Here is a 57,671-nt window from a genome sequence, read left to right on the forward strand (position 1 = left end):
GTGACGATGCCGACCGGATAGCGATGTGGCAGCAGGAACTGGCCGATATAATCCCCGCCCAGTACCAGCGCGGCCCCGACCAGCGCCGACGGGATCAGGATCGAGCCGTTCGGCCCGATCAGCCGCGAGGCGATCGGCCCCGAAAGGAAGGCAACGAAGGCGATCGGCCCCGAGATCGCGGTGGAGACCGAGATCATGCCCACCGCGCAGATGATGACGACGATCCGCGTCACCCCGACCTTGACCCCAAGCGCGGCGGCGGTGTCGTCGCCCATGCGCAGCGCCTCAAGGTCGCGGCCACGGGCCAGCAGCAAGCCGCCAAAGACGACCAGCGCGCCAAGCACCGGCCAGGCCTGGCCAAGCTGCGCGCCGTTGACGCTGCCGGTCAGCCAGCGCAAGGCCTCTTGCAGATCCCACGACGCGGCCTGCGACAGGATATAGGCGATGAAGCTTTCGATCATCGCCGCGACCCCGATCCCGACGAGGATCAGCCTTGTCCCCGCCACGCCATTCTTGAAGGAAAGGCCATAGACCAGCAGCGAGACCACAAGTCCCGCGACAACCGCAAAGACCGCGACCGATGAACCGTCCAGCCCCAGCATCACGATGGCAAAGACCGCCGCGGCGCTGGCGCCATAGCTGATGCCGATGATGTCCGGGCTGGCAAGCGGATTGCGCAGCATGACCTGGAAGGCGACCCCGCCAAGACCGAAGCACATCCCGGTCAGCACCGACAGGACCGCGCGTGGCAGGCGCAGGTGGCCGACCGTGAAGCTGGCGCCCTGGACGTTCTCGCCCATCAGGACGCGCAGCACCTGCCCCGGCGGCGTGAAGGACTGGCCCAGCATCAGCGTCAGCGCGAAGACCGCCAGCAGCAGCAGGACAAGTCCCGCCACCACGCCCCGCCAGCGGCGTGCGCGGTGATGGCGTGCGTCGGATACGGCGCGGGCGAGTGTGGGTTGGGATGCGGCGATCATAGCTCGCGCACCCGCTGCCGACGGACGATCCAGATGAAGAACGGCGCCCCGACAAAGGCGGTGACGATGCCGACCGCAAGCTCGCTTGGCCGGGCGATGACGCGGCCGGTCACATCGGCAAGCAGCAGCAGGCCGGCGCCGGTCAGGGCCGAAAAGGGCAGCAGCCAGCGATGATCGACGCCGATCAGCAAGCGGCACAGATGCGGGACGACCAGCCCGACGAAGCCGATCGGACCACAGGCTGCGGTCGCCGCCCCGCAAAGCAGGATCGCGCCAAGCGCCGACATCCCCCGCGCCAGTGCCACATTCTCGCCCAATCCAGCCGCAAGGTCGTCGCCCAGGGCAAGAGAGTTCAGCCTGCGCGCCGAAAGGAAACTGATCGCGAACCCTGCGACAAGGAAAGGCAGCACCTGCTCGATGCTGGCGAAGGTCGCGCCGCCGACCCCTCCGACCTGCCAGGACCGCACCCCGCCCGCAATGTCGTTCCGGGGCAGGACGACGGCGATGGTGAAGCTGGAAAACGCGATCGAGGTCGCGGCCCCCGCCAAGGCGAGCTTCAGCGGCGTGGCCCCGCCTTTTCCCAGCGAGCCGATGGCATAGACGAAAACCGCCGTCAATGCGGCGCCAAGGATCGCGACCCAGACGAACATCTGCGCGTTGGTCATTCCGAACCACGCAATGCCGATCACCACCGCAAGCGAGGCGCCCTTGTTGACGCCCAGAATGCCCGGATCCGCAAGCGGGTTGCGGGTGACGCCCTGCATGATCGCGCCGGAAAGGCCAAGCGCTGCGCCTGCCAGCGCGGCAAGGATCGTGCGCGGAACGCGCGCCGCGACGGCCGCCTGGGCAATCGTTTCAGTCCGGCCCTGCAGCGCGGCAAGGATGTCCTGCCAGCCGACAGCGCGCGTGCCGACTGCGATCGACAGAAAGCCCAGCCCCGCCACCACCGCGACCAGCAGCGCAAGCGCCGTCGCGCGAAACGCAAGCATGCGGCCCGCGCCGGACCGCATCGGGGGATTCCCTGCCAGCATGGTCATTCCGCCTTGCGCGCGGCCTCGGCGAGCAGGGCGACATAGTCGTCCAGCACCCAGGAGATCGAAAGCGGCGTCGGGTTCGCGGCGGTCCCGACCGGGTTCGAGCCCAGCATGACCACGGCGTCATTCGCAATCGCCCGCATCTTGGACGCCAACGGGTCGGCCTTCAGCGGGCCCAGCAGTTCCTGCCCGCCATAGGTCACGAAGATATCGACATCATCGAAGACATCGATCTGCTCGGCGCTAACCTCGCCCGCGAACTGGCCCGGCTTCGTCGCCGCGACCACGCTTTTGGGCGAATGCAGGCCGAGATCTTCGAAGAATTTCACCCGCGTGTCATTGGCGGTGTAAAAGCGCACAAGGCTCAGGTCGGTCGGATCGAGATGGGTGATGAACATCGCCTTCTTGTCCCGCAGCTCGGGATGGCTCGCGACGGCGGTGTCGATCTTCGTCTCGATGCTGCCGATCAGCGCGTCGCCCTCGGCCTGCATGCCCAGGCCCGCGCTGTTGTGGCGGATCATCTCGCGCCAGTCGGTGGACCAGGGCGAATCCGGATAGGCGACGACCGGGGCGATCATGCTGAGCGTGTCGTAATCCGACTGGCTGAGACCGGAATAGGCGGCCAGGATCACATCTGGTTCGGTCGCGGCCACGGCCTCGAAATCGATGCCGTCGCCTTCGTCGAACAGGACGGGCGTTTCGGCCCCAAGCTCCTGCAGCCGCTGGGCCACCCAGGGCAGCAGCCCGTCGCCATCGCTGTCGCCAAAGGTCGCCGCCGCAAAGCCCACCGGGACCACGCCAAGGGCCAGCGGCACCTCGTGATTGGCCCAGGCGACGGTCGCGACGCGCTGGGGCTTGGCCTTGATGACGGTGGTGCCCAAGGCATGCTTGATCGTGATCGGGTATCCGCTTTCCTCTGCCAGCGCGGCACTGCCCGAGACAATGGCCGACACAAGGACAAGGGCGGATGCGGTTTTAAGGATATGTGCGAAGATCATGACCGGCGCCGAACAACTGACTGTTTAAGTCGGCTTTTCACTTTCCGGCGGCCTCGTCAAGCGCAAGTGTCCGACTATTCTGTCGAATGTCGACGCGCCCGGTCCCCTTGCCGGCGCAAGGCGAACCGGGCACGCAGGGCCCGACTACAGTCTGCCAAGGCCTGTTGCGCGCGGGTGATCAGCGCGCGCCATAGCCCTGCACCAGATCTCACCGATCCGACAGGTAGTCCGCCGACACGTAGCCCGAGACACCCGGCTTGGCAGCCAGAGAGACCCTGCACCACAGTTTTCCGGCTTTGGTGACGCAGTCGTGGCGCTTCAGCCGCGTGCCATCGGGAAGACCGACGATGATCTTGTATTCAAGTCCGGGCCCTTCCCGAAGCTTCAAAAGCTCGTCGGGCCCGGCACCCTTGACCACGGTGCCCGGACTGACCGCGCAACCGGCGACAATCGTGATAGCGAGAAAAGCGGCAAAATATGTTCGCATTATCCGACCTGAATTGTTTCGGTATCCCTATATCACCGTCGTGCCAAAATACAGCAGGGCGCGACCGGGATAAGGATACAAGAGGGCTTGGCGGCGGGGATCCGCTTCGCCCACCGCTTTGGCGCATCGCGGCCGGAGAAATGGCGTCGGGCAGGTCAAAGCCCCACCCGCCGCGCATTGCAGCAGTTTCAGTTCTTGGCGCAGAACCCGGCGTCTTCGCCGTTGCAGACGTCAAGACCGGTGAAAAGCGGGTCTTCCACGGTTTCGCCCTTGATCAACTGGATCATCACATCCGGTGCCTTGTAGCCCATTTCGAACGGGCGCTGGCCGACCTGCGCGTGGCTGCGCCCGTCGCGGAAGGCCTGCGTCTGGGGCGGCAGGGTGTCCCCGGCGATGATGATCAGTTCCTTGGACTTCAGCTTGTCCATCACCTGATCCGTCACCTGCGCATAGGCTTGCGGCGCGAACTGCGCCCAACCGCCGATCAGGATGAAGGCGTCAAGGTCCGGGTTCGCGGTAAAGGTATCCGCCATTTGCTGGTTGGCCAGATCGGCCTGGTCATTGGTATAGACCGGGCAGCCATCGATCTCGGTCCAGCCCTTCTGGCCGGTCAGGCGCTCGATGCCCTTCTCGCCGCTGGCGGTGTCGCGGAAGCCCTGCGCACGCGCGTTGATATTGGCCGCGCCGACGTTGCCGAGTTGCAGGCAGACGCTGCCGCCTTCGGGCTTCAGCTTCGCCGCTTCCTCGGCCATCTTGACGCCCATCAGGTAGTTGTCGGTGCCCAGATAGGTCTTGCGCAGGGAATGATCGGCCTCAAGCAGATCGGCATCGATGGTCATGACGGGAACGCTGGGGGCCAGTTCGCGCAGCCGCGTGGCCATGGCCGGGGCGTTCGAGGGCGAGATCGCGATGGCGGCCACCCCCTTGGTCAGCAGATCGTCGACGATCTGGACCTCTCCCGCCTCGTCCGCCGAAGAGGCGGGGCCGGTATAAAGGCAGGCATATTCCGAATCCGCATTCTCGGACATCCACTTCTGGCAGCCGAGGTTGATCTGCTCGAAGAACGGATTGTCGAGGCCCTTGACCACGATGGCCAATGTCTTCTTGTCCTGCGCAAGCCCGGCCGTCGCCGAAAGCGCAAGCGTCGCCACACCGACCCATAGTCCGAATTTATTCATTTTACCCTCCCAGATAACATTTTCCTCCGGCTTCTGCTGAAGCCGGGGTCTTTCATGCCACCGTCGGAGCGCGGCGTTTAATTATTTAGCTATATCTGCCGACACCCGATGATCGGGTTTTTCGGCCTTTTCAGAATGTCGCCGGCTAATTTCTTCGCTCACCCGGGTGCCATGCAAAGATAATATTTGCCGCCGATATTGAGTCAACTATGTTTGACTTGGGGAATATGCACCGCCACGCGGGAGGCACGGTTGGCAAGGTTGCGACTGACAGACATCGCCAAGCACTTCGGTGCGATACAGGCGCTGGGGGGCGTCTCGCTTGACCTTGAAGAGGGTCAGGTACTGGGCCTGATGGGGGATAACGGCGCGGGCAAATCCACTTTGGTCAAGATCATTGCCGGGAATTTCGGGCCCACCCATGGCAATATCGAGATGGATGGAATCCCCTGCGCATTCCACCATCCGCGCGATGCGCAGCGCGCGGGAATAGAAGTGGTCTATCAGGATCTGGCGCTCTGCAATAATCTGACCGCCGCCTCGAACGTTTTTCTGGGGCGGGAATTGATGCGCCATGTCGGCCCTGTAAGGATCATCGACTATCCCGCGATGTTTCGCCGCTCGGCCCAATTGTTCGCCCAGTTGAAATCGGAAACCCGCCCCCGCGATCTGGTGCGGCGCATGTCGGGCGGGCAGCGCCAGGCCGTCGCGATCGCGCGGACGCTGCTGGCCGAGCCCAAGGTCGTCCTGATGGACGAGCCGACAGCCGCGATCTCGGTCCGGCAGGTTGCCGAGGTGCTGGATCTGATCCGCCGGTTGCGGGACCGCGGCATCGCGGTGATGCTGATCAGCCACCGGATGCCCGACGTCTTTGCCGTCTGCGACCGCATTGCCGTGCTACGGCGGGGCAAGAAGGTGGCGGACCTGTGGACCAAGGACACCAGCCCCGAGGAGATCACGGCCCTGATCACCGGGGCGCTGGACACCCGGATGGAGGCCATCGCATGACGCCGTCGCTGGAACAGGCGATCGAGCAGCGCCAGCATCGCAGCCTGCTTGCCCGGCTGATGGGATTGCAGGTGTTCTGGGTCTTCGTTGCGGCCGTTCTGGCCTGCCTGATCCTGTCGCTGGCGACCGACACGTTTGCGACCCCGCGTAACCTTTTCAACGTGACCCGCAACTTTGCTTTCGTCGCGATCATGGCGGTGGGCATGACGACGGTGATTTCATCCGGCGGGATCGACCTGTCGGTCGGGTCGTCGGTCGTGCTTTCGGCCGTCGTCATCGGGGTGGCCATGTCGTCGGGCCTGTCCTTCTGGGTGTCGGCGCTGCTGGCCATTGGCGCCGCGCTGCTGGTCGGTCTCATCAACGGCCTGCTGATTGCCTATGTCGGCATTCCGGCCTTTGTGGTGACATTGGGGATGATGTCCTTTGCCCGCTCGATGGGGCTGGTGCTGTCGAACAACCGGATGATCTATGAATTCGGCCCCGACCACGCGCTGCTTCTGGGACTGGGCGGCGGCCGGGTCGCGGGGATTCCGAACCCGGTGATCGTGCTGGCGGCAATCGCGGTCGTGATCGCCATCGCCTATCGCTGGACCCGCTGGGGGCAATATGTCTTCGCAATCGGTGGAAACGAACAGGCCGCCATCCTGACCGGCATCCCGGTGCGGCTGATGAAGGTTTCCGTCTATATGTTCTCGGCCTTTACGGCCGGAATCTCGGGAATACTGATGGTGGGCTGGTTGGGAAGCGTCACCACCAACCTCGGCACGTCGATGGAGCTGACGGTGATTGCCGCGGCCGTGATCGGCGGCGCCAACCTCAGCGGTGGCGAGGGGTCGGTTTCGGGTGCGATCATCGGTGCGCTGCTGATCGAGGTGATCCGCAACTCGCTGATCCTGCTGGGCATTTCCACCTTCTGGCAGGGCGCGTTCATCGGCTGCTTCATTGTGGTCGTGGTGGCGTTCGACCGCATAAAGATATTGCGCAACCCGCAATAGGGCCGGCCCGGGGATTGCCGGCGCGTGCCCGGCAATCCCTGCGTCAGATCAGTCCCTTGCGGGTGAAACCTGATGCGCTTCAGACGCGGCTTCCCCTGCTTTCCGACCAGGTGCGGATCAGGTAATCCACCAACAGCCCCATCGCGGCAACAATGCCGCCAAGGACGATACCCTTGCCGACATCCGCGCTGGAAAGGGCACGCTGCATTTCCTGCCCAAGATCCTGCGTGCCAATGAACGCCGCAATGATGACCATGAACAGGGCAAACATGACGGACTGGTTCAGGCCGACAAGCAGCGTCGGAAGCGCCCATGGCAGGCGCACATGTCGCAGCATCTGCTGACGGTTGGCCCCGTTCATCTTTGCGGCCTCGATCAGTTCGGAAGGGACCTGCCGCAGCCCCTCGATCGTATAGCGGACAAGGGGAACGGCAGCGACGATCGACACTGCGGTTATTACCGCGACGTCGCTTACCCCGAACAGCATGATGACCGGGATCAGGTAGATGAAGCTCGGGAAGGTCTGAAGCGAGTCGCAGACAAGCAGGACCGATTTTGCCCGATGCTCGTTGCCCGCAGCCCAGATGCCCAGTGGCAGGCCGATCAGGCAGGCGAGTGTGACCGAGAACCCCACCGTATAGGCGGTGATCATCGCGCGGTCCCACCAGCCGGTCAGCGCGATCAGGGCAAGGCACGCCACGCAGACCAGCGCCGCGCGCAAGCCGCCGATCATCGCGCCGATTGCCGCGAGCCCCGCCAGCACGACGGTCCAGGGCAGCCACAGCACGAAGTCGCGCAGCGGGATCAGCACCCAGGTGATGAGAAACCAGCGAAGGAATTGCGTGACCGGAGCGATCATCGCGACAAGCCCGTTCATCAGCGCGTCAAGCGGACCGGCGATGCTGAGCGCGTCACCGCGCGGCACGACGTGAAGATAGGGAACGATCAGCGAAAGCACCCATGCCCCCGCGATCGCGGCCAGCCACAGCAGCAGCAGGCGATGTCGCGCGGACCAGGAGGCATCGGTCGGATGATGGACGGGCTGGCGCATCGCCCAGGCCTTTGACAATCGATCAAGCATGACAGCCAGAAGCACGATGGTGATCCCGATTTCGATCGACAGGCCGATGCGAAGCGCCTGCAGCAGTTGAAGCAGTTTCTGCCCCAGCCCCGGCATTCCTATGAAGCTTGCCAGAACCACCATCGCCAGCGACTGCATGATGACCTGGTTTACGCCAAGCAGGATCTCTGGTCGCGCGGTGGGCAAGCGCACCCGGCCAAGCAATTGCCAGTTGTTCGCCCCGCTCATCTTGCCGCCCTCGATGACCTCTTCGGGGACTTGCCGCAATCCCAGCACGGTCATGCGGATCATCGGCGGCACCGAAAAGATGACCGTCACGATCGCGCCCGCCTTGGGACCGACGCCGATGAAGACGACAACCGGGATCATGTAGACGAAATGCGGCAGGGACTGCGCGATGTTGAGAAGCGGGTTCAGCACGCGCTCGAACTTCGGCCAGCGCCAGGCGATGATACCGGTCACGAGACCCAGAAGAACCGACATCGGCGCAACCACGACGATGACCGACATCGTTTCCATCGCCCATTGCCACTGCCCCATCAGGGCAATCCAGACGAATGTGCCCGCGCAAAGGGCCGCAAGACGCAGCCCGCCCAGGGCATGACCGGCAAAGCCTGCGGTCACGGCGATGACGCTCCACGGGATCGGGCCAAGGCGCGGCCAGCGCGCCTTGCCGTAAAGAAGGTTCGCAGTCACATCCAGCAACCACTGCACCGCGTCGGCAAAAGCGCGGGTGACGTGGATCAGTCCCAGATCGTCGCGAATGAAGGCGAAAGCCGCGTTGAACCATGCGGCGAATGGCAGGATCGCCCAATCCGGCAGGCGCACCAGACCGGCCGGCAGGAATTGCTTGCCAAGCGCAAGGACGACAGCCAATGCCAGCAGCATGGCGACCGTCTGCCGCGGAAAGACCGGCGCCCCGGGCCGTGTTTGCTGGCTTGCCATGTCGGTCACAAGGTCTCTCCCAGCAGCAGGTCAAGCGCGGATTGCCGGTTCATCACGCCGATCAGCTTTCCGGTGTTATCGGTGACGGGAAAGTCGATGCGGTTATCCGAAACGATCCGCCGGCCAAGTTCGCGGATGGTCAGATCAGCTGGAAAGGCGGGGCCCTCGACCGCCACGCCATCCGCGATGCGGGCAAGACCCGAGGCGCGAACGACGCGCGCGCGGTCGATTTCGGCGGTGAATCTGGCCACGTAATCGGTGGCCGGTTCAAGGACGATCCGGTCCGGCGTATCACATTGCTCGATTGCGCCGTCCTTCATGATCGCGATCCTGTCGGCAAGTCGCAGTGCTTCATCGAAATCATGGGTGATGAAGACGATCGTCTTGTTCAAAAGCCCCTTGAGGCGCAGGAACTCGTCCTGCATTTCGCGGCGGATCAGCGGGTCAAGCGCGGAAAACGGCTCGTCGAGAAACCAGATATCGGGCTCGATCGCCAGCGAACGGGCAATCCCGACCCGCTGCTGCTGGCCACCGGAAAGCTCGCGCGGGTAATAGCCCTCGCGCCCCTTCAGCCCGACCAGGCGCAGCATCTCGCGGGCGCGCTCATACCGGGCGCCCCGCTCCTGCCCCCGCATTTCCAATGGGAACGCGACATTGTCCAGAATGGTCCGCTGCGGCAAAAGCCCGAAGCTTTGGAACACCATGCCCATCTTGCGCCGCCGAAGGTCGATCAGCTCGGGCTCGGTCATAGCGCCGATATCCTTGCCTTCGATGGCGACGGTTCCCGAAGTGATCTCGATCAGGCGCGACAGGCAGCGAACCAGCGTCGATTTGCCCGAGCCGGAAAGCCCCATGACGACCAGCATTTCGCCCTGCCGGACATCCAGCGTCACATCGCGGACAGCCACGACATGCTGGGGACCGGCATCGGTCCCGCCCTTCTTCAGGTTCTCCAGATATCGCTCTGGCTGATTGCCGAATATCTTCCAGACATTGCGGCACGAAATCGCGGGGATCGGTGCAGTCATGGCATCCTCCTGATCGGCAAGGTTCATTGCGCTGCTCTGGTCCGGCGATGACGGGCCAGAGCGGGGCATGCGCGGCCTATTCCAGCCAGGGTTTCCAGACATCGGCATGGGCCTCGCGCCAGGCGGTCGCGGCGTCCTCGGGCTCCATTCCGTCGACATCCACAAGCTTTGCCATTTCCGAGATAAGCGGATTGCTGATGCTGACCTTGCCCAGAACCTCATAGGCGCGGGGCCATTTTTCCTTCATCCCATCCCAGGCTGCGATTTTCAGATAGCCATTGGCCGGGTTGCCGCAGTCATAGACCTTGTCGGGAACCGGCCCGACCTTGGGATCGGTGTTGCATCCCTCGACCCATTCGGGGAATTCGACAAACTCGCCCTTCCAGACCGCTTCGACGAAGTTCGGGGTCCAGTTGAAAAGAACGATGGGCTTCTTTTCCTTTTCGGCAGCCGCAAGCTCGGCCCAAAGGGCGGCCGCCGAGCCTGCGTTCACCACGACGAAATTCATGTCGAGCGCGTCGACCTTTTCCGCGTCATGCTTGAGCCAGTCGACCGGACCGCCCAGGAAGCGCCCCTTCTCGCCGGTTTCCGGGGTTGCAAAGATGGCGGCGCAATCGTTCAGCGCCTTCCAGTCGGGCAGGCCGGGACAAGCCTCCTTGGTCCAGGTCGGATACCACCAATCCTCACGGGTGACGGCATCATGTGCCCCGACGGCATGGATTCCGCCCTTGGCCGCAGCCGCGTCGAACGAAGCGCCAAAGGCCCCTTCCCAGACCTCGACCTCCAGCGTGGCGTCGCCCAGCCGGATCGCCTCATAGACTGCCTGGCTGTCTGTCGACACATATTCGACCGAGTTGCCAAGCGACTCGAGAATCTGGCCGACGACGTGGCTCATCACGATCTGGCTGGACCAGTTGTGGGTGGGGATCACGATCGGGTCCGAAGAGTCTTCGGCCGCTGCCTGGGTTGCAAGGACCGCCAGCGCGATTGCACTGACGAAAGGCAGTTTATTGTTTTTCATTGAAAACTCCCGTTGAACTTATGCGTGGCAGAGTTGCTGCAGGAACGGTCGGATGCATTTCTGTTTGCCAATCGTATGACAGGCTTGTGAATGAGTAAGGCCAAAGCGATGAACGGATTGGGCAAAGTTATGAAAATTTGTTAACAGGGAAGAAAGTTTCCGGCTGGCCGCCATGCGCGCGGGTCGATGACACAAACGGAGTTCGCCGCCTTGAGCCTTGCGTCCGCCCATATCATCCTGATCGAGGATGAACCGGTTACCCGGCTGACCCTGGCAACCTATCTTACCTCGTTCGGCTATCGGGTCTCGGAATGCGACACCGCGGCGCAGGCGGAAAAGCTGCTGGCAATCGAGGGCGCGGATCTGCTGATCGTCGACATCAACCTTGCGGGCAAGGACGGGCTGGAAATCACCCGCGAGCAGCGCGCGCGATCTGAAATCGGGATCATTCTGCTGAGCGGGCGAACCGATGATGTCGATCGCATCGTCGGGCTGGAGCTTGGCGCGGATGACTATGTCTGCAAGCCCTTCAACCGCCGCGAGCTTCTTGCACGGGTCAAGAACCTGCTGCGCCGGACGGCCGCGATCAAGCATCTCAACCGCCGCGTCTTCCAGTTTGGCGGTTTCGTTTTCGATGTCTCGCAGCGCAGCCTGATGGGCAAGACGGGCGAGAACATCGCGTTGACGCGGGGCGAGTTCGAACTGCTCAGGGTCTTCGTGTCCAATCCCGGCGTGGTCATGGATCGTGACCGGCTAAGCCATGTGATCACGCACCGGCAGGGCTCGGACAATACGCGCACCATCGACGTGCTGGTCAGGCGACTGCGCATCAAGCTGCGCGATGATCCGAAGGTGCCCCGGATTCTTTCGACCGCGCATGGCGAGGGCTATATCTTCACCGCTCAACTTGAATAGCCGGATGGGACTGAAGCCGGGCCAGCGCAGCTTCCAGCCGCCTGCGGACCTGGGGCACAAGTTCGCGCAGGCGTCGCAGATCCCGGCTTATGTCGGCTTCCACGCCCCGGCGCGCGTTCGTCTCCAGCGCATCCAGAAGCGTCGCGAACGTATCGAGGTCAAGGCTGCCGGCCGCCCCTTTCAGCTGATGCGCGGCCCTGGACAGGCGCGCCCATTCTGCGGCACGCGCTGCATCCTCGATCTCCGCAACCTCTGTCGTCATGCTGCCCAGGAACAGGTTTCCGATGGCCGCGGCCTGACTGGCGCCAAGGTCGCTCACCAGATTTGCCAGAATGTCATCCCGCCCGTCCGTTGACGCCGCCACCTCGCGCAGCGCCGCGTGCAGCAGTCGCGGGTTCAGCGGCTTGGCCAGGACGGCATTCATCCCGGCCGCAAGGTTTTCCGCGACCTGATCGGGATGGATATGGGCCGAGATGCCGATCACCGGCACCTGATTGTCATGCGCGCCAGGCAATGCCCGGATGCGTCTTGTGGTTTCGGTGCCTGACAACCCCGGCAGGTTCACGTCCATCAGGATCGCGTCAAAACGCCGCCTTTCAATAGCGGCCAGCGCCGCCGCGCCCGACTCTGCGATTTCCCAGCCATGGCCGGCGTCCTCAAGATAGCTTTCGACCACCATGCGATTGATGGCGTGATCCTCGACCACCAGGATCATCAGCGGGCGCTGGTGGTCCTCGGGCTCGACCATCGGCTTTGGCAGATCGGCGGCCTGTCCTTCTGACAGGCTGACGCGAAGCGTGAAGACCGAGCCTATGCCCAATGTGCTGGCAACGCTCAGCGTCCCCCCCATCACCTCGGCAAATCGGCGACAGATCGCAAGGCCCAGCCCGGTGCCACCATATTGCCGGGCGGTCGCCGCATTTTCCTGCTCGAAGACCTCGAAGATCCGATCCCGTGCCTGTTCGGATATCCCCTTGCCCGTGTCGCTGACGGCGATGACAAGCGGGATCCGCCCGGCAATGGGACCGCCTGCGTCGATCCGCACCGTGACCTGCCCGTGCGAGGTGAACTTCACCGCATTGGAGACGAGGTTGAAGATGATCTGGCGCAGCTTCGCCACGTCGCCACGCAGCGCAACCGGCGCATCCGGGGCCTGTTCCAGCACAAGGGAAAGCCCCTTTTCCTGTGCGACCGGCGAAAGAAGATAGCCGATTTCCTGCACCAGATCCCGAATGGAAAAGGTCTCGACATTCTCGGAAAGGCGACCGGATTCGATCAGGGGCAGGTAAAGGATGTCGTTCAGGATTGCCATCAACCCCTGCCCCGACACCTCGGCGGCGCGCAGATATGACCGCTGCCGGTCCGTCAGATGATCCCGTCCAAGACTGCGCAGCATTCCCAGAACGCCGTTCATCGGCGTGCGCAGATCATGGCTCATCATCGCGACGAATTCCGATTTCGCCCGATCGGCGGCCTCGGCCCGGTCGCGCGCCTCGGCATGGGCCGCGACTTCGCCACGAAGCTGTTCGGTCTGGACCGCGACCAGTCTTTCAAGCTCGCTGCGGTGTTGCTGCAATTCAGCCAGATAGCGGCTGCGCTCGGCCTCCAGCCGCCTGTTTTCATGCGCCTGCAAACGGAACACCTCGACCGCGGCCTCCATCCGGGCGATTTCGTCCTTTCCGGCAGGAAGGACCGGATCGCTGGTATCCCCGGCCTCAAGCCGTGCCATCGCGGTCGAAAGATGCGCCAGACGACGCAGGATGTTTCCGCGCACATAGAACCAAAGTGTCCCAAATGAGACGAGCAACGCGAACCCTGCCCCCAGAACGGTAAGCCTGCGGGCGAAATCGATGGTCTCGCCCGCCCTTTCGCCCGAGGCCGCCGCACTTGCGTGGATTTCATCGGTCAGCGCCGCCGCCTCGTCATCCATCTGGGCAGCCGCCGCCCGGACCGCATTTTCCATGACCGCGATCCGGGCATTCAGGCCCAGAAGCCGGGCGGTCATCATGTAAAGATCGCCAGCCGCGCCCTGATCCCCGCCGATGACCTGCAAAAGCCGCGTGGCACGAAAACCTTGCACGGGGTCGCCGATGGTCCGGACGTATCCGGCCATTGCGTCGACGCGCCCTTTCAACGCCTGTCGAAAGCCCTCCAGTTCCCCGGTGGTCCTGGCCCCCGCCATCCGTGCAAGGATCAGGCTGACATCTGCCGCATTCACCCGGAATGCGGCCACCGCCTCGTGTTCGGACAGGCCGGCCGAATGCCAGGCACCCAGCGACGCGGCTGCATGTGCCGGATCCCGGAAATCACCTTCGGCAGCCAGCCTTTCACCGATCTTCAACAGCTCATCTGCCGCATTCATGCTGGCGGCGAAACTGCTGCGCTGCCGATCCAGCGCCCTGATCCGGCGTTGAACAAGAACGTCCAGAACGCCGATGCTGTCCCGCATGTCCATGACCGTCATCGACAGGGCGTAGGGCGGCAGGTTGTTGTGGTTGCGATTGCGCTCCAGCCGCTGGTGAAGCGCATCGGCCTGCCCCAGAAGATAGGCGGCCCGTTGCTTGCGGTCTTCCTCGCTGGTTACGGCAGCGAAATCGGGGGCCGCGGCAGCGACTTTGCTGCTTCCTTCGGTAAACCCCCTGACATCGATGATGGCAGGAATGGTCTTGCCGATCAGCGCCTCCTGATTGCGGGCGACATCGGCCAGAAGAACCCAGCCCCAAAGGCCCGTCAGCGCCGGAAGCCCGGCGATCGCGAAGAACGCCAGGAACAACCTGCGACCCAGGCTTGAACTTTGATGCATCGGCGGATCTGCTCCTTACCGGACCACTTTTGGGCAAAGCGCCAAGTCGGGCAAGTCAGGCACAGGATCCGGTGTCCATGCAAATGGAAAGCCGCAGCAGGACATGCGGCAATCGGGGGCGCAGCCATGCGCCCCCCAAAACGGCCCGAAGGCACGGTTGCTAGGCGTAGCGAGCCGAGCCGTTCAGTTGGGCCAGCGACTGCCCAGTCGCAAGGCGCTGTCGCCAGTCGACCTCGCGCGCCTCGTCCGCCACGGCCCGCGCGACCAGCGCCGGCAACCCTTCATCCGCCGGGTCCAGGCGCAGGATGCCGTTCGCGTCCCCGAACAGCAGATCGCCCTGCCTGACGATCACGTCGCCGATCACGACGCTGCCGAACAATTCGGCCCCCGGAATGTTCAGGACCCGGGTCGTGACCACGTTCAGGCCGCGGGCATAGATGGGCAGGCCCAGTTCGCGCAGCTCCTCGATATCGGTGACGACGCCGTCGACGACGATGCCTGCCGCCCCGGCGGCCAATGCGGCGCGGGCCACCATCTCACCCACGCAGGCGACATGGTGATCGCCGGCGCGGTCGATGACCAGAACGTCGCCCGGCCCCAGTTGGTCAAGGACAAGATGCACCGGCACGGCATCGGGCAGCGGCTGGCGGACCGTCACGGCGCGGCCAAGCAGTTTGCCCGATGTCAGTGGCCGGATCAGCGGCGAGATGATCCCGGTGGTCAGGTAATGGCCCAGCGACGCGGGCTGGATGCCGCGCATCTGTTCCAGCAACGCGGGGTCCAGCACCGGCAGCGGGGGGCGGGCATGACGGATCATCCGCGCGCTCCCTTGGCCAGATCGGCGGCACGACGGCAGCCTGCATTCAGGAAGGCCATGTCGTTTCCGACCAGCAGCATGTCGCCGCCCTCGGCCAGCAGGTCGGCGACCTGCGTCTCGTCATAGGGGAAACAGGGCAGCATGACCTTGATCCCGCGCGCGTGGCATTTGGCGATCAACTCGCGCATGGCCGCGCGGACCTGCGGATGGGTCATCGCGTAATCGACCGGGATACCGCAGGCCAGCGAATAGTCGGCCGGCCCGAAATGCACGGCATCGATGCCCGGCACGTCAAGGATGGCGTCGATTTCGTCAAAGAACTCGGGGCTTTCGGCCATCGGCACCAGCAGTGTCTCGCGGTTCGCGCGCGCCGCATAGTCGGCCCAGTCAAACCCCGGCCCGCCGTAATTGGCCGAGCGGACCGAGCTGTCGCCCCCGCGCCGACCAAGCGGCGGGAACTTGGTCGCGGCCACGATCTCGCGCATCTGGGCGGCGGAATGGACCTGAGGGATGATGACGCCCTCGGCCCCCAGTTCCAGTGCCTTGCGCAATCCGGTGGGGGTGCTGTCGGGAACCCGGACCAGCGGCGCGATACCGGCCAGCCTTGCGGCAAGGATCATCCGCTCCATCGGCAGGTCAAGGCCAAGCGCGGTATGCTCGGCGTCGATGAAGACGAAATCCAGACCCCAGTTTCCCGCGATCTCGACGACCGCGGGCGCACCGGAATAGACGTTCATCCCGAAGGTCGGGCCAGCGAGCTTTTCGCGCAGGCTCATACCACCGCCGCCTTGGTGCAGATGGCGTAATCCTGCGGACGGCGGTCGCGCCACGGGTGGACCTCGTAGATGCCGGGATCGCGGATGATCGACTTGACCCGCGCCGCTTCCAGATCGACATCGACCGAGAAGATGCCATCGGCCATGCCCGCGTTGATGACCTCGCGCCCGTCGGGGCCGATGACGTGGCTGTCACCCATGAACTGCATGCCGTCATCCAGGTCATTGCGGTTCGCGGACATGAAATAGACGAAATTCTCGGCGGCGCGGACGCGGCTGAAAAGATCGGGCAGGATGCGCGCGGCCTCGGGCCAGGCGGCGGGCAGGACGATCAGCTCGGCCCCCTCCAGCGCAAGGGTGCGGGCGACCTCGGGGAAGCGGATCTCATAGCAGATGGCGATGCCGATGCGGCCGATCTCGGTGTCATAGACCGAGGGGCCGTCGACCTGCGGAATGTCGACGAAGCGGTCCCCGATCATGAACGGCAGGTGCATCTTGTGATGCAGCCCGATGATGCCTTGCGGCCCGATCAGCGCGGCGGTGTTCAGCGCCTGATCGCCGCGCCGCTGGTAGAAGCCGACGACGACATGAATGCCCGTGTCGCGTGCCGCGGCAAGGATCGGCTCCAGATCGCCGCGCTCGATATCGACCGCCGCGGCGACAAGGCTTTCGCGGTCGTCAAACGACCCACCGGTCAGGAAGCATTCCGGGAATGCGATCAGGCGGTTGCCCGAGGCGGCGGCCTCGCGCGCCTTGTCCGCGACAAGCGCGATGGTGGCTGCGGTGTCGCCGTGAACCGGCGAGAACTGGGCGAATGAGATTTTCATGGATGTCGTTCCGTCAGGGGAAAAGGGGGCGAAACCCGCCCCCGCTATGGGTCAGTTCAGTTGGAATCCGACCGCGTCGAAAACGGTCTTGGTCAGTTCGGGATCGAAGGTTTCAGCGTATTTCGCGATGACGGGGCGCACCGCGTCCTTCATCCGCTGCATCTCGGCCGGGTCGACCTCGGTCACGGTATTGCCCGCGTCGCGGATCGACTGCAGCGCCGAGACTTGCGCATCGCGCGAGATCTTGCGCTGCTCGATCGCGGTTTCGCGCGCCACATCGACGATCAGCTTCTGTTCGTCAGGGTTCAGCTTGTCCCAGAAGGGTTTGCCGATCAGCACGATCTGCGGGTTGTAATTGTGCCGCGTGACCGAGACGTATTTCTGGACCTCGTGGTATTTCGAGCCGAGGATGAACGGCGCGGTGGTTTCCTGCCCGTCCACGGCCCCGGTTTCCAGCGCGGTGTAAAGCTCGGTCACGGCCAAGGGCGTCGGGTTCGCCCCCAGCGCCGCCCACATGTCCACCAGCAGCTGGTTCTGCTGGACGCGGACCTTCAGCCCCGAGATATCCTCGATCTTGTTGATCTCGTGCTTGTTGTTGGTCAGCAGGCGGAAGCCCTGCTCCCAATAGGCAAGGCCGATCACGTCATGCTTGGGCAATTCGTCGTTCAGCTTCTTGCCGACCTCGCCGTCCAGCAGTTTGTCCATGACCTCGACATCCTGATAGATGAAGGGCAGATCGAGGATGCCAAAATCCTGCTCTTGCGCGATCATGTTGCCGGCGTTCCAGACCATCATCTCGACCACGCCGCCCTGCAGCGAGGACAGGACCTGCACGTCGCCCCCCAGCACGCCGTTGGAAAAGACCTTGGTCTTCAGCTTGCCGCCGCTGCGCTCGGCCAGCTTGTCGGCAAAGATCTGCATGCCAAGGACCGGCGGGGTGCCAGCCTGCCCGGTGGCGGCGAACTTGATCAGGTGGGAATTGTATTCCTGCGCCTGAGCGCCGGACACAAGGAAGGCAGCGGCCAGAAGACCGATTATCGTTTTCATGTCGAAGTCCTTGTTGGGGATGGGAAAAAGGGTCTTGATGCCCTTTAGTGGGAAATCCATGCGGCCGGGACGGTGACCAGCTGGGGGAAAAGCACCAGCAGGAACAGCACCGCGACCTGCGCGAAGAAGAAGGGCAGCGTGCCCTTGCACAGCGCCTCGTAATCCATCTTGCCGACGGCACAGACCACGTTCAGCACCGTGCCGACCGGGGGAGTGATCAGCCCGATGGCGCAGTTGATCATGAACAGCACGCCGAAATAGATCGGGTCGACGCCTGCGGCGGTGACGACGGGGACAAGGATCGGACCCAGCAGCAAGATGGTCGGCGTCAGGTCCATTGCGGTGCCGACGATGATGATCAGCAGCATCAGGACAAAGACCAGCAGCTTGGGGTTGTCCATGAAGGGCTGGACCATCTCGATCACCTGGCCGGGAATGTCGGCGACGGTGATCATCCATGCCGGGATCGCGGCGGCGGCGACAAGGAACATCACCCCGGCCGAGGTCTTGCCGGCGCGGAAGGCGACCTCTTTCAGCTCGTCGAAGCTGAGTTCGCGATAGACGAACATGGCGACGAACAGCGAATAGGCGGCGGCGACGGCGGCGGCCTCGGTCGGCGTCACGATGCCGAAGCGCAGGCCGACAATGATGATGACCGGCAGCATCAGCGCCCAAAGGCTGTCGGCAAGGGCGCGGCCACGCTCGGCCCAGCTGGCGCGGGGGGCGGGCTCGCTGTCTTCCGAACGCGAGACGAAGAACCAGGTGATCGCCAGCGCCAGCGCGATCATGATGCCCGGCGCGATGCCCGCCATGAACAGCTTGCTGATCGACAGGTTTGTGGCGACGCCAAAGACGATGAAGCCGATGCTGGGCGGAATGATCGGCCCGATGATCGACGAGGCCGCGATCAGGCCACCCGCGCGTTCCTTGCTGTGCCCGGCCGCGACCATCATCGGCAGCAGCATGGCCGAAAGCGAGGCCGCATCGGCAAGGGCCGAGCCGGACAGGCTGGACAGCAGCACCCCCGCGAAGATCACGACATAGCCAAGGCCGCCGCGGCGATGCCCCAGCAGCGATTGCGCCAGCGCGATGATACGCTTGGACAGGCCGCCCGTATTCATCACCTCGCCCGCAAGGATGAACAGCGGAATGGCGATCATCGGGAAGCTGTCGACCGCGTTCAGCAGGTTCTGCGCGATGATCTGGCCATCGAACAGCCCCATCTGCCACATCAGGGCAGCGCCCGTGACGATCAGCGCATAGGCGATCGGCGCACCAAGCGCGATGACAAGAAGCAGCGATCCCGTGAAAAGTGCGACGGTCATTTCAGGGCTCCCTGTGCCATCAGGCGCTCGGCCTCGTCCTCGTCTTCCGAGACGGAGACCTTCAGGTCGTCATCGGTCAGCCTGCCACTCACCAGCAGCACGATCTGCATGATCAGGAACAGGCCGCTCATCACCGCGAAGAACACCCCCGCCAGATACATCATGCCGATGGGCAGATGCGTCGCGGGCGAGATGACGTGAAGGTTGATCTTGGCCTGCTGCCAGCTGCCCACCAGCAGCAGCCATGTGACGTAAAGCATGATGGCATGGGTCAGGCCGAAGGCGGCGCGGCGCATGGGGGCCGGAAGGCGCCGGACCAGCATGTCGACCCCGACATGGCCCCGTTCGTAAAGCACCAGCAGCGCGCCGATGAAGGTCATCCAGACATAAAGCAGGCCGGATATGCCCTCGGACAGATAGATCCCGCTGTTGAAGGCATAGCGCAGGACCACATTGGCAAAGATCAGGCACAGCATGCCCGCCACGCACAGGATCACGATCCAGCGCAAGATTCCGAGATAGATATTCCTGAAGGCGGTCATGTTCTCCCCGCTGTCAAAAGGGGGCCTGAACCCCTCATCCCGACAGGGGACGCAATTCCGCAATCGACCGAAGCCGTTATCTTCCCCGACAGCGCCGCCCATTCATCTGGGCCTGTTCACGCAGTCTCCCTGTCGCGGTCAGGGGTAGTTCAATCATATGATGACTGTCAACATATGATTCAGCCGGTCTTCAACTTTCTGTAACGCTCAAGGCTGCCCACCAGATGGAAACGCATTGCCTCGCGCGCATCCAGGACATCCCGCCGGGCGATGGCATCGGCGATGCGGCGGTGTTCATCGTTCATCTTGGCAAGGTATTCCCGGGTCAGTTCCGGGACGGTGGCGTGGATCAGCTGGCTGCGCGGAATGATCACCGGCCCGATGAAGGACAGAAAGCGCGGCATGTAGCTGTTGCCGGTCGCCTCGGCGATGGCCATGTGAAACGCGAAATCCATCTCGCGCGGGTTTTCCGTGAACTTCGCAAGATCCGAGCTTTCCTCGATGATCTCCATGATTATCAACAGTTCCGCATCCGAACGACGCTGCGCCGCAAGGCCCGAGGCCTCGACCTCGACACCAAGCCGCAGTTCCAGGATCTCCAGGATTTCGTCAAGTTCCCCAACCTTGTCGGAGCTGAGCTTGAGGATAGTTCCGTTCTGGCCCGACACGAAGACGCCGACGCCCTGCCGGGATTCCACCAGCCCTTCCGAGCGCAGGTGGGCGATCGCCTCGCGCACGACGGTGCGGCTGACGTTATAGGTATCGCCCAACTGCGCCTCGATCGGCAGCTTGTCGCCAACGGCGTATTCGCCCGATCCGATCCGTTCGGCAATATCCTTCGCGACAACGGAAGAAAGGCTGTCCCTGCGTTTTCTCATAATTTCAATCCCATCACGACTTATATGATGTCGTATCTTATTCGATGCCCGGTGGGAAGCGTGCTGCTGTTGGCGCTTTCGCGCGCGAATTCTTGCCCCCGCCCCTGAAACATTCCGCCAAGTGGTGGGTTGGCAGGTCCTTGGAAAAGGGCGGATCAGCCCGAACGCGCAAAGGAAGTTGCCATGACTGACACGACTGGAACGCTCGTCTCTTCGGCCGATGTGAACGGTACCGCCGTCTATGGCAGGGATGGAAGCCATATCGGCGCGATCGACCACCTGATGATCGACAAGCTCTCCGGCAAGGTGGCCTATGCGGTGATGGGATTCGGCGGGTTCCTGGGTCTGGGCGAAGAGCACCTGCCGGTTCCCTGGCACACCCTGACCTACGACACCGCCATGGGTGGTTTCGTCACCGACCTGACCGAGGCGCAGGTGACGGGCGCGCCGGCGCGCACCAACAACTGGGACCGCGACCGCGATTGGGAAACCCGGACCTATGATTATTACGGCATCGCGCCCTATTGGATCTAGGCCGGACCGTCCTTGCCTGTGCAGCGCGTGGCGACATGAATGCGCACGGGCAGGGACGCATTTTTACCCTGCGCGCGCCATAACCGGCACGCCCGAGCCGAAAGGTATCTAGCGGATCTTACCTCGTGGCCGTGGGATAGATGAAGCCGTTGACGGGATAGGCCGCGCCAAGCTGGCCGGGCGCGCTTTCAAGCCGGACCGAGGACCAATCGTTTTTCGGGGAAACATCGACCGCCGCCATGTCGATCGAGACGCGGTTGCGGTCCCAGTTCGCATGGCTCAGCAGCACTTCGCGCTGTGACACCACCTTGGAAACGACAGCGACATGGCCATTGGGGTTTTTCCGCGTGGCCTTGAAGGACATCACCGCCGCGGGGGTCGGGGTTCTGCCGCGCGCATAATGGCCCTGCGCCTTGCCCCACCAGTCCTTGGCGTTCCCCAGGATCTGGACACCGCTGAGGGTCCGGGCAAAGGGCACGCACCAGACCCGTGCGCCATGGGTCTGCTTCGTCTTCACCTCAAGCAGGGCCAGCGACATGCGTTCGGGGGAAATATGCCCAAGCGTCACGTCGCCATTCTTGCTGATCTTGGTGCCGATCTCGATCCCGGATTGCGAGCTGCCACCCTGCATGGCTTGCTCTGAGCATCCGGCAAGCATCATGCATACCACTGCGCTTGCAGCGCAGGCGCGCCTGCTTGCCGACCAATCGATCATCTGCCCCTCATCCGCTTTTTCTGGGTCGCTCTGCGGCGACGCATACTTCTTAGCCTTGAGGGTGCCGTTACGACAATCGTGAGGTTCCCTGCAAAATCAACCATCGGCGTCATTTCGCCAACGCCCGGCCGCGGATCGGCAAAGAGTGACATCGGCGGCGCTTTGGGACGCCGTCGCAGCCATGGACGGACAGCACGGCGGAGACGCCGGAACCGGGCGTCATCAGGCTTGTCGATAGCCGGTCGGCTGCGACGGGAATTTCAGATTTTCTCCTGCGCCTTGCCTTCTCCCAAGACCGCGTATTTCAACATCGCGCCGTGGGTCGGATCACAGCCATCGAACAGGACAAAGGCATCCGGCGGCGGCGCAAGGTCAGGTCCATAGCGCTCGATGGTAGAGGTGATGACGGTTTCGGATTGCGGGGCGGCGGCGAATTCCTCCAGCGCAAGCAGTTCTGCGGGCGTCGCCCCTCCGACGCACCAGGACTGCTCCAGCACCGCGACGCGTGCGACGCCCGTGCTGTCGCGACCCAGCGCCACGTCATAGTTCCGTCGCGATGCCATCAGACCAAGATGGCGATCCGCTGCCTGGTCAAAGGCGGCCGCGCGCGCAACGATCATGCGGCTAAGCCAGGGCAGCCGGGCGGCGGCAAGGTCGTGAAGCGTGCCCCGGATGAAAAGCAGGGTCGATCCGCCATAGGCAGCCTCTCCACGGCTGTTCGGGGTGGTCGACTGGACGCCGACATAGGCGACGGTCTGCCCCGGAACCTCGGTCTGTCCGACGCTGAACGTGCGTATCCCGGCGATATCCTCCTCGATCACCAGCCCGGAGGGGACATGATCGCCCCAGCCATCCAGCACGGCGGACAGCTGTGACAGATCATGCGCCACCGCCTGACCCTGTCCACCCTCGGCTGGCACCTGCTTTACCCGCAGCCTGGGGAGGCGCTGAAGCAACTGGCGCCCGGCCGCCAGGGCATCTTCGGCAGAGAAGACGGTAAAGCCGGGCAGCGTGGCCATCGCCAGATCGCGGGACAGGCCCCCGGGCCATTGGGCCGGAACACAGGCGGGATTGCCGACCAGCGGATGCACGATGGCCTTGGTGGCATGCAACGCATCCTGCACCCATCCCCCCAGGAAATGACAAGGGGAGGCCGGTCGGAGGACCGGCCCGGCAAGGCAGGTCCGGGGAACCGCATAGTCGCCGTTTCCGGTGCCACGGTTCGTGACCGGCAGGCCAAGATGCCGGGCCAGCCGCCTGCCGATCGCATCAAGGCTTGCATCGGCATGACGGGCCGGATCGATGCCGTCGGTCAGGACAAGACGCTGGGGTCCCGAAATTGCAGGATCGAGGATGCTGTTCATGTCGCCCGGTTTCCAGCGGCGCCGATGCAATCCCGATGGAAATCGCCATGCGGCAGGGGCTTGTGAACCTGCAAGCCCGCGGAATGTTCCCCGTTGAAGTCGTGGAGGGCGGCACCCCTGCGGCGCAGCCGCGGGTTCAGGCAAACGGCCGGCTCAGCCCTTTTGCCCCGGCAAGTCCGAACCGCCAGGGGAGTTCTTGTGCCTTGCTGATGCCGATACGCGTCCCGACCGATAAATCGGGCTGTGCAAGGGCCAGCGTGATGGCAAGGTCTGGCCCCGCGAATGAAAGGCCATTGTCGTCGGCGCGCAGGCCCAGTGCCTCGGCCAGACGCCCCGGTCCGCTGCAAAGCGGCGCCGTGCCGCGACGCGACTGCATCAGATCCAGCCCGACCTGCGGCGCAAGGGCCCGTATCAGCACCGCCTCTCCGGGTTGTCCGACCACATTCAGGCAAAGATGGATGCCATAGCAGCGATAGACATAGGCGTGGCCCGACGGGCCGAACATGGCCGCGTTGCGCCGGGTCGGCCCGTTGAAGCTGTGCGAGGCGGGATCATCGGGGGCATAGGCCTCGGTCTCGATGATGGTGCCGCCCGCGCCACGCACGATCAGGCTGGCCCCGATCAGACGACGTGCCAACGCGACCGCATCCAGCCCTGCGATCTGTTCCTGAAATGTGGTCGCTGTCATCCGCCCCCGTTTTCGCCGCGCCAGTTGCATATCCCCGCCACCCAGCGATGAGCGGGATGGGCGGGGTTGTCTATTCCTCGCGTGGAACGGAATGGCCCGCGCCAGCGTGCCGGGGCATCGCTGGCCGGGTGCTACTTCGTCTTCCTCAGGCGATGACCAGATCCTCGGTCGAGGCAAAGAAGATTGCCTGACCGACCGCGGAGGCGACCTGATCTGCGCGATAGGGCTTGGGCAACAGGAAGGCGGGTTCCGGCCTTTCGCCTGTCAGCAGGCGTTCCGGGAAGGCGGTGATGAAGATCACGGGCAGGTCGCCAAGATCACCCATCAGCTGCCCCACGGCCTCGACCCCGGAAGAGCCGTCCGCAAGCTGGATGTCGCTGAGGATCAGATCCGGGCGCTGGGTTTGCGCAAGCTCGATGGCCGCCTTGTGCGTTCGCGCGATGCCCGTCACCTCGTGACCCAGGGACTGAACGATCCCCTTGAGATCCATCGCGATGATGGTTTCGTCCTCGATGATCATCACCTTGGCCGACAGCGCGCCGCCGATCTCGGCCCTCGCGATGGCAACCAGTTCGGCGGCCTCGTCCGAGCCGACCTGCATGATGCGGGCGATCTGGTCGTGGCTCATGTCCTCGATCGTGTGCAGCAGCAGCGCCTCGCGCGAATTGGGCGTCAGGTTGCGCAAACGGGCCTGTGCGCGGGTTTCCTGGCCGCTTTGCCCCTCGGTTTCGACCGGTTGGCCAGAGCTGTGCCAGATGCCGTGGAAGGTCCGGAACAGCCCGACACGGACATCATCCGGCGGGACCAGGCCCGGCTCCACCAGTATCGCTTCCAGCGTGGCCGCGGCGTAATTGTCGCCTGCTGTCTGGCTTCCCGTCAGCGCCCGCGCATAGCGGCGCAGAAACGGAAGCTCCTGACCGATGGATTGGGCCAAACTTGCTGCTGCCATGTCATCCTCAAGGTTTATTCATTCGGGCCGCCAGACGACTTGTCCAGAGCCACGGCCTTAACGCGCGGCCAACAGTTTGGTTTCCTTGCCGATCGTGCAGCGGGACAGGGGTTTTCGGTCTTTCTGCGCGTCAGGCGCCATGCTGCTCGGGAAGCCGTGCCGAAAGAATGTCGCGAACCGTCCGGATCAGGGTTTCCGCGGCGAACGGCTTTGCCAAAACGGGGTTGTCCGCAAAACCGCGGGGCAGATGTTCGCGGCCATAGCCCGAGACGAAGCAAAAGGGGATCGCGCGCCGCGTCAGGATGCTTGCCACCTCATCCACCGGCTTGCCACCAAGGTTTCCGTCCAGAAGCGCCAGGTCAATTTCCTCGCCGGCGGCCGCCGCTATCGCGTCAGGCAGGGTCCGGGCGATGCGCACTACCGACGCCCCCGCCTCTTCCAGTCCGGCGCGCAGATCCATGGCGACAAGCGCCTCGTCCTCAACCACCAGGATGCGGCGGCCGGCGACGACATCGGTGGCCGGGGCCTCGACCGGCGTCTCGCGTACAGGATTGGTCTCGACGGCGTCGGTCCTGTGAAAGCCGCTGCCGATCCGGATGGTCCAGATCACGCCTTCGGGTCGCCAGTCAGCGACGGCCCGGTTGCCGCCGATGCCGCTGCCGATCAGCGTCGAGCCAAAGCCCAGATTGGTCGGGGCCGTCACCGCCGGACCACCGCTTTCGCGCCAGACCAGCACCAGCTCGCTGCCGTGAATGTTCCATTGCAGGTGTACATCGCCGTCGGGCTGCGACAGCGCACCGTATTTTACCGCGTTCGTACCCAGCTCATGCAGGACCAATGCCAGGTGAAGGGTGTTTTCCGGCGACAACTTGATCGCTGGCCCGCTGCGGTGCAGCCGGTCGCCGTCCAGCGTGCCGGCGTGGATGTGGTCGCCCAGAATCTCGTCCAGCGAGGCGCTGCTCCAGGTGACGTTCGACAGGATCGAATGCGCGCGCGCCAGTGCCTGCAGGCGGCCGGAAAAGCGGTTGCCGAAATCGGAAAAGTCGCTGGCGCTGCGCAGCGTTTGACGGGCGATTGCCTGCACATTGGCAAGCGTGTTCTTGATGCGATGGTTCAGTTCGCCGACAAGAAGCGAACGCGTCGCCTCGGCGCGGTGGCGTTCGGTCACATCCAGGATCTGCAGCGACAGCGAGGTGCGGCCATTGGACGGATCCGTCAGCACAGAGCCGTAAAGTTCGCAATGCAACTGCCCTTGGGGACCGGCGGCAGCGATTTCGGCGGTATGTCGGGCCAGCGCATCGTCACCCGCCACCCATTCCGAAAGCATCTCCAGCGTCTGGGTCGAAAAACTGGGGGCGCGGCTCAGCGGTTGGCCGATCATGTCGGCGGCCTCGATGCCGAAGATGCGCCCTGCGCCTTGCGACCAGCTGCGAACCGTCAGGTCGGCGTCGCATTCCACCAGCGCAAGCGGCGAATTGTCGGCATGGGCGCGAAGCGAGGCCATCGCCAGGTCACGGTCATGCGCGATCTGCTGCAATTCGTCCCGCTGCCGCATCAGGTCCTTGGCCTGGCGCGCCAGTCGATAGAAGACATCGGCCTTGGATTTCAGGATCACGGGATCGATGGGCTTGAAGATATAGTCCACCCCGCCCGCATCATAGCCGCGAAAGCTGCGGGTTTCGCTGGGCTCGGCGGCGGTGACGAAGATGATGGGCACCTCGCGGGTGCGTTCGGTGCTGCGCATCAGCTCGGCCAGTTCATAGCCGTTGATGTCGGGCATCTGCACGTCGACGAAAGCCAGCTGGAAATCCTGCACCAGCATCATCTCCAGTGCCTCGTTCGCCGACAGCGCCTTGTGGATCTCCAGCCCGTCTCGACGAAGCAGCGCTTCCAGCGCCACCAGGTTTTCGGCGATGTCGTCCACCAGAAGAAAGCGGATCGGTCTGTCAGGCATGGGAATGCTCCGGTCGGGTCATGCGGCGCCAAATGCGCTCTTTTTCGTTGAACGGGGAAAAATCCGCCTGGTTCGTCGCGAACCGCAGTGTTTCATGCGCGCCAAGGCCAAGGAATCCGCCATGCACCAGCGAGTCGCTGAAAAGGCGCAAGACCCGGTCCTGAAGGTCTCGGTCGAAATAGATCATCACGTTTCGGCACGAGACCAGATGCACCTCGGAAAATACCTGGTCGGTGGCTAGGTCATGCTCGGAAAACACGGTCCGCTGGCGCAAGTCGCGGCGAAAGGCGGCGCTGCCATAGGCGGCAGTGTAGTAATCCGACAGCGATCCTCGTCCACCCGCCTGCTGATAATTGGTCGAGAACAGGGGCAGCCGCGCGATGTCATAGACACCGGCCCCGGCGCGGTCCAGCGCGCGCCGGTTGATCTCGGTCGCGTAAAAGATCGTGCGGTCCAGCAACCCTTCCTCGGCAAACAGGATCGCCAGGGAATACAGCTCCTCACCATTCGCACAGCCTGCCACCCAGACCTTCAGAGAAGGGAAGGTGCGCAGGTAGGGCACGACCTCGTTGCGCAGGGCAAGGAAATATTCGGGATCGCGGAACAGTTCGCTGACCTGGACCGTCAGGGCGTCGATCAGGATATGCAGAACCTCGGGCTCGCGCAGCAACCTCCCCTGAACCTCCGACAGGGTGGCGCAGCCCAGCCTTTCGCGCGCGGCTTCGATCCGGCGCATCAGCGAGGCGCGTGAATAGGACCGGAAATCGTAGTGATAGCGACGGTTCAGCGCATCCAGCAACAGGTCAAGTTCAAGCTGGGCGATCGGCTCTGCGGACAGGGCAAGCGTGGTCATCGGGGCATCCAGACACGCGCCAGGGACAGAAGCTTGTCGACATCCAGCGGCTTCGACAAATAGTCGTTGGCCCCGGCGGCCAGGCATTGCGCGTGGTCGTCGGCCATGGCCTTGGCGGTCAGCATGATGATCGGAAGGCTTTTCCAGCGCGCGATGCGGCGGATTTCCCGCGTCGCGGTCAGCCCGTCCATTTCCGGCATCATCACATCCATAAGCACCAGATCGATGCGCGGGCCGCCGCCATCGGCGACACGGCCCAATGCCTCCAGTGCCTCGCGCCCGTTGCGGGCGATCTGGACATCGACGCCATGCGGCTCAAGCACGCCGGTAAGGGCATAGACGTTGCGGATATCGTCCTCGACCACCAGGATGCGACGCCCGTCCAGATGCGCGTCGCGGTTCAGCGAGGCGGCCAGCATCTCGCGCTGGCGCGGCGGCAGATCCGAGACGACCTGATGCAGGAACAGCGTGACCTCGTCGATCAGGCGCTCGGGCGACTTCGCCCCCTTGATGATGATCGAGCGCGAATGCCGCCGCAGCCTTTGTTCCTCGGCGTCGCTGAGATCGCGCGCGGTATAGACGATCACCGGCGGGAACGGGGCGCTGTCATCCTCGCTCAGCTTTTCCAGCAGTTCGAAGCCAGAGGCGTCGGGCAGCGTCATGTCCAGCACGATGCAGTCAAAGCTGGTCTCGCGGCAGGCGGCCAACGCTTCGGCGGCGGTGGCGGTGCCGTGGGTTTCGACCTCGTTTGAACGCAGCAACTCGCGCAGGCCCATCAATTGGGCGGGATCGTCTTCGACGATCAGGACCTGCCGGGGGTGCTTCTTCAGCTTGCGATCAAGATTTTCGATGGCCTTGGCCAGCGACTCGCGCGCGACGGGCTTCAGCAAATAGCTCATCGCGCCCTGCGCCAGCGCCTTTGCCGAATGATCCTCGGCCGAGACGATGTGCACGGGGATGTGCCGTGTCCCCGCATCGCGTTTCAGCCGGTCCAGCACCGTCATTCCGGAATGGTCGGGCAGGCCGATATCCAGCACGATCCCCTTGGGCTTCTGTTCGCGCGCGAAGCGGATGGCCTCGTCGGCGGTCGCGACCACGGTGGTGCGGAAATCAAGCTCATCCGCCAGATCGACAAGGATGGACGCGAATGCCGGGTCATCCTCGACGATCAGCAACATGCGCTCGTCCGTGCTGGCCACGGCTTCGACCCGCGGCACCTCGGTCGCGATGGACGCCGGCACCCGGGAGGGCGCGGCGGGTCGTGCCAAGGCGGTGGCAGGGGGCGCATTCGGGGCCACCCGCGGCAGCAGCAGGGTAAAGGTGCTGCCCTTTCCCGGATGGCTTTCCAGCGTGATCTCACCCCCCAGCAGCTGCGCAAGATCACGAGAGATCGACAGACCCAGCCCGGTTCCGCCATAGCGTCGCGAGATGGTGCCATCGGCCTGACGGAACGCTTCAAACACGGCCTGCTGCTGCTCGGGCGCGATCCCTATGCCGGTGTCGATGACGGAAAAGGCCACGCCGTCCGCCTGTGCGGACAGGCGCAAGGTGACACTGCCCTTTTGCGTGAATTTCAGCGCATTCCCGATGAAATTGCGCAAAACCTGCTCGACCCGCACGGCATCCGTCACCAGCTCGCCCGCGTCATCTGCAATATCCAGATGCAGCGCCAGCCCGCGGTCCCGTGCCAAGGGCGAAAAGGCGCGCTCCATCTTCGCGGCGATGCTTGCGGCCACCACCGGCACCGGATCGAAATCGACCTTGCCCGCCTCGATGCGGGCGAGGTCCAGAATGTCGTTGATCAGCGCCAGAAGATCCTTGCCCGAGCTTTCGATCGTCTCGGCCCATTGCACCTGATCGGGGACCAGATTGCCGGGCCGGTTCTCGGCCAGCAGACGCGCCATGATCAGCAGGGCGTTCAGGGGCGTGCGCAGCTCATGCGACATGTTCGCGACAAATTCAGACTTGTAGCGGCTTTCGCGCGCCAGCTCCTCGGCCTGATCGGCAAGATCCCGGCGGGAACGGGCCAGCGCATCGCGCTGCTCCTCCAGCTGCGCGGTCTGGGTTTCAAGCTGGGCGTTCTGTTCTTCCAGTTCCGCCTGCTGGTCGCGCAGGCGGCCTTCGCTTTCGCGCAAGGCGCGTGTCTGCTCTTCCAGTTCCTCGTTGGTGGCCGCCAGCTCTTCGGTCTGGTTGTGCAGCTCTTCGGCCTGCCGCTGCGTCTCCTCAAGCAGCGCGCGCAACTCTCCCCGGTAAAGCGCCGAGCGCAGCAGCACGCCAATGCGTTCGGCCAGCCGGGGCAGCAGGTCCAGCGCGCGCGGGGACGGGGGCTGATCCAAGCCGATCTCGATCACGCCGTTCACCGACGCCCCGTCGCGCACCGGCAGGATGACGCTGTAAAGCGCCCTGCCCTGCAAAAGGCCCGAACGCCAGCCAAGCGCGCTGTCCCCCGGCGCCTCGAGCTTGACGATGCGCCGTTCTTTCAGCGCGCGCCGCAGATGGCCCGCCCCCATCGGATCGGACATGGCATCATCCAGACCCCAGCCTGCGATGCGCCGCAGACTGTCCCCTTCGACCGCGTAAAAGGCCGCCGCCCGCGCCTCAAGCGACTCGGACAGCACGGCAAGGCAGCGGTCGCCGATCTCTTCAGGGGAAAGATCCCCCTGCAAATCGTCGGCCAGCCGCACCTCGACGCGCTGTTCCCAATCATGCGCGGTGACCCTTTCGCGATTGCGGATCATTACGCTGCCGGCAAAGGACAGGATCAGCATGACCGTCGCTGCCAGGCTGCGGTTGAGCGCGGCAAGCCCCCGGTCCACGCCCGCGGGGCCTAGAAACCACCCGGCCAGAAGGACAAGAATGATGGTCCCCACCGCCAGAAACGGCATCCACCTGCGCGGCGACGCAAAGCTGAGCGTCAGGGCGAGGAAATAGAAAAGCCACAGGTTCCGCCCCAGGGGCACGTTGACATCAGCGGCAAAGGTCGCGGCAATGATAGCTCCCACGCCAAGCAGGATCGCCCATTCGGACAGGCGGGAAGTTCGTGAGGTCATGGATTGCTCGCGTGAGGAAGACTGGGATCGGGCAGACGGAGGCGCACCGTGATACAAGAGGGACTAAACATCAAGCTGCCTGAAGCCGGTTCCGGGACTGCCATACAACACCCGCGCCAGCAAAAGGTTTCAGTCGGGCGCTCAGATGGCGCGCGTGTTCAAATCCCTTCGGAAGCATCGAAGCGGCCCAAGGGCTGCGAACGGGGATGGCTCGGATCTTCGACCCGCGAAGCCGCGCCGGAATGCGCCGGAAAATTATCCACCCCCCGGAACCGGGCCTGCGCCCTGGTTCCGGGGGGCTTCTTCAAATCGCCGCGTGGTCATTCGTAACCATGACCTAGCGACGATAGGAAAGTCCGCGCCAGATGTGGCCATTGTCCCGGTCGCGTCCCCCATGCACGGCGCCGATATAGGCGGCCGCGGCAGCGATCAGCGACGACGCCGCCAGAAGAAACGCGGTCAGGATGCCGGTGATCCGGGCCTGTTCCGCTGCGTCAGCCGCGTGCTGCTTGGCCTCGTCCAGACGCTTTTGCGCCTCGGCCTTGAGTTGTTCGGCCTGCGCCTTGGCATCCTCGATTCTCTGCTGCGCCTCTGCGCGAAGGGCCTGGGCCTTCTCGATCGCGTCGTTGACGCGCGCATCGACCTCTGGTTCCGTCGCGCCGGTAAGGGCGGCAACCTCCTGTCGCAGATAGCCGCGGTCCTCGTCCGAGATTTCACCGCTGCGGACTATGTTGCCCAGAACCCCAACTATCCGTCTTTGGGATTGCGCCGGATCGGTTCCGCCATCCTGCGGTGACCCGCCTGGTGGACGCTGGCCCTGCGGGCGCAGCAGCGTGTCGGTGATATAGTCCAGGGGATTGCTTTGCAGACCTTGCGGCAGCACCTCCTCCAAGGTCGGCGCAAGCGCCTGGCCCGCGCCCTGCGCAAGGCCTCCGACCGCCTGCCCTGTGCCGGAAACCACGCCGCCCGCCAACTCGCCTGCGCCCTGGACCGCGCCGCCGACGACAGCCCCTGTCGCCTCGACTGCGGTCTTGGCGGCCGAGCCCGCGGCCCGCAAGCCGCCCGTCACGGCGGTCGTGGCCAAGGCGGCAGTGACGATCATGCCAAGCCCCCAGACCGCCAGACCGTTGATGCCGTCCCGGATCGCGACCTCGTCACTTGCGGCCGAGCCGACGGGTCGGCGCATGCGGCCCGCGATATAGCCCCCAAGGGCATTTGCGGCCACCATCGAGATGATGACGAACAGGGCCGTGACGACCAGCCACCACAGGCTGACGCCACCATCTTCGCCAACGGAAATCGACCCCAGCCCCAATGCCGCCGCAAAGGTCGTCAGCACGACGGCGACACCGCTGGCGACCACCCCTCCCGCGAAGACAGCCGACCAGTCGACATGGCTGCGGTTCGATCCGCCTTCGGGATATGAACCGGCCATCAGCGTAGCCCCAGAATTGAAAGAATGAACAGGACGACCACGACAAGGCCGACCAGATAGATGATCGAGTTCACTGCAATTCTCCTTCCGGCTTGGTTGAGAACAGGTCGACAGAAATTCGCCTTCGGATCGCGCGGCCCGGCCACTGTCAGCAGTCTTCTTTCTTGTCCCGGTTCCCGCCCATCGCCGTGTCGGGCTTTGCGCCCTGCGGCCCGGACTTGAGGAATTCTTCGGGCTGGTGGGCCGAGCCGTCGTGCTTTCCCTGACCATTCTCCCGGTCGGGATTGGTCGCGGGATTGTCCTGCTCGTCGTCGCCATTCTTGCGGGTCATGTCGGATCCTCCGGGGCGCTGAACCCTGGAAGAAGGCAATTGTTCCCGGTGCGTGAAATGTCGAAGTCGGAAAGGGAAATCAGGGAAAGTATGCCGCCCCCGCCCGCCGCTTGCAGGCGGTGGGCCAATGACAAGCCTGCCCGGCGGGCGCGAGGGGGGCTGCCCCGCGCGCCGCGTTGCAGGGGCAGGTTTCAGTCCGCCGCGCGCAGTCCCCGCCGCGTTTCGTTCGTCGACAGTTCGTTGTTCAGGCGGGTGAATTCGGCCCGTGCCTTGGGACGCTGGTCGGCGTTCAGATAGGCATAGGCGCGCAGGATCGCGAGATCGCGACGAATGCCGCCGCTGACCTGTTCCAGCGCATCGAAGTAACGGATCGCGTCCCGATAGCGCCGTTCGCGATAGGCCTGCACCCCGCGCTGGTCCAGGATCTGGCGTTCGACATCGACGCGCTGCTGGCGCGTGAAATCGGTGGATGCGGCCAGGCGCGAGGCCTCTTCGGCCATGCCAAGTTTCAGATAGGACAGCGCCAGCCCATAGCGCGCCTCGCGCTGCTGCTGGGCGGTCAGGCGACCGGACAATGCGGCCTTGAAATCGGCCATCGCATCCATGGTCCGGTCAAGATTATAGACGCACCAGGCCCGCTCCAGAACCGTTCCGGCGGCACGCGCATTTGCGGTCCGCGCCGCACATTGCGCCGGGGTCTCGCGTGAGCGGCGCGGGGCGACCGCCGCCCCGCCTTCGCGATCCGCGCTGCGCGCCTGCTGCTGGCGACGGGGCTGGGATTGCGGCTGCGCCTCTCGTGGCGCGGTCGCGGCTGGCGCGGGCGCGGGCGCGGCCTTGGGCGTCGCGGCAATGACCGGCTGACTGCCCCCCCTGCCCGCCAGAAGCCGCTGCAAAAGCTGGTCATAGCGTGCCGCCTCGGCCGGGAAACGTCCGCTGACCTGGGCGACCATCGCGCGCAATTCGGTCTCGCTGCTGACCCCATCCGCCTTTTCGATGGTCGAGGCCAGATCGTTCGGATTGACGCAGGCCCCCAGGATCGCGCGATAGGTGGCCAGCGCCTCGGCCGAGTTTCCGGCCTTGCGCTGCCCATCGGCAATGCGCCAGGCATTGTCGATCCGGTCGCAGCGCAAAAGGCCGGGGGTGCGCGCCGCGACGGAACGCGCGGCGTCGACATCCCCGCTTTTCAGCGCGGCATCCAGCGTCTGCTGGCCCGAAGCGGTCTCAAGCTGGGTGGTCATGTCCGCGGGCGGGGTCCAGTTCGGATAATCCCGCCGCATCGCCGCCAGTGTCGCGCGCGCCTGGTCAAGCTGGCCTGCGGCGACCTGCTTGTAGAAGACGTCGATCTCGGTGCTGGGGGAACGGTTGGACAGCTGGCTCAGATCCGCAGGCGGCGTCCATTGCGGATATTTCAGCCGCAGCCTTCGCAGCTCGGCATCCACCGCCGCGGTTTCGTTCCGCTGCAGATAGATGTTCAGCGCCAGAAATTCGTCCGGCGAAGGGGCGTCCTGCGCAAAGGCCGGAAAGGCGGCAAGCAGGGCGGCGGCAAGGAAGGTCGAACGGATCATATGGGCACGCATTGGGGATATTTCGTCGCCTGTGTGACCAGCGCCATCAGATGCAGGGTCGCCGGATAATAGGGTTGATCGGTGGTGAAACGCGGCATGACCGAACCGACACCACCCGAGACCGCGCAATTGCTGAGCGCGGCAACGGCGCGATAACCGGCATGGGTGCTGCGTTCCAGCACCTCGCGGGTCGCGGGATCGAACACGACGGGGGGATTGTCCTCTTTCCACGCAGCCGCCGTCGCCTCGGCAAAATTCGCGACCGCCTTAGACGAGGCATTCCCCGACCACAGGGCCATCAGCGGCACGCGGATCGCCTCATACCCGGACTTGCGCGAAAAGCTGTCGGGCGGGGGCACGGGGCCCTGGGCGGTCAGCGCGATCCAGTCCGGGACCAGCCCGCCTTGCGCCAGCGTCCCGATCAGCGCATCGCCCGCATCCGCCATCGCAGTCAGTTCGCCGATCCCGGTTGCCGCTGCAATCTCGCGCATCGCGCGCGGCATGTAATACGAGGGGTTCAGAACAACCTGCTCGGCCGTCCGGAACCCGGTCGCCGCCGGCAGCAGCAACAATGTCCCGCCGCCATCGGGATGGGGCGCGGCGCAAAGCCGGACGATGTCCGCCGCAATGCGGGTCGCGCGCTCGACCAGGTCCGGGCGGCCCTGTCTGGCACCGGCAAGGACCATGCCCCAGGCGTGGAACAGATCCCCATCGGTGGCATTGTTGCGATCCTGGATCTGGGGGGTGGCATCGGGCAGCCAACGCCACGCCAGCAGTGCATCGTCGCGGACGGCAAGGTTGGTGTCGCTCCATCCCAGGATCGCATCGAACGCCGCCCGATCCTCGAACAAGGCGGCAAGGGTCAGGCCATAGCCCTGCCCCTCGGAATGGCTGGCAGAGTTCTGGTAGCCGTCGATCACCCGCCCGTCATCGGCAAGGCACAGCGACTTCCACATCCGCCAGGATTCCTGAAGCGGGTGGTTCGCGTCGAAATACCCCGCCTCATTCGCCCCCCAGGCCCGATCGGCGATGGGCAATGCAGCGGCCGCGGCCAGTGTGCGGCACAGGAACGCCCGCCGGTCCATCAGCGCATCCTCCGCTTGCGGAACAACACCACCACTAGCAGTGCCGGGATGGTCGAGATCAGGCCAAGGCCCAGCAGGACCACCGTGAACAGGAACGGCGACCACGAGGCATAGTTGCCCAGCACCGGCAGCAGGTTCAGGGGCGTGACCGGCCCTTCCATCCGCGGAAGTTCGGCCGAGGACCAGACCTGCCACGTCCCGTCATTCGAGATCAGCACCGCCCTGCCCTCGCCCAGCCAGGCGTCGCGAAGGGTGTTCAGGGTCGCTGCCACGGTCTGGATCTGCGCACCGGGACCCAGGACAAGTTGCAGCGTTCCGGGCTGATCCGGCCCGCCCGGCATCAGCAGCGCATCGCCCTTGCGGCCCTGCAGCCATTCGGACAGCGCATCGTCCGAGGTCATGAAGGCCGCATTCTCAATCCGCTCGCGCTGGCGGGACAGCCAGCCGCCCAACGAATGCCGGGGGGTGGCTTGGGTTTCGGCGGTAACCTGTTCCTGTGCCGGGGATGCTTCCTCTTCGCTCAGACGGAAGCGCGGCTCAGCGGGGGCGGCAGGGGTCTGGGTCGCGGGCGCTGCAGCGGCGGCCACCGGAAACAGCGCCTCCTGCAGCACGCGAACCGGCAGGTCAGAGCCCGATTGCGGAAGTCCCGCGATATCGACAAGGTCCAGCCGCACCTCCGCATCGGGGCTGTCGCCCGGCGCAAGACCGGCCGCCAGTTGCGCGGCGAAAACCTGCATCCGGCGCGGATCGCCTGCATCGGGACTGACGGCGATCCCCGCGGGGGTCAGCCCCGACAGCCGGGCCGAGATGCCCGCAAGCCGCATCGCGGGCGAGGACGGAACCTCGATGCTGGTGTCCCTGGTGACGACCAGCATGTCCGTGCGGCGCAAGGGACAGGCGGAATCGCTTGGATTTCCGGGCACCATCATTTCGAAGCTCAGCTTGTTCAGCCCCGGATGCAGAAGCCGCGCGGCAAAGGGAACGGCCAGCGGCTCCATGATCTTGCCGCCGTCCCGGTCCAGCGGCAGCAGGCGGATGGTTTCGTCATTCATCTTGACCAGCAGCATCGCACCTTGCGGCAGGTCGGCGGCAAAGCCGTAATGCAGCTTCAGATGCGCCTTCTGGTTGGCCAGAAGCAGCCAGTCCGCGGGCAGCCGGAACGGCAGGTCGTGGCGGAAATAGTGGGTATTCCCGACGATGTCATCCGCGCCAAGATCCGCCAGGGTCAGGGTCTGGCCGGGGGGCAGCATGGGGGCCGGGTGCGGCGCGGGCAGCGCATCGGGCAGAATGGCACCCGCAAGATCCGGCAATTGGCCGTTCGCGGTTTCGATCTGCAGAACGGTCGCGCCCCCGGCATCCTGGCGATAGCTGACCCGGCTTTGGTCAGACGCGATCAGCGCGACAGCGGCGCCGCCTGCCGAAGCGGGGGCATAGAATGACTGCACATTCAGCTGGCCCTGCCCCTGCATCGCAGCGCCAAGCGCGCCGGCCACGGCGCGCAGGGTGTCCGGTTCGATCTGCTGGTCCACGCGCAGGTCCAGCGGCTGCCCCGCACCGATCTGGTTGCCGACCGCCAGCGAAAAGATCCGGGCATCCGGCGGCAAGGCGTCCAGCGGGTATTCGGCGCCGCTGCGGGCAAGCTGGATCTCGGTCCAAAGCTGGAAACTGGCATCGGGTCCGCAGAAGATGCGGTGCGGCTGGCGGACCAGGATGCCGATCCTGTTCAGCCCCGGCTTCAGGTCCGGCGCGGGCACGCGCAGCGCGCCGAAGCCGTCGAAATTCTGCAGCGGCAGGTCGACCGGCGGGGCATCGTTGACCGTGACCTGCAGGGCGGCCGTATCGGGCAGCACGTCGATCGAGGAACGCACGTTCAGCACCAGTTCTTCCGGCAGGGGCACCCCCTCGGGAAGCAACAGGGAAAAACCGCTTTCGGCGACCTCTCCGGTCAGGCGGACCACGCCCGGCTGGGACAGGCCCGCCCCCATCACGATCGCATGGGGCAGGGGCGCGGTCGGGCGCAGGCCCAGGAAACGCTGGCGATCAGGCGCTTCGGCCACTGGCTCGGTTCCGTCGCGCTGCGCCGGAACGGGCGCAAGCGCGGGCACCGCCGCCGGTCCCGGCGCGGGCGCGGGCGCGGGGCTGGCAGCTTCGGGCGGAGGGGTGATCTGGATCTCGGGCACGGGCTGTGCAAGGGCACCGCCAGCCAGCATCCCCCAAACCAGCGCCATCCGGCATGAGGACGACAGGAAGCCGCGCGGGATCATCCTCGGCCCTCCATCCCGATCAGGGCTTCAAGCGGCTGCGGCATGGCTTCGTTGCGATGCTCCTCGGTGTCGAAATCCGCGCCGAAGGCCATCAGGTGCGCGGGCTTCTGGTCCATCTGCTGCGCACGCGCGTTCCGCCGGCGTCGTGCCGGTTCGCGCATGAAATCCGAGATTGTCTTGGGGATCGAGGTCAGCATCAGCCCCACGATATACAGAAGCCCCGCCGTCAGGCCCTTGCCTTCGCGCGTGGCTTCGCGCTGCGCGAGCCAGGTTTCGCTGCTGCCGAAGATCAGCTGCGCCACGACCTCGCGGACGGCCATCGGTTGGTCCGGCAGGAAGCGCACCCCCAGCGTGGTGCCGTTCTGCGCGCTGTTCTGCAAGGCCAGGACCACCGCCCGCACATTCTGTTCCAGATGGGTGGCGTTCTCGAAACGCGGGCGGAAGGAAATCTCGTCCCCCTGCCGGATCATGCGCGCATCCTTGCCTTGCGGGGTCTGGTCCAGGCGCAGATGCGCCCCGCTGGTAGATACGTCCAGCACAGTCCCCTTCAACGGGAAGGGACCGCAGTTGGCCCAACTGATGGTTGTCGGCACGCTGATCGCGATGCGCGGCGCGCTGCGGCGCTGCTGCTTTTCCGAGACCGCCCGCAAGGACAGCGACACCAGAAGCAGGTTGATGACGGCCCAGACCCCCACGACCGACAGGACGCTGCGGTCGCCGGGAAAGGCGATCCAGCGCGCGACCAGCGCGATGACCCCTGCCAGCGTCAGGGCGAACAGCCCCAGAAGCGGCTTGTAGATCGGCGAGATATAGTTCTCGGCCAAAGTCTCGTCCTTGGCGGTGACCGCGAACTTGGCGGCGCGCGGGCGCAGGATGGTTCGGAAAATCGCGGTCGCCAGATAGGGCGCCTGCGCGATTTCATAGATTTCCGAGATCAGCGGCCATCGATAACGGGCAAAGATGCCGTTCTGGACCAGAAGCACGACCGCCATATAGCTCAGGACATAGGTCATCGCCTCCTGGAAGGTGGTGACGACGATCTCGACCCCGAAGAACAGATACGTCAGGGGCGCGATGATATAGACCAGCCGGATCAGCGGAAAGAACCAGAAGGACATCGAGTTGATATAGCACAGCCGCTGCAACGGCTTCAGGCCGCGCCGGAACAGCGGGTTCTTCAGCATCAGCATCTGGACCATGCCAGAGGCCCAGCGGCCGCGCTGCTGGATGAAGAACACGAAGGTCTCGGGCTGCAGGCCCGCGATCATGGCGCGGTCGATATACAGGCTGCGCCAGCCGCGCGAATGGATCTCCAGCGCGGTTTCGGCATCCTCGGTGATCGTCTCGCCGGCGAAACCGCCCACGCTGTCCAACGCCTTGCGGCGCAGCACGGCGGCAGAACCGCAGAAGAACGCGCCACCCCAGCGGTCAAGCCCGCGATGGATCATGCCATAGAACATCTCGTTCTCGGGCGGGGATTTCAGGCCCAGGTTGCGCTGGATCGGGTCGGGGTTGATGAAATGGTGCGGGGTCTGCACCAGGAACAGCTTTGGATCCTGCGCGAAATATCCGACGGTCCGCGCCAGAAAATCGCGCGAAGGCACGTGGTCGGCGTCGAAGACCACCACCAGATCGCCGTCCAGCCGCTCCAGCGCGGCGCTCATGTTGCCGGCCTTGGCATGTTCGTTCTTGGCGCGCGTGGAATAGATCACGTTCAGTTCTTGGCACAGCTTCTGCAACTCGGCGCGCCGGGCACGGGCGCGCGCGGCCAGCTCGGGGTCGGAAGAATTGCAGCGCTGGTCGGTGCCGCCGTCGTCGCACAGCACGACCCGCCGGCGCGAGGCGGGGTAGACCATGTTCTTGGCCGCCGAAAGCGTGATGCTGAGCATCTCGACCGGTTCGTTATAGGACGGGACAAGGATGTCGACGGTTGGCAGGTTTTCCAGCTCGACCTTGGGCGGCAAGCCGCGCTCCAGGGGGTCGGCGGTGATGAAGCCGCCCAGGAAGAACACCAGGATCGAATAGGTCTCGACCACCAAAAGCAGGACCGCGAAGACGAACGAGGCACTCAGCTCGGGTTCCGGCAGTGTCGCGGTGACGCGCCAGAACCAATAGCGCAGGACCACGACACTGGCGACCCCGACCAGCGCCATCCGCGCCGCGATATTCGTCGTGAAGGGCTTCAGGATCATCACCAGCAGAACGGCGACCACACCCAGCATCGCCTGCGCCATGTTCGAGACCGGCGCGGCGCTGAGGATGAAGACCGGCACCAGCGCCAGCACCCACAGCGACATCAGCAGAAAGCGCATCGGACCATGACCCTTCATCACCGCTGCCCTCCGGTCGTCGTCCTGGGCGTCAGGTTGCCGGTGGGGGCTGCCAGCGGCGACAGCATCCGGCTGACGCCATCGGCGCCCCCAGCCCCCGGCGCGATGCCGATGCTGTTGGCCAGAAGCGGCGCCAGCGCGTCTTGCTGGCTACCGTTGACGCAATTTCGAACGATGATGTCCATGATGCCCGCCCCGCCCGGCAACTGGCGCATCCCTCCGTCCACGCGGCGGATCCCAAGGATGCAGTTGGTGCTTTCACCGACGCTCTGGCCGGTCCAGAAATAGGTTCCGATCTCATCCTGGGCCTCAAGCAGATCGCCAGAGCCGAGATTGGTGAAGGGATGGGGCAAGCCCCCGAAACGGGCGACCAGATCCTCGAAACGCAGCCTGCCCAAGTTCGATGACCCCGCCCGCGTCCGCAGCAGGATAATGTTGTCGCCAGAAACGCCGGACGCATTGGACAGCCCGATCTTCTGCTCGGTCTCGGCCCCCAGATTGCGCTGAAGCACGCTGCGGGTATTGGCGGCATTCACCCATGCCTGACTGGTCGGAACCGCGACAAAGGGAGAGCGCTCCTCGATCTGGCTGCGCGTCAGGCCGAAGGTCTGCGGATCGGTGCTGCACCCGCTTGCAACCGCTGCCGTCAGGGCCAGCGCCAGCACAAGGCGGCACTTACCCAACATTGCAAGACGACGCCCAGTCTTTCGCCCCATGCCACGATCGCGAACATCCCGAGCCGTCATCTTGTCTCCTTGCGTAACCGTTGCTGACATTAGCAAGCCCGGCACCGGGCCTCACCCTTGGGAAAGCACAATGTGGAAAGATTGTGGCATTAAGGACATGTTCACGCGCCGATTGCAGCGCGCTGCATGTCCAATCCACTGCATGGCGGCAGTTTATTCGCTGCGGTCATTTTTTCCGACTAACCTTTCGGATGTTCTGGGCTAAGAAGAAACACCGTTTGATTGTTAACCGGTCCCATCAATTCCCCGCGGGTGGAGGAAAGATTTTGACGAACCGCACGATTGGCTTCTCGCTTGGGTCTCAACTCGCCGCGGTGATGCTGAGTTTCCTGCTGATCGTCGCAGTGGTGACTTTTGTCGTCAATATCGGAACCCGGCACCTGTCTTCGGCCCAGAACGAGGTGCGCGACCTGACGGCCAGCCTGACCGCGATCGAGGCGGTCGAACGCGCGATCCTTGCCCGTGAACTGGCTCTAGTGGACACCCTGTCGCGCGGAACCGATGAATCGCGCGAGAAATTCGACAAGGCCCATCAGGAAACGCTGACGGCGGTCGAAAGGCTGCTGCGCCTGCCCGGCCTTGACGCGCAGGCGGTTGCGGACGCGGTTGCGATCCAGGTCGCGGCAACCCAATGGATGAACGAAAGGGCGATTCCGCTGCTGACGCGCATCGAGGGGACCGTGACCCCCGGCGCGCGCGCACAGGCCCTGTCCTATTTCCTGACCACCAACGTGACCGAACGGATCGACAGCTTCCCGCGGGAATCCTTTGATCGGCTGGACGGGCTGGTCGAAGGCCAGTTGGACGAGGCGCGGGAAAAGCGCAACGACGCCATCGAATGGCTGCGCACGGCCAGCATCATCGCGGCGGTCTGCGTCGCGCTGGCCGCGCTTCTGGCCTATCTGGTGCTGTACAAGCGCATCGGCGCGCCGCTGAAACGGCTGGCGGTGACGATGCACCGGCTGGCCAATGACGACCGCGCCGAGGCCGTGCCCTTTCAGGACCGCCCCGACGAAATCGGCGCGATGAGCCGCTCGCTGCTGATCTTTCGCAACCTTGCGACGGAACGCAGCGCGGACCTGCAGGCGCGCGAGGCGCTGACCGAGCTTTCGCAGATCATCCAGCGCCAAAAGACGCTGAAGGATTTCGCCGATGCCGCGCTGCAAACCCTGGCCCCCCATATCAAGGCCGGGGTCGGCGTCTTCTTCGCCTTTGACGAAGCCAGCCAGACGCTGAACCTTTACGCCAGCTATGGCTTTCGGGAACGGCGGCACGTCGCGACAAGCTATAAGCTGGGCGAAGGGCTGGTCGGCCAATGCGCGCTGGAACGCAAGGCGATCATGCTGTCCCCGGTCCCCGATGACTATGTCAGGATCCATTCCGGCACGGGGGAGGGAACGCCGGCGCTGGTCCTTGTCGTGCCGGTGCTGGTGCAGGACCGTCTGATCGGCGTCATGGAATTCGCGATGGTCGACACACCCGATGATGTCCGCCGCCGCATCGTCGAGGACGCGCCGGGCATCGTCGCCCTGCCCCTTGAAAACCTGCGCCGCGTCCTGCGCACCCGCGAGCTGCTTGAGCAAAGCCAGCGCCAGACCGAAGAGCTGCAGGCCGCCGAGGAAGAACTTCGCGCCCAGCAAGAGGCCCTGCAGGCCACCAATGACGAATTGGAACGCCGCAGCGACGAACTGGCGCTTCAAGGGCAGAAGCTGATCGAGTCCCGACAGGAGGCGATCTCGCGCGCGGAAGAGGTCGAACGCGCGAACCAGTACAAGTCGCGCTTCCTTGCCAATATGTCGCATGAACTGCGCACGCCCCTGAACAGCATGCTGATCCTTGCCCAGGACCTGGCCGAGAATGACCAGGGCAACCTGGACAAGGAACAGGTTGAAGCGGCATCGGTCATTCATACCAGCGGCGTCAGCCTGCTGCGCCTGATCAACGACATCCTGGACCTCTCCAAGATCGAGGCGGGCAAGCTGGAAACCAGCCGCGAACGCGTTTCCCCGGCGGCCTTCTGCCACACGCTGGAACGTACCTTCCGCCCGCTTGCGGAACAGAAGGGGCTGGAATTCACGCTGCATTTCGCCCCGGACCTGCCGACCCAGATCTGGACCGACGGTGGCAAGCTGGAGCAGATTGCGAACAACCTGATCGGGAATGCGCTGAAATTCACCGCCGAAGGCTCGGTCAAGGTCGACGTTTCCTCGCAGGACAATGGGCAGGTCCTGTCGTTGCGCGTGACCGATACCGGGATCGGCATTCCGGGCGACAAGCTGCAGGCGATCTTCCGTCCGTTCGAGCAGGTCGATGGCAGCACGCGCCGGCAGTTTGGCGGCACCGGCCTTGGCCTTGCGATCTCGCGCCAGCTTGTCCAGCTTTTGGGCGGCGAGCTGGTGGTCAGCAGCGTCGAGGGCGAAGGCTCGACCTTCCACATGACCCTGCCCCTGCAAGCCGGTGACGGGACGACCGAGGCCGCGCCGGAACCGGCAATGCCGGTCCGCAAGCCCGTCCTGAACGGCGGCGACAATCCCGGCAACAGCGTTACGACACAGGATCGAAGCGCGGTCCTGGTGATCGAGGACGATCCCGGCACCCAGGTCGCCATCTCGCAGCTTCTGTCCCGCGCGGGCATCGAGGTCGTCTCGGCCATGACCGGAGAGGACGCGCTGAGCCTGATGGCCGCGCGCAGCTTTGGCTGCGTCATCCTGGATATCGGCCTGCCCGACGTCACGGGGTTCGAACTGCTGGACAAGATGTACGCCCGCGCCGAACGCGCACCCGTCGTCATCTATTCGGCCCGCGACCTGTCGCCGGACGAAACCCTGCGTCTGCGCGCCTTTACCGACAGCATCGTCCTGAAGGGCGAGCATTCGCAAAAGCGCCTGCTGGACGAGGTCGAGCAGTTCCTGAAGGGGCAACCGCGTCCCGCGCCGAACGGATCGGCCCCACCTGTCGCAGCCCCCGCCCCGGCAAGACCGGAAACCGCCAGCATCTCGGGCAAGGTGCTGCTGGTCGATGACGACATGCGCAATATCTATGCCTTGGCCAAGGTCCTGCGCGGCAAGGGCATGGACGTGATCCTGGCGCAGGACGGCATCAAGGCGCTGGCCGAACTGGAGGCAAATCCCGGCGTCCAGATCGTCCTGATGGACATGATGATGCCGAACATGGACGGCTATGAGGCGATGACCGAGATCCGCAAGCGCGGCGGCGAATGGAAGCAACTGCCGATCATTGCCCTGACCGCCAAGGCGATGAAGGACGACCGCGACAAGTGCCTTGCGGCGGGCGCGACCGATTACATGACCAAGCCGGTCGAGGTGCCGAAGCTGCTGACGATGATCCGCGAGCATCTTCCGAATGGAAAATGAGGTCGCCGAAATCACCCGGGCCGTGTTCGAAAGGTTCGGCTATGATTTCCGCGGCTATCGGCACCGACCACTTGAAGGCCGGATGCGCTATCTTTGCACCAAGCTTCGTCTGGCCGATTTCGCGGAATTGCGGGACTGGATCCTGGCCAATCCCGACCGGATCGATTTCGTGATCGAAAACCTGACGATCTCGGTCAGCGACTATTTCCGCGAACCCGAAACCTTTGCCGAGGTCAAGACCCGCATCTTTTCGCTGCTCAGCAGCTTTTCCAGCATCACCATCTGGCATGCGGGATGCGCCGGCGGGCAGGAGGTCTTTTCGCTGGCGGTCCTGCTGAAAGAGGCCGGGCTGTATTCCCGCGCCCGGATCTTTGCCAGCGACATATCCGGCGCGCGGCTGAATGCTGCCCGGGGCGGAGCCAAAATTCCCCTGAACCAGTTCGAGACGGTCGAGCGCAGGTATCGCGAAAGTGGCGGCGCGGGCCTGCTGACCTCGCATCTTCGCATGTCGGGCGACGGGTTCCGCTTTGATCCCGCGCTGATGGACAACGTGACTTTCGTCGAGCACAACCTTGCGACGGACGGCGTCTTTTGCGAGGCTAACCTGATCTTCTGCCGGAATGTCCTGATCTATTTCGGCGACGATCTGCAATTGCAGGTGTTCAACCTGTTTCAGGATTCGCTGGCGCGCGGCGGGTTCCTGTGTCTGGGCAGCCGCGAGACCCCGATCGGAGCGGGGCCCGGTTTCGTGAAAGAGCAAGGGTGCAACCGCATCTATCGGCCACTTCGCCCCCCCCGCGGGCCGATCCTTGCAATGGCATGACAAGAAGAGTGACGAAGCATGACGAGTATCCCCGGAAAGTACCTGGCCGAGCCGGTCGATCGCCCCAAGATCCTGTTGGTGGACGATATCCCCGCCAACCTGATCGCGATGCGGACACTGCTGCGCAATGTCGATGCCGATATCGTGGTCGCGCAATCCGGCAACGAGGCGCTGTCGCTGGCGCTTGACCTGCAATTCGCCCTGATCCTGCTGGATGTGCAGATGCCCGAGATGGACGGGTTCGAAGTCGCGGAATACCTACGCGACAACCCGTTCTCGGCGGAAACGCCCATTGTCTTTCTGACCGCGTCGAATTCGGACGAGGTCAGCCAGATCCGGGGCTACATGTCCGGCGCGATCGACTATGTCCAGAAGCCGGTGAACGAGCAGATATTGCTGTCCAAGGTTTCCGTCCTGCTGGAGCTTTACCTGAACAAGAACCGGCTGGTGCAGGCCCTGCGAGAGGTCCACCGCCAGCGCCAGATCCTGCAAGCCACCTTCGATGCGGTGGGCGACGGCGTCATCGCGACCGACAATCAGGACCGCATTTCGTGGATGAACCCTTCGGCGCAGCGGATCACGGGCTGGGATGCGGAAAACGCCTATGGCAGCGATCTTGCGCGGGTCTTTCCGGTCGTCACCGCCGATGGCGAACCGATGAAGCTGTTCGACCCCGATCCGGCGGAAATCGCGACGGCTGACCTGCCGCAAGCCATGCTGCGCACCCGGTCAGGCGGGCTTTTGCCGGTGACAAAATCGGCCTCGATCGTCAAGGATACCGAGGGCGATACCATGGGGGGCGTGATCGTCTTTCAGGACGCCTCGCACGCCTATGCCCGCCATCTGGCCCTGATCGACGAGGCCGAGACCGATCCGCTGACCGGCCTGCTGAACCGTGCCGGGTTCAACAAGCGGCTGGGTCACCTGCTAGCCGAGCGCCGAAGCGATCTTGCGCTGCTGTTTGGTGATCTCGATCTGTTCAAGCCGGTAAACGACATCCACGGCCATGCCGCGGGGGACAAGGTTCTGCGGGAAATTGCCACGCGGCTGACGAATTGCGTCCGCGCCGATGATGTGGTGGCGCGATGGGCCGGTGACGAATTCGCCATCCTGATGGTCTGCGACGACAGAAGCGATGCGGACCAGATGGCCAGCCGACTGGCCGAAGCGGTCCGGCAGCCGATCGTCGTGGGCATTAATGGCGAAACGGCAAGCGTCGGCATCAGCCTTGGCGTCTCGATGGCCAGCGAGTCCTTCTGGGACCATGCCGAACTTCTCGCCAAGGCGGATCGGCTGCTTTACGCGGTCAAGTCTGCGCGCGACGGGATCGCCGCCCGCAGCCGGAACTGAATGGACCGACGCACGGAGGCGCGCGAATTGCAGGACGAAACGGGCAACATTCCGGCCAAGGGCTGCGCGCGCGAAAGCATCAGGGACCGCCAGCGCATCGGGGCCGAGCTTGGCCTTGCGCTCAGCCAGCGCCAGTTGAGCGTCCGGTTCCAGCCCCAGCTTCGGCTTGCGGATGGAACCGTCTCGGGGTTCGAGGCGCTTGCCCGCTGGCACAGCCCGGTTCTGGGCGAGGTCGAGCCGGAGAGGTTCATCCCGGTCGCCGAAGAAGCCGGCCTGATCGGCGAGATCGGGGCCTGGGTCATCGAAACCGCCGTGGCCGAGATCGCCGCCCTGGACCTGCCCGACACCGTTCGACTGGCCGTCAATGTCTCGGCCATCCAGATGCTGGACCCCGGCTTTCCCAAGCGTGTCGCCTTGATCCTCGCGGCATCGGGGTTCCCGCCCCGGCGCCTGGAACTGGAGATCACCGAAGGCATCTGCCTATGCGACGAAGCCACGGCGGCAGCCTCCATCGCGGCCCTGCACGGGATGGGAATTTCGATCGTGCTGGACGATTTCGGCGCGGGCTACGGCAATCTGGTCACGCTGGGGAAATACGATTTCGACCGTCTCAAGCTTGATCGCAACCTGCTGCGGGAACTGTCAGGCACGGTCAGGGGCGAAAGGATCATCGAATGGGCGGTCACGATGGCCGGATCGGTCGGGCTGGACGTGATCGCCGAAGGGGTCGAAACCGCGGCACAGGCTGAGTTCCTACGAGGGATCGGCTGTGAACATGCGCAGGGTTTCCTTTACGCCCCACCCCTGCCGATCGGGCAACTGACCCAATGGTATCGGAACCACAGGCCGGCTCCGGCGCTTGAATAACGGGTGGGGCACCCCATCTTCCTGCAACTTCGGATTGTCGAAAAGTCGTTTGTCATGGCCAAATTCATTCTGAACACCGCGGCCGGGTTCGCGCGGAACATGACCGCGATCCCTTGGTCAACGGTCCTGGACTATTCCAAAGTCAGCCAGCAACCCGGTTCCCTGCGCCTGTTCGACAGCGCGACGGATTACGCCGTGCTGGGCGGGACCAACCTGGCCTATTCCGGCAGCGGCGTGGGCGCGATGAAGGCCGGCACGGTAACGTCGCTGCGGATCGTGTCGGGTGGGGTGACGTTGTTCGAGGCCACGTCGCTTTCCGTCCCGGCCGCAAGCCTCGCCCATGCTTTCCGGTCCTTCAACAACCAGACCTTCAGCCAGCTTCTGCTCAGCGGGAACGACCTTGTGGTGGGAACCGCGGGCGGCGACACGCTGGCGGGTTATGGCGGGCACGACACGCTGCAAGGCGGCGCGGGCAATGACAAGCTGTTCGGCGGCGCTGGCAATGACGTGCTGTCCGGGGGTGCCGGCGCCGACACCCTGCTGGGCGAGGCGGGCAACAACCAGTTGCTGGGCGGGGATGGCAATGACGTGCTTTATGGCGATATCGGCGCGGACACGCTGAACGGGCAGCAGGGGAACGACTCGCTTTACGGGGGCGCCTCCGCGGACCTGCTGATCGGAGACGCCGGAAACGACGTGCTCTATACCGGCAGCGGGAACGACCGGGCCTATGGCGGGGCGGGCTCTGACACCCTTTACGGAGAGGCCGGCAACGACCTTCTCTCCGGGGGCGACGCGCCCGATACCCTGTTCGGGGGCGATGGAAACGACACGCTGGACGGCGGCAACGGCAATGACGTCCTGTATGGCGAGGCCGGGAACGACACCCTGCTGGGCGGGGTCGGCAACGACTGGATGGGCGGTGGCACCGGCGCGGACAGCCTGAATGGCGGTCCCGGCAGTGACAGCCTATACGGAGAGGCGGGCGCCGACAGGCTGGTCGGCGGTGCGGATCGCGACCGGCTTGAAGGCGGCGCCGACAACGACACCCTGACCGGTGGCGCGGGGGCCGACACCTTGGCCGGCGGCGCGGGCGCGGATGTCTTTGTCTTTCTCAGCATCGCCGAATCCCAGCCCGCCGCGGCCGGGCGAGATGTCATCGTGGACTTCAGTTCGGCCCAGCATGACAAGATCAACCTGGGGGCCATCGATGCGAATACGCGGGTGGCGGGAAACCAGGCCTTCACCTTCATCGATGACGACGCGTTCAGCCATCATGCGGGCGAACTGCGCTGGGTGCGCACGGCCAATGCGACCTTTGTGCATGGCGATGTCAACGGCGACGGCGTTGCCGACTTCTCGATCGAGATCGCGAAGTCGATCGATCTGTCGGCCTCGGACTTCATCCTATAGCGGCAGCGGCGCGGGCCGAGTGCCCGATGGCCGGCGGTTTGCCTTGGCCAACCATCGGACCCGCCTTCAAATCCTATCGGCTTTGCGCAATCCCGCCATCAACCCCTTGCCATCTGCTTGAGGTGAACGGGTTCGAGATGTCCTCTCCCGCCTTGGCCTTCTTCTGAAGGATAAGGCGGATCCGGTCGCGGCGGTCGCGCCACGTCGGTTCACCGGCGACCTGCGCAATTTCCACGCGACTGAAGACCTGCGGGTTAAGGCCCATGATCGCGGCCTCCTGGATATGGCCGGCGGTCAGCGGCCTGTTATCTGCCATTGCCGTTCCCGCCGCAGCGCAGAAAAGCAACGCGACGAAAGAAAGGTTCCGGATCATCCGACGTCCTCGCATCTGATATGGGCTGGTTTCGATGTGGTTCCTGATCGGGTTCTATAAAAGGGCAACCCGCGAAAATGGCTAAAGAAAAAGCGACTTGGGTGGGGGCGACGGACCGCAGGACGGTTGCCGGAACGGCAAGCCGACTTGCGGCCCGCACCCCGCCGGATGATGCCGCTAGACCACGGCCCGGCGGTAAAGATGCCATGTCGCGTGGCCCAGGACGGGCAGCACGACGATCAGCCCCACGAAAAGCGGGATCATTCCCAGGATCAGCAAGGCGGCAACGATCAGACCCCAAAGCGCCGTCGCCACCGGATTGCGGCGAACGACGGCAAGCGAGGTGGCCATCGCCACCGGCATGCCCACCGGGCGGTCGATCAGCATCGGGAATGACACCAGGCTGACGCAAAGCACGAGGGCAGCGAAAAGAAAGCCCACTCCGCATCCGACCACGATCATCATCCAACCCGCGCTGGTGGTAAGGGTTGCGCGCAGGAAAAGCAGAAGGCTGTCATAGGGCTCGGGTCCAAGGGTGACGGACCAGATTGCGTGAGCGGTGAAAATCCACAGCGCGAAGATCACCGCAAGAAGGCAGCCCAGCGACAGCACCGGCCCCAGCACCCGGCCCGTCAGCGCGGCCAGCGCGGCGGTCCAGCTGACATCCTCGCCCCGTTCACGGCGCCGGCTCATCTCGTAAAGGCCGATCCCCGCGACCGGTCCCACCAGCGGAAAGCCTGCGACCAGCGGGAAAAGCAGTTGAACCTGCCCCGCATTCAGCGCCCAGACGGCAAGGGCGAAGCCGATCACCGGATAAAGCACCACCGCGGTCAGGACGTCGGTGCGCAGCGCGGCGAAATCCTCGATCCCCTTGCGAAGCGCGGCCCGGATATCGCCAAGGCCGATCTCTCTGATCTCGGGCAGGGTGATGTCGTGGCTGCCGATCCCGTCCACCGCCGCGCCGGCACCGCGTCCGACACCGGCCAGCCTCTGCACGCTCCAGCTTAGCGGATTTCCAATCGTCTCTCGGGTCATGCCTGCATCCTCCCTTTCTGGAGGGCCCGGTATCGGGCGAGGCGTCAGCCGGAGACCCCGGCGCCGCCCGCAAACCTGCCGGGCCGAACCGTCCTCTGCCCATAGCCTAGCAGATGCAGCGTCACGTTGCACTCATGCAATGGCTGCGGGCCTTATTGCGCCTGGCCGTAACGCGCGGCGCATTCGGCGGGGCCCTGCGCAGCAAGCGCGTCCAGCCGCTTTTGCAGCGCGTCGCGTTTGCGCATCTCAGCGGCGGGGTCGATCGGCACGCGCGTGCGCACGACGTCCGTCCCGCCGTAGCAGGTGCCAAGGCCCACGCCGCCCCATCCCCAGCCACCGTAGTCGCCATTATACCCGCCCGCGCAGAAGCTGAAACCACCGCCATCCCTGATCTCGTTCTGCCAGGCGTAGCCACGGGACAGGTTCCCCTGCACCTCGGCCAGTAGCCGGGAAACCTGCGCATATTCTGATGAGACCCTTGCCTCGCAGCGTTCCACCGGCGGAGCGCAAGAGGAAAGGGCGATGACGGCAAGACATCCGAAAGCGATGGTCGCGCGGGTCATGGCATATGTCCGGATCAGGGGTTCAGCGTATCTTGAACACAATAACGCCGCTGGCGGCCGTCGGGGTCCGGCGATGCGCGAAACCGGTCGCCTAGACGGGTTTCCAGGTCTGATCGTCTGCGTCGCGCAAGTCGTTGTGCATGGTGGTGGCTGCGATTGCCGCCTGCCCCATGGCAACGCTGATCTGGTCAAGAGCCGCCAGAATGTCGCCAGCGGCGTAAAGGCCCTTGATGCCCAGACGCTGGTGCTTGTCCGCAACCAGGCACCTGTCCCCGGAAACCACCAGCCCAAGCGAAAGGGCAAGGTCGTTATTCGGATCCGACCCAAGGGCGGGGTAAAGCGTGTCGAATTGCAGTTGTTCGCCATTCGCCAGGGTAACTGCGGCGCCCGACGAAAAATCGAACCCGGTGACGGGCGACGCCAGGGCCTTGATGCCGGCTTTTGCCAACGCATCCTGATGGGCCGGCTGAAGCGCGCTTTCCTTGAGGGTCAGCAAGGTGACGCAATCCGAATACCGTCGAAGGAACATGGCCTCGGCAACACCGACGCCATCCGCGCCAAGCACCGCAATCTTCGTGCATCTCGCCTCATAGGCATCGCAGACCGGGCAGTAGCGCAGGAAACCGGCATCCATCGCCGCCTGATGAATGGCGTCGTCGATTGGCGGCCGGCGATTGACGACACCGGTTGCCAGCAAGACCGTCCTGAACCTCGCCTCGCCGGTTTCGTGGCCAAGCAGGAAGCCATTACCCCGGCGCGAGATCGATGTGACACGCTCCTGGATGAATTTCGCGCCAAATTGCCCGGCTTGCCTGCGCATGCGCGCAAGCAGTTCATCCCCCGCAATTCCATCCGGATAGCCTGCGTGATTGTGCGATTTCGGGATCCAGGACGCACGGCTTGCTCCACCGTCGAAGACCGAAACGCTTCTCAGGAAACGGGCAAGATAGATGGCCGCGGTCAACCCTGCCGGTCCACAGCCGATGACGGCGCAATCCTTGCTGTCGTCAGGGCTTGCGGTGCTGTTCTGATGCAATTTGACGCTCCTGCGTTTCGGATCGGGCATCCCTTGGGATGCACCACCAAATGCGGTCGCGGTGGCCCTGGTTTCATCATCGATCAAGCGCGCGTGGCCCGGCTTCTCAGGGAACCAGCCCCCTGCAGGCCCAGGCCGTGCTGGTAAATGAACGTGGCCCGTCAGGCCGTCCGGCTTCATATGCCGCGCGCATGGTTGTTGCCGCTTGCTGGCGCTCTGTCTCCGACAGGCTGTCGATCAGCGCCCCGAACGGGCCTTCTCCGGCAGCGATCGGCGTCCAGAAATCGTCGAAGTCCCGATAGTTCATCCGGATCGTCAACTCGGTCTCCTGAACGTCCTGCAAGCCGCCTGACATGAAGACACGCTCAAGTTCACCCGGTTGCGTCATCGGCTGAAAGCAGAACCGGGTGCGGAACGCCTCTGCCTTGGGAATGATGGCCGCGATGGAATCGACAAGCATGCGCATCACGGGCATGCCGCCCGCGTGGTCCCAGACTGCTGCGGCCACCGTACCGCCGGGCCGGGCAACGCGGCGCATTTCGGCGATCGCCTTGTCGGCATCCGGAACGAAATGCAGCACAAGCAGCGCGAACACGCGATCGAACGCGCGATCCTGGAAAGGAAGCGATTGCGCATCGCCCTGCTGCACCGCCACCCGCGCGTCGATATTCCGTGTCCGCAGCGCCTCGACGAAAACCGGCGAAATGTCGATCGCCTCGATCCTGGACAAGAAGGGAATATCCGTCAGCGCAAAGGTCAGGCTGCCCGTGCCGCAACCGACGTCCAGCACCGTCTCGCCATCGGCCACGCCAGCAAACTCGATGAACTGCGGTGCAAGCTGTCGGCTCCAGCGACCCATCAACTGATCGTAGGCCGAGGGTTTGTGAACGTTGAAGGTCGTGCTCATCGCGCGCTCCCCTTGCTCAACATGCACCTCATTCTACACCCCTGCCCCGACCCCGCAAAGCAATGGTGGCGGGCAAGGACTGATTCCCGACCGCCTGCCATCGCGTTGGGCCAACCCCGTACGCGTCGGCTGGAACAATGCCCCCCCGAAGACGTTTTGGCCTGCATCGGGCAAGCGGCGGTGTGCCTTGGGCCTGTCGGCTTCACCGCCAAGGTCCGGCAGAACGACGAAGCGATGTCGAAGATGCGCAGCCGCGCGTCGATCACTGATCCGGGCGGGCCACGGGCCGTCGCTCGCCCCTACCCACCCAAATCGGAAGGCAGGAAGATGGCAAATCCCTATGACCGCACCACCGGCGAAGGCGGCGAGACCCAGCAGATCGGCCGCGGCGACACACCCGCGCTGACGACCAACCACGGCACGCCAATCTCGGACAACCAGAACAGCCTGCGGGCGGGGGCGCGCGGCCCGACGCTTCTGGAAGACTTCATTCTGCGCGAAAAGATCTTTCATTTCGACCATGAGCGCATCCCCGAACGCATCGTCCATGCCCGCGGCTCGGTCGCGCATGGCTATTTCGAATGCACCGATCCGATCCCGGAACTGAGCCGCGCCAGCCTGTTTTCGAAAAAGGGCAAGCGGACCGAGACGATCGTGCGCTTTTCCACCGTCGCGGGCGGCGCAGGCTCGGTCGATACGCCCCGCGACGTGCGCGGCTTTGCCACGAAGTTCTATACCGACGAGGGCAACTGGGATCTGGTCGGCAACAATATCCCGGTCTTCTTCATCCAGGACGCGATCAAGTTCCCCGACCTCGTCCATTCCGTGAAGATGGAGGCCGACCGTGGCTTTCCGCAGGCCGCCTCGGCCCATGACACGTTCTGGGATTTTGTCTCGCTGATGCCCGAGACCCTGCATACCGTCATCTGGGCCATGTCCGACCGCGGCATCCCGCGCAGCTATCGGATGATGCAGGGCTTTGGCATCCACACCTTCAAGCTGGTCAATGCCGATGGGGTCGAAAGCTTCGTCAAGTTCCACTGGCGGCCCCGACTGGGGACACAATCGCTGGTCTGGGACGAAAGCGCCAAGTTGCAGGGCGGCGACAATGACTATCACCGCCGCGACCTGTGGGAGGCGATCGCCGCGGGGAATTACCCCGAATACGACCTTGCGATCCAAAGCTTCGATGCGGAACTGGCCGACAGCCTGCCCTATGACGTGCTCGACGCGACCAAGATCATCCCCGAGGAAGTGGTGCCCCTGCGCGTGATCGGGCGCATGGTGCTGGACCGCAATCCCGACAACCACTTCGCCGAGAACGAGCAGCTGGCCTTCCTGCCCTCGAACGTGGTGCCGGGGATCGACTTCTCGGATGATCCGCTGCTGCAGGGGCGGCTGTTCTCCTATCTCGACACGCAGAAATCGCGGCTGGGGACGACGAATTTCCACCAGATCCCGGTGAATGCGCCGAAATGTCCCTATGCCAACATGATGCGCGACGGGATGATGCAGACCCATATGCCCAAGGGGCGCGCGAATTACGAGCCGAACAGTCTGGACGAGGCGGGCGAAGACCCCGGCCCGCGCCCGCGCGAGGACGGGTTTCGCACCGCGCCGCAGCCGGTCGCGGGCGAAAAGCTGAGGGTGCGCGCCGAGAGCTTTGCCGACCATTACAGCCAGCCGCGCCTGTTCTGGAACTCGCAGACCCAGAACGAGCAGGCCCATATCGCCTCGGCCATCACCTTCGAGCTGTCCAAGGTCGGGCTGGATCACATCCGGCTGCGGGTGCTGTCGCAGCTGCGCAACGTCGATGAAGGTCTGGCCGAACGCGTTGCCAAGGGGCTGGCGATGGATCTGCCGAAAGCCGCGGTCCCGGCACGCCCGGCGATCGATCTTGCCCCCAGCGACGCGCTGTCGATCCAGAAGCGGTGGAACGCCACGCTGAAGGGCCGCAAGGTCGGCATCCTGTTCGACGAGGGCTCGGACAAGGCGGCGCTGGATGCCCTGATCGGGGCCATCGAAAAGGCGGGCGGAACCCCCTTTACCATCGCGCCGAAAGTGGGCGGGCTGGATCTGGCGGGCGGCAGGATGAAGGCCGACGGGCAATTGGCCGGTTCGCCGTCATGGCTTTTCGATGCGGTCGCGCTGGTCCTGACCGACGCAGCCGCAAAGCGGCTGGCAGCGGACAGCGCCGCCGTCGGCTTCGTCGCCGATGCCTTTGCCCATCTCAAGGCGATCGGCCATGACGAAGGGGCGAAGCCGCTGCTGGATCGGGCCGGGGTCAAGCCGGACAAAGGCGTCGTGAACCTTGCGGATCTGCCCAAGGCCGCAACCTTGCGCTATTGGGACCGCGAGGCAAACCTGCGGGATCTTGCCTGATCGTGGCCGCCGAACCTGTCCGCACGAGAAAGCGTCGCCTGCATCTCGACAAGCCCTTCTGGGCCGCGACGAGGGCGATAACCGCGCCCTCGATCCCGACGCCTTCCGCGAAGGCATGGGATGTCATCATCGTCGGCACCGGGATCAGCGGCGCGCTGATGGCCGAGGCGCTTTCCCGGCAGAAGCGTCGCATCCTGATCCTTGACCGCAGGGTTCCGGTGCGGGGATCAAGCCTTGCCTCGACCGCGATGATCCAGCACGAAATCGACGTTCCGTTGCATCGGCTGGCCCGGCAGATCGGGCCGGACAAGGCGGTGCGCGCATGGCGACGCTCTGTCCGGGCGGTGAAGGATCTGCAGGCGCTTGCGGGGCGTCTTGGAATCGAATGCGACATGCAGGCGAAATCGGCACTGTATCTGGCCGGGGACGAGATGGGCCAGCGCGCCATGCGCAGCGAATTCGAGGCCCGGCAGGACGCCGGGATCGCCAGCGAATACCTTGACCAAGCCGAGCTTGGCCGGCGCTTCCGGATCGACCGGACGGCCGCGATCCTGTCGCAGGCCTCGGCCTCGGCCAATCCCGCCCAGTTGACGGCGGCGCTGCTGAAGGTCGCGGCAGGACGCGGCGCCGAAATTGTCTCGCCCTGCGAGATTACCGATCTGGCCGAAACATGCGACGGCGTGGCGCTGGCGACCGCCGAGGGCAGCATGCTGACGGCGGGGCAAGCGGTCTTCTGCACCGGCTATGAGTTCCTGCCGATGATGGAAAGCAGGTCGCACCGCATCACCTCGACCTGGGCGCTGGCCAGTCATCCCCGCGTGGCGCGGCCGGGTTGGCTGGACGGAATGCTGGTCTGGGAAGCTGCCGACCCCTATCTTTACTTCAGGACCGCGCGTGACGGCAGGATCATCGCGGGCGGTGAAGACAGCGACGCGCCCGAGGCCTACCGCGACCGGACGCGGATGCAGGCAAGTGCCAAGCGCATCGCCGCCAAGCTGCGCGCGGTTTGCGGGGTCGAGATCGGCGCGCCCGCCTATGTCTGGGCCGCGCCTTTCGGCAACACGACGGATGGCCTTCCCATCATCGACCGTGTTCCGGGCTTTCGGAACGCCCATGCGGTGATGGGGTTCGGCGGGAACGGCGTCACGTTCTCGATGATCGCGGCCCAGATCGTTGCTGCACGGATAGCCGGGAAAAGCGACTCCGACGAAGACCTGTTCGCCTTTCGCTGAACGGATGGGGGCCGCGGCATCTTGCGGCCTTCGATCGTCCTCAACCGGCTTTCGCAGCCTCCAGCGCCTTCATGCACGCTTCCTCATCGCCTGCGGCCAAAGCTGCGCGCGCCTCTGCCAGCGATGCGTCCGGTGCCATTCCCTGGGTCGCTTCGGCGGCTGCCGTGGGCTTGCCCTCTTGCTGCGCCTGGGCATCGTCCGCGGACATGGCCTGGTTGGTCTTGTCGGCATTCCCCTGGCCTTCCAGCGGAGCAAGCGTGCCGTCCTTTGCGACCCCGTCCGAGGCTGGCTTTTCCGGGCTGGCCGCTGCCTGTTGCCCCTGCGTGGCCGATCCGTCCTGCATCGGGGCCAGAGAGCCGTCCTTGGAAATGCCCTCCGCCGGGGTTGATGCGGCGCTGTCCAGTTTGGCGATCTCTGCCGCACAGTCGGCTTGCGCCGCCAGCGCCGAGACAGCGACAAGCGCGCCACTTGCGACGATCATGCAATATCTGTTCATCCTCAGTCCTCCAGATTGTTGGCACGTCCCTTCGCTTCCGAGGGCCAAACCTGAAGGGGGGGCGTTTGTTCCAGCCGCGGACAGACCATTCCCCGGGCCCGCAATCCCCCAAGGTCAGCAAGACGCCCGGCCAAGAAAAACCTCCGCCCCAAGGATGAGGCGGAGGTTGGTCGTCAAACCCTGCTGGCAAGGCCGGTGTCACATGTCCGGCCACTCAAAGGCGGGCGCGGCCTCCAGTGCAGCCTTGTCTGCGGTGAAGACGATGAAATAGTCGTTTTCCGAGTCCCCGTCGCGGATCACGCGCAGCTGGTCCATGGACACGGCCACGGATTTCTCACCCATGCCAAGGAAGCCGCCCACGTCGACAAGCACCGCTTTCAGCTGTCCGTCCTTGCTTAGCACCAGGTCACTGATTTCGCCGACATCGTCCCAGCCCTTGTCGACTTCGTTGATCTGGGCGCCGGGATCGACATCCGTTTCCGACGTGTAAAGCCGCTTGCCGATGAAGGTTTCGGCGGACATGTCGCCAGCCGTCGCCATATAGCTAAATCCGGCCGCAGGGGCAGTTGTGGCTGCGTCAGCCGGGGCAACCGCCGCATCCGGGGCGGGGGCGGCAGGCGGGGTCGCCGCACCGTCCGCGGGCATCGTCGTCGCACCGTCCGCAGGCATCGTCGTCGCAGGCGCGTCGGTCGTGGCGGGCGCTGCCGGATCCGGCGCGGTTTGGGCAAGAGCGGGGCCAGCCAGAATTGCGATAACTGCGGAAGTGGCAAAAAGCTTGTTCATGTCTCGATCTCCTCTTGTCTCCGGTGTCAGCCGGTTGCGGGTCCAACAGGCGGCAGGCCCCGATGTTCCCAAGGAAAAATTATTGTGACCCGGGCATCTGATACGCCTCGAAAGCGTTTGGCGCGCGGTCCCGCGCGCGCGATGCCACCCCCCACGGCTGGATCCGGGGCGCAGAAACGCAGGACCGCTTCCGCGCCGGGTTTCGTCATGGAACCGAATGCGGCGCTGCGGGATTGGCATCCCAAAGAAGAAAAGGATCCGAGCAAAATGAACTTGCAACTTCGCCACGGGCAGTCGGGGCAGCGCGTCGAAAATGGTCATGAGGTCATGGCATTTTCCACGCGCCCGCACGCGCAGCTGCTGGCCCAAGGGTTCACGCGCGGACATTATTCGAGCGTCCTTCAGGTCGGCTGCACGGCAGACGGAACCGCCGCACAGCTTGCCGGACGGGCCGACAGGTATCTGGTCATCGACGACGCCCCCCGCGCGATC

Annotated in this window: 49 protein-coding genes (2 of these 49 running past the window's edge); 12 read left to right on the forward strand and 37 right to left on the reverse strand. The window is 64.5% G+C overall.

The features are described from left to right. The 5 genes from RM190_RS10315 to RM190_RS10335 all read right to left on the reverse strand — a co-directional run. A protein-coding gene (locus tag RM190_RS10315; RefSeq protein ID WP_311759350.1) for a FecCD family ABC transporter permease crosses the window boundary here: on the reverse strand, positions 1–977 show its 5' portion. It extends 70 nt beyond the left edge of the window; the window shows 977 of its 1,047 coding nt (coding positions 1–977); its start codon is at positions 975–977; the stop codon falls past the left edge of the window. After that, positions 974–2,014: a FecCD family ABC transporter permease gene (locus tag RM190_RS10320; RefSeq protein ID WP_390908246.1), complete on the reverse strand. Its 1,041-nt coding sequence runs from the start codon at positions 2,012–2,014 to the stop codon at positions 974–976. The genes RM190_RS10315 and RM190_RS10320 overlap by 4 nt, the downstream gene beginning before the upstream one ends. Then, positions 2,011–3,009 (reverse strand): iron-siderophore ABC transporter substrate-binding protein, encoded by a 999-nt coding sequence (locus RM190_RS10325; protein WP_311759351.1) that lies wholly within the window; start codon positions 3,007–3,009, stop codon positions 2,011–2,013. The genes RM190_RS10320 and RM190_RS10325 overlap by 4 nt, the downstream gene beginning before the upstream one ends. 208 nt (positions 3,010–3,217) lie before the next feature. After that, positions 3,218–3,496: an SH3 domain-containing protein gene (locus tag RM190_RS10330; protein WP_311759352.1), complete on the reverse strand. Its 279-nt coding sequence runs from the start codon at positions 3,494–3,496 to the stop codon at positions 3,218–3,220. Between the two features lie 188 nt (positions 3,497–3,684). Then, entirely contained in the window at positions 3,685–4,674 is a 990-nt protein-coding gene (locus RM190_RS10335; protein WP_311759353.1) for a sugar-binding protein, read from the reverse strand. A 252-nt stretch (positions 4,675–4,926) separates the two neighbouring features. Between RM190_RS10335 and RM190_RS10340 the strand changes: the two genes are divergently transcribed. Both RM190_RS10340 and RM190_RS10345 read left to right on the forward strand, forming a co-directional pair. Continuing rightward, the gene (locus RM190_RS10340; protein WP_311759354.1) at positions 4,927–5,682 is read left to right on the forward strand and encodes an ATP-binding cassette domain-containing protein; all 756 of its coding nucleotides are present in this window, start codon (positions 4,927–4,929) and stop codon (positions 5,680–5,682) included. Further along, positions 5,679–6,677 (forward strand): ABC transporter permease, encoded by a 999-nt coding sequence (locus RM190_RS10345; protein WP_311759355.1) that lies wholly within the window; start codon positions 5,679–5,681, stop codon positions 6,675–6,677. The genes RM190_RS10340 and RM190_RS10345 overlap by 4 nt, the downstream gene beginning before the upstream one ends. Positions 6,678–6,756: 79 nt before the next feature. Here the strand turns inward: RM190_RS10345 and RM190_RS10350 are convergent, their stop codons facing one another. From RM190_RS10350 to RM190_RS10360, 3 genes are all read right to left on the reverse strand, one after another. Next, positions 6,757–8,703: an ABC transporter permease gene (locus RM190_RS10350; protein WP_311759356.1), complete on the reverse strand. Its 1,947-nt coding sequence runs from the start codon at positions 8,701–8,703 to the stop codon at positions 6,757–6,759. Between the two features lie 5 nt (positions 8,704–8,708). Then, entirely contained in the window at positions 8,709–9,731 is a 1,023-nt protein-coding gene (locus RM190_RS10355; protein WP_311759357.1) for a quaternary amine ABC transporter ATP-binding protein, read from the reverse strand. A gap of 76 nt (positions 9,732–9,807) precedes the next feature. Further along, on the reverse strand, positions 9,808–10,752 hold the full coding sequence (locus RM190_RS10360; protein WP_311759358.1) for an ABC transporter substrate-binding protein: 945 nt from the start codon (positions 10,750–10,752) through the stop codon (positions 9,808–9,810). A gap of 210 nt (positions 10,753–10,962) precedes the next feature. On the opposite strand from RM190_RS10360, the gene RM190_RS10365 reads away from it, so the two are divergent. Beyond that, positions 10,963–11,667: a response regulator gene (locus tag RM190_RS10365; protein ID WP_311759359.1), complete on the forward strand. Its 705-nt coding sequence runs from the start codon at positions 10,963–10,965 to the stop codon at positions 11,665–11,667. Here RM190_RS10365 and RM190_RS10370 read toward each other — a convergent pair. From RM190_RS10370 to RM190_RS10405, 8 genes are all read right to left on the reverse strand, one after another. After that, positions 11,648–14,470, reverse strand: a complete 2,823-nt coding sequence (locus RM190_RS10370) for an ATP-binding protein (RefSeq protein ID WP_311759360.1) — start codon at positions 14,468–14,470, stop codon at positions 11,648–11,650. The two genes, RM190_RS10365 and RM190_RS10370, sit on opposite strands and share 20 nt — an antisense overlap. 160 nt (positions 14,471–14,630) lie before the next feature. Then, complete coding sequence (locus tag RM190_RS10375; RefSeq protein ID WP_311759361.1) at positions 14,631–15,287, reverse strand: RraA family protein; 657 nt, start codon at positions 15,285–15,287, stop codon at positions 14,631–14,633. Continuing rightward, on the reverse strand, positions 15,284–16,063 hold the full coding sequence (locus RM190_RS10380; protein ID WP_311759362.1) for an HpcH/HpaI aldolase family protein: 780 nt from the start codon (positions 16,061–16,063) through the stop codon (positions 15,284–15,286). The genes RM190_RS10375 and RM190_RS10380 overlap by 4 nt, the downstream gene beginning before the upstream one ends. Continuing rightward, entirely contained in the window at positions 16,060–16,890 is an 831-nt protein-coding gene (locus RM190_RS10385) for a carbon-nitrogen hydrolase family protein (protein WP_311759363.1), read from the reverse strand. Before RM190_RS10385 ends, RM190_RS10380 begins: the two co-directional genes overlap by 4 nt. Positions 16,891–16,941: 51 nt before the next feature. Then, positions 16,942–17,937, reverse strand: a complete 996-nt coding sequence (locus RM190_RS10390) for a DctP family TRAP transporter solute-binding subunit (RefSeq protein ID WP_311759364.1) — start codon at positions 17,935–17,937, stop codon at positions 16,942–16,944. Between the two features lie 44 nt (positions 17,938–17,981). Beyond that, positions 17,982–19,262, reverse strand: coding sequence for a TRAP transporter large permease subunit (locus tag RM190_RS10395; RefSeq protein WP_311759365.1), 1,281 nt, complete (start codon positions 19,260–19,262; stop codon positions 17,982–17,984). Then, positions 19,259–19,804: a TRAP transporter small permease gene (locus tag RM190_RS10400; RefSeq protein ID WP_311759366.1), complete on the reverse strand. Its 546-nt coding sequence runs from the start codon at positions 19,802–19,804 to the stop codon at positions 19,259–19,261. The genes RM190_RS10395 and RM190_RS10400 overlap by 4 nt, the downstream gene beginning before the upstream one ends. 179 nt (positions 19,805–19,983) lie before the next feature. Then, positions 19,984–20,682 (reverse strand): FadR/GntR family transcriptional regulator, encoded by a 699-nt coding sequence (locus RM190_RS10405; RefSeq protein WP_311759367.1) that lies wholly within the window; start codon positions 20,680–20,682, stop codon positions 19,984–19,986. 183 nt (positions 20,683–20,865) lie between these two features. Here RM190_RS10405 and RM190_RS10410 point away from each other — a divergent pair, with 183 nt between their 5' ends. Then, complete coding sequence (locus RM190_RS10410) at positions 20,866–21,216, forward strand: PRC-barrel domain-containing protein (RefSeq protein ID WP_311759368.1); 351 nt, start codon at positions 20,866–20,868, stop codon at positions 21,214–21,216. Between the two features lie 118 nt (positions 21,217–21,334). On the opposite strand, the gene RM190_RS10415 is transcribed toward RM190_RS10410, so the two are convergent. The 14 genes from RM190_RS10415 to RM190_RS10480 all read right to left on the reverse strand — a co-directional run bounded on the left by RM190_RS10415 (position 21,335) and on the right by RM190_RS10480 (position 40,545). Then, positions 21,335–21,847, reverse strand: a complete 513-nt coding sequence (locus RM190_RS10415; protein WP_311759369.1) for a CHAP domain-containing protein — start codon at positions 21,845–21,847, stop codon at positions 21,335–21,337. 344 nt (positions 21,848–22,191) lie between these two features. Further along, a complete protein-coding gene (locus tag RM190_RS10420; RefSeq protein ID WP_311759370.1) occupies positions 22,192–23,295 on the reverse strand; it encodes a DUF3182 family protein in 1,104 nt (367 codons plus the stop codon). Positions 23,296–23,431: 136 nt separating this feature from the next. Then, complete coding sequence (locus tag RM190_RS10425; protein ID WP_311759371.1) at positions 23,432–23,983, reverse strand: DNA-3-methyladenine glycosylase; 552 nt, start codon at positions 23,981–23,983, stop codon at positions 23,432–23,434. A 145-nt stretch (positions 23,984–24,128) separates the two neighbouring features. Continuing rightward, positions 24,129–24,932: a response regulator gene (locus RM190_RS10430; protein ID WP_311759372.1), complete on the reverse strand. Its 804-nt coding sequence runs from the start codon at positions 24,930–24,932 to the stop codon at positions 24,129–24,131. Between the two features lie 130 nt (positions 24,933–25,062). Next, the gene (locus tag RM190_RS10435; protein WP_311759373.1) at positions 25,063–26,886 is read right to left on the reverse strand and encodes a response regulator; all 1,824 of its coding nucleotides are present in this window, start codon (positions 26,884–26,886) and stop codon (positions 25,063–25,065) included. Further along, positions 26,879–27,739: a CheR family methyltransferase gene (locus tag RM190_RS10440; RefSeq protein WP_311759374.1), complete on the reverse strand. Its 861-nt coding sequence runs from the start codon at positions 27,737–27,739 to the stop codon at positions 26,879–26,881. The genes RM190_RS10435 and RM190_RS10440 overlap by 8 nt, the downstream gene beginning before the upstream one ends. After that, positions 27,736–30,789, reverse strand: a complete 3,054-nt coding sequence (locus RM190_RS10445; RefSeq protein WP_311759375.1) for a response regulator — start codon at positions 30,787–30,789, stop codon at positions 27,736–27,738. Before RM190_RS10445 ends, RM190_RS10440 begins: the two co-directional genes overlap by 4 nt. A 337-nt stretch (positions 30,790–31,126) precedes the next feature. Then, positions 31,127–32,224, reverse strand: coding sequence for an ATP synthase F0 subunit B (locus RM190_RS10450; protein WP_311759376.1), 1,098 nt, complete (start codon positions 32,222–32,224; stop codon positions 31,127–31,129). 148 nt (positions 32,225–32,372) lie between these two features. After that, on the reverse strand, positions 32,373–32,555 hold the full coding sequence (locus RM190_RS10455; RefSeq protein WP_311759377.1) for a hypothetical protein: 183 nt from the start codon (positions 32,553–32,555) through the stop codon (positions 32,373–32,375). A gap of 191 nt (positions 32,556–32,746) precedes the next feature. After that, the gene (locus RM190_RS10460) at positions 32,747–34,120 is read right to left on the reverse strand and encodes a hypothetical protein (RefSeq protein WP_311759378.1); all 1,374 of its coding nucleotides are present in this window, start codon (positions 34,118–34,120) and stop codon (positions 32,747–32,749) included. Further along, positions 34,117–35,205: a glycosyl hydrolase family 8 gene (locus RM190_RS10465; protein WP_311759379.1), complete on the reverse strand. Its 1,089-nt coding sequence runs from the start codon at positions 35,203–35,205 to the stop codon at positions 34,117–34,119. The genes RM190_RS10460 and RM190_RS10465 overlap by 4 nt, the downstream gene beginning before the upstream one ends. Then, positions 35,205–37,469, reverse strand: a complete 2,265-nt coding sequence (locus tag RM190_RS10470; RefSeq protein WP_311759380.1) for a cellulose biosynthesis cyclic di-GMP-binding regulatory protein BcsB — start codon at positions 37,467–37,469, stop codon at positions 35,205–35,207. Before RM190_RS10470 ends, RM190_RS10465 begins: the two co-directional genes overlap by 1 nt. Next, on the reverse strand, positions 37,466–39,781 hold the full coding sequence (bcsA, locus tag RM190_RS10475; protein WP_311759381.1) for a UDP-forming cellulose synthase catalytic subunit: 2,316 nt from the start codon (positions 39,779–39,781) through the stop codon (positions 37,466–37,468). The genes RM190_RS10470 and bcsA overlap by 4 nt, the downstream gene beginning before the upstream one ends. Positions 39,782–39,798: 17 nt before the next feature. Continuing rightward, positions 39,799–40,545 carry a hypothetical protein gene (locus tag RM190_RS10480; protein WP_311759382.1) on the reverse strand — a complete coding sequence of 249 codons (747 nt, stop codon included), beginning with the start codon at positions 40,543–40,545 and terminating at the stop codon, positions 39,799–39,801. A gap of 266 nt (positions 40,546–40,811) precedes the next feature. On the opposite strand from RM190_RS10480, the gene RM190_RS10485 reads away from it, so the two are divergent. The 5 genes from RM190_RS10485 to RM190_RS10505 are packed head-to-tail and all read left to right on the forward strand — an operon-like array spanning position 40,812 to position 48,372. Continuing rightward, the gene (locus tag RM190_RS10485) at positions 40,812–43,919 is read left to right on the forward strand and encodes a hybrid sensor histidine kinase/response regulator (RefSeq protein WP_311759383.1); all 3,108 of its coding nucleotides are present in this window, start codon (positions 40,812–40,814) and stop codon (positions 43,917–43,919) included. Next, positions 43,909–44,742, forward strand: a complete 834-nt coding sequence (locus RM190_RS10490; protein WP_311759384.1) for a CheR family methyltransferase — start codon at positions 43,909–43,911, stop codon at positions 44,740–44,742. Before RM190_RS10485 ends, RM190_RS10490 begins: the two co-directional genes overlap by 11 nt. An 18-nt stretch (positions 44,743–44,760) precedes the next feature. Continuing rightward, entirely contained in the window at positions 44,761–46,092 is a 1,332-nt protein-coding gene (locus RM190_RS10495) for a diguanylate cyclase domain-containing protein (protein WP_311759385.1), read from the forward strand. Beyond that, a complete protein-coding gene (locus RM190_RS10500; RefSeq protein WP_311759386.1) occupies positions 46,093–46,959 on the forward strand; it encodes an EAL domain-containing protein in 867 nt (288 codons plus the stop codon). It abuts the gene before it with no gap. Positions 46,960–47,013: 54 nt separating this feature from the next. Next, positions 47,014–48,372, forward strand: a complete 1,359-nt coding sequence (locus tag RM190_RS10505; protein WP_311759387.1) for a calcium-binding protein — start codon at positions 47,014–47,016, stop codon at positions 48,370–48,372. A 73-nt stretch (positions 48,373–48,445) separates the two neighbouring features. On the opposite strand, the gene RM190_RS10510 is transcribed toward RM190_RS10505, so the two are convergent. The 5 genes from RM190_RS10510 to RM190_RS10530 form a co-directional block, all read right to left on the reverse strand. Further along, positions 48,446–48,688, reverse strand: coding sequence for a hypothetical protein (locus tag RM190_RS10510; protein ID WP_311759388.1), 243 nt, complete (start codon positions 48,686–48,688; stop codon positions 48,446–48,448). Positions 48,689–48,922: 234 nt separating this feature from the next. After that, on the reverse strand, positions 48,923–49,780 hold the full coding sequence (locus RM190_RS10515) for a DUF2189 domain-containing protein (protein WP_311759389.1): 858 nt from the start codon (positions 49,778–49,780) through the stop codon (positions 48,923–48,925). A 152-nt stretch (positions 49,781–49,932) separates the two neighbouring features. Then, positions 49,933–50,343 (reverse strand): hypothetical protein, encoded by a 411-nt coding sequence (locus RM190_RS10520; RefSeq protein ID WP_311759390.1) that lies wholly within the window; start codon positions 50,341–50,343, stop codon positions 49,933–49,935. A 91-nt stretch (positions 50,344–50,434) separates the two neighbouring features. Then, the gene (locus RM190_RS10525) at positions 50,435–51,379 is read right to left on the reverse strand and encodes an NAD(P)/FAD-dependent oxidoreductase (protein ID WP_311759391.1); all 945 of its coding nucleotides are present in this window, start codon (positions 51,377–51,379) and stop codon (positions 50,435–50,437) included. 106 nt (positions 51,380–51,485) lie between these two features. Continuing rightward, a complete protein-coding gene (locus RM190_RS10530) occupies positions 51,486–52,286 on the reverse strand; it encodes a class I SAM-dependent methyltransferase (protein WP_311759392.1) in 801 nt (266 codons plus the stop codon). 327 nt (positions 52,287–52,613) lie between these two features. On the opposite strand from RM190_RS10530, the gene RM190_RS10535 reads away from it, so the two are divergent. Then, positions 52,614–54,668, forward strand: a complete 2,055-nt coding sequence (locus tag RM190_RS10535; RefSeq protein WP_311759393.1) for a catalase — start codon at positions 52,614–52,616, stop codon at positions 54,666–54,668. A gap of 2 nt (positions 54,669–54,670) precedes the next feature. Next, positions 54,671–55,900, forward strand: a complete 1,230-nt coding sequence (locus RM190_RS10540) for an NAD(P)/FAD-dependent oxidoreductase (RefSeq protein WP_311759394.1) — start codon at positions 54,671–54,673, stop codon at positions 55,898–55,900. Positions 55,901–55,940: 40 nt separating this feature from the next. Here the strand turns inward: RM190_RS10540 and RM190_RS10545 are convergent, their stop codons facing one another. Then, the gene (locus tag RM190_RS10545) at positions 55,941–56,396 is read right to left on the reverse strand and encodes a hypothetical protein (protein ID WP_311759395.1); all 456 of its coding nucleotides are present in this window, start codon (positions 56,394–56,396) and stop codon (positions 55,941–55,943) included. Positions 56,397–56,594: 198 nt separating this feature from the next. Further along, on the reverse strand, positions 56,595–57,179 hold the full coding sequence (locus tag RM190_RS10550) for a PRC-barrel domain-containing protein (RefSeq protein WP_311759396.1): 585 nt from the start codon (positions 57,177–57,179) through the stop codon (positions 56,595–56,597). A gap of 267 nt (positions 57,180–57,446) precedes the next feature. Here RM190_RS10550 and RM190_RS10555 point away from each other — a divergent pair, with 267 nt between their 5' ends. Continuing rightward, positions 57,447–57,671, forward strand: partial view of a hypothetical protein gene (locus tag RM190_RS10555; protein ID WP_311759397.1) — the beginning only. 381 nt of this gene lie beyond the right edge of the window; 225 of the gene's 606 nt are visible here — the first part of the coding sequence; its start codon is at positions 57,447–57,449; the stop codon falls past the right edge of the window.

The organism is Paracoccus broussonetiae (assembly GCF_031854425.1).
Lineage (GTDB): Bacteria > Pseudomonadota > Alphaproteobacteria > Rhodobacterales > Rhodobacteraceae > Paracoccus > Paracoccus broussonetiae.

Coding starts and splice junctions, on each gene's coding strand:
- RM190_RS10320 (WP_390908246.1), bottom strand. CDS start 2,014: ATGACCATGCTGGCAGGGAATCCCCCGATGCGGTCCGGCGCGGGCCGC.
- RM190_RS10325 (WP_311759351.1), bottom strand. CDS start 3,009: ATGATCTTCGCACATATCCTTAAAACCGCATCCGCCCTTGTCCTTGTG.
- RM190_RS10330 (WP_311759352.1), bottom strand. CDS start 3,496: ATGCGAACATATTTTGCCGCTTTTCTCGCTATCACGATTGTCGCCGGT.
- RM190_RS10335 (WP_311759353.1), bottom strand. CDS start 4,674: ATGAATAAATTCGGACTATGGGTCGGTGTGGCGACGCTTGCGCTTTCG.
- RM190_RS10345 (WP_311759355.1), top strand. CDS start 5,679: ATGACGCCGTCGCTGGAACAGGCGATCGAGCAGCGCCAGCATCGCAGC.
- RM190_RS10350 (WP_311759356.1), bottom strand. CDS start 8,703: ATGGCAAGCCAGCAAACACGGCCCGGGGCGCCGGTCTTTCCGCGGCAG.
- RM190_RS10355 (WP_311759357.1), bottom strand. CDS start 9,731: ATGACTGCACCGATCCCCGCGATTTCGTGCCGCAATGTCTGGAAGATA.
- RM190_RS10360 (WP_311759358.1), bottom strand. CDS start 10,752: ATGAAAAACAATAAACTGCCTTTCGTCAGTGCAATCGCGCTGGCGGTC.
- RM190_RS10370 (WP_311759360.1), bottom strand. CDS start 14,470: ATGCATCAAAGTTCAAGCCTGGGTCGCAGGTTGTTCCTGGCGTTCTTC.
- RM190_RS10375 (WP_311759361.1), bottom strand. CDS start 15,287: ATGATCCGTCATGCCCGCCCCCCGCTGCCGGTGCTGGACCCCGCGTTG.
- RM190_RS10380 (WP_311759362.1), bottom strand. CDS start 16,063: ATGAGCCTGCGCGAAAAGCTCGCTGGCCCGACCTTCGGGATGAACGTC.
- RM190_RS10385 (WP_311759363.1), bottom strand. CDS start 16,890: ATGAAAATCTCATTCGCCCAGTTCTCGCCGGTTCACGGCGACACCGCA.
- RM190_RS10390 (WP_311759364.1), bottom strand. CDS start 17,937: ATGAAAACGATAATCGGTCTTCTGGCCGCTGCCTTCCTTGTGTCCGGC.
- RM190_RS10395 (WP_311759365.1), bottom strand. CDS start 19,262: ATGACCGTCGCACTTTTCACGGGATCGCTGCTTCTTGTCATCGCGCTT.
- RM190_RS10400 (WP_311759366.1), bottom strand. CDS start 19,804: ATGACCGCCTTCAGGAATATCTATCTCGGAATCTTGCGCTGGATCGTG.
- RM190_RS10405 (WP_311759367.1), bottom strand. CDS start 20,682: ATGAGAAAACGCAGGGACAGCCTTTCTTCCGTTGTCGCGAAGGATATT.
- RM190_RS10410 (WP_311759368.1), top strand. CDS start 20,866: ATGACTGACACGACTGGAACGCTCGTCTCTTCGGCCGATGTGAACGGT.
- RM190_RS10415 (WP_311759369.1), bottom strand. CDS start 21,847: ATGCAGGGTGGCAGCTCGCAATCCGGGATCGAGATCGGCACCAAGATC.
- RM190_RS10420 (WP_311759370.1), bottom strand. CDS start 23,295: ATGAACAGCATCCTCGATCCTGCAATTTCGGGACCCCAGCGTCTTGTC.
- RM190_RS10425 (WP_311759371.1), bottom strand. CDS start 23,983: ATGACAGCGACCACATTTCAGGAACAGATCGCAGGGCTGGATGCGGTC.
- RM190_RS10430 (WP_311759372.1), bottom strand. CDS start 24,932: ATGGCAGCAGCAAGTTTGGCCCAATCCATCGGTCAGGAGCTTCCGTTT.
- RM190_RS10435 (WP_311759373.1), bottom strand. CDS start 26,886: ATGCCTGACAGACCGATCCGCTTTCTTCTGGTGGACGACATCGCCGAA.
- RM190_RS10440 (WP_311759374.1), bottom strand. CDS start 27,739: ATGACCACGCTTGCCCTGTCCGCAGAGCCGATCGCCCAGCTTGAACTT.
- RM190_RS10445 (WP_311759375.1), bottom strand. CDS start 30,789: ATGACCTCACGAACTTCCCGCCTGTCCGAATGGGCGATCCTGCTTGGC.
- RM190_RS10450 (WP_311759376.1), bottom strand. CDS start 32,224: ATGGCCGGTTCATATCCCGAAGGCGGATCGAACCGCAGCCATGTCGAC.
- RM190_RS10455 (WP_311759377.1), bottom strand. CDS start 32,555: ATGACCCGCAAGAATGGCGACGACGAGCAGGACAATCCCGCGACCAAT.
- RM190_RS10460 (WP_311759378.1), bottom strand. CDS start 34,120: ATGATCCGTTCGACCTTCCTTGCCGCCGCCCTGCTTGCCGCCTTTCCG.
- RM190_RS10465 (WP_311759379.1), bottom strand. CDS start 35,205: ATGGACCGGCGGGCGTTCCTGTGCCGCACACTGGCCGCGGCCGCTGCA.
- RM190_RS10470 (WP_311759380.1), bottom strand. CDS start 37,469: ATGATCCCGCGCGGCTTCCTGTCGTCCTCATGCCGGATGGCGCTGGTT.
- bcsA (WP_311759381.1), bottom strand. CDS start 39,781: ATGCGCTTTCTGCTGATGTCGCTGTGGGTGCTGGCGCTGGTGCCGGTC.
- RM190_RS10480 (WP_311759382.1), bottom strand. CDS start 40,545: ATGACGGCTCGGGATGTTCGCGATCGTGGCATGGGGCGAAAGACTGGG.
- RM190_RS10490 (WP_311759384.1), top strand. CDS start 43,909: ATGGAAAATGAGGTCGCCGAAATCACCCGGGCCGTGTTCGAAAGGTTC.
- RM190_RS10495 (WP_311759385.1), top strand. CDS start 44,761: ATGACGAGTATCCCCGGAAAGTACCTGGCCGAGCCGGTCGATCGCCCC.
- RM190_RS10500 (WP_311759386.1), top strand. CDS start 46,093: ATGGACCGACGCACGGAGGCGCGCGAATTGCAGGACGAAACGGGCAAC.
- RM190_RS10505 (WP_311759387.1), top strand. CDS start 47,014: ATGGCCAAATTCATTCTGAACACCGCGGCCGGGTTCGCGCGGAACATG.
- RM190_RS10510 (WP_311759388.1), bottom strand. CDS start 48,688: ATGGCAGATAACAGGCCGCTGACCGCCGGCCATATCCAGGAGGCCGCG.
- RM190_RS10515 (WP_311759389.1), bottom strand. CDS start 49,780: ATGACCCGAGAGACGATTGGAAATCCGCTAAGCTGGAGCGTGCAGAGG.
- RM190_RS10520 (WP_311759390.1), bottom strand. CDS start 50,343: ATGACCCGCGCGACCATCGCTTTCGGATGTCTTGCCGTCATCGCCCTT.
- RM190_RS10530 (WP_311759392.1), bottom strand. CDS start 52,286: ATGAGCACGACCTTCAACGTTCACAAACCCTCGGCCTACGATCAGTTG.
- RM190_RS10535 (WP_311759393.1), top strand. CDS start 52,614: ATGGCAAATCCCTATGACCGCACCACCGGCGAAGGCGGCGAGACCCAG.
- RM190_RS10545 (WP_311759395.1), bottom strand. CDS start 56,396: ATGAACAGATATTGCATGATCGTCGCAAGTGGCGCGCTTGTCGCTGTC.
- RM190_RS10550 (WP_311759396.1), bottom strand. CDS start 57,179: ATGAACAAGCTTTTTGCCACTTCCGCAGTTATCGCAATTCTGGCTGGC.